This window comes from Aromatoleum sp. (assembly GCF_036675785.1).
Classification (GTDB): Bacteria; Pseudomonadota; Gammaproteobacteria; order Burkholderiales; family Rhodocyclaceae; genus Aromatoleum.
Genome location: NZ_JAKFEF010000069.1, coordinates 55,735 through 111,704, shown reverse-complemented (window position 1 = coordinate 111,704; position 55,970 = coordinate 55,735). Strand labels below are relative to the sequence as shown.

Below are 55,970 nucleotides of genomic sequence, written 5' to 3'. Positions count from 1 at the left end.
CCTCGTGACGGGCTCGTGGTCGAAAAAGGCTTACAGCGAGGCGAAACATCTCGCGGCCGCGCTCGGCGGCGCGGCGCGTCTGGCCGGCAGCACCGAGAAGGACGGCTTCACGCGCCTGCTGCGCGCCGATGAACTCGAACTCGACGCGAACGCCCGGTATCTGCACCTGTGCACGAACGAGACGATCCACGGCGTCGAACTGCGCGACTCCGCGCGGTTGCCGCAGACCGATGTCCCGGTCGTCGCCGACATGTCGTCGCACATCCTGTCGCGGCCGGTCGACGTCAGTCGTTACGGGCTGATCTACGCCGGAGCGCAGAAGAACATCGGCCCGTCGGGGCTCGTGATCGTCATCGTCCGCGAGGATCTGCTCGGCCCCGCCGCAGCGGCGACGCCGACCGTGATGGACTACCGGGTGATGGCCGACAACGGCTCGATGCTGAACACGCCCGCGACTTACGCGATTTACGTCGCCGGGCTCGTCTTCCAGTGGCTCCAGGCGCAGGGCGGCCTCGCGGCCGTCGAGGCGAACAACGTCGCCAAGGCGAAGCTGCTCTATGACTTCCTCGATGCGAGCGATTTCTACGCCAACCCGGTCGAACTGACCGCTCGCTCGCGGATGAACATCCCGTTCCTGCTGCGCGACGAGGCGCTCAACGACGCTTTCCTCGCCGGCGCGAAGGAGGCGGGCCTCGTGCAGCTGAAGGGGCATAAATCCGTCGGCGGGATGCGCGCATCGATCTACAACGCGATGCCACTCGCTGGCGTGGAGGCGCTGGTCGATTACATGCGCGATTTTTCCGCGCGCAACGGCTGAACGGGGAAACGGATCAAGAGGTGAAGGGCGAGGATGAGCGACGAACTGCTGCAGCTTAGGAAGAATATCGACCGGCTCGACGAGGAGATCCTCATCCGGCTCGCCGAGCGCGCCCGCAATGCGCAACGCATCGGGGAGGTCAAGCAGGGGAACCTCTATCGGCCGGAACGCGAGGCGCAGGTCCTGCGCCGGCTCGGCGAAGCGAACCCGGGACCGCTGCCGGACGCGTCGGTGCAGCGGATCTTCCGCGAAATCATGTCCGCCTGCCTTGCGCTCGAGCGCCCGCTGCGCGTCGCGTACCTCGGCCCGGCCGGCACGTTTTCCGAGAGCGCGTCGCGCAAGCACTTCGGTTCGGCGCCGAACTTTACGCCGGCGCCAACGATCGAGGACGTCTTCCGTGCCGTCGAGGCCGGCAACGCGGACTACGGCGTCGTGCCGGTCGAAAACTCGACCGAAGGCGCGGTCGGCGGGACGCTCGACCTGCTGCTCGGAAACCCTCTGCAGATTTGCGGCGAGGTCAATCTGCGCATTCACCAGCATCTGCTGTCGAAGGCGGAAGGCATCGGCGCGGCGAAGCGCCTGTATTCCCACGCCCAGTCGCTCGCGCAATGCCACGAGTGGCTTAACCGCAAGCTCGCCGGCCTGTCGCGCGTGCCGGTCGCGAGCAACGCGGAAGCGGCGCGGCTCGCTGCCGAGGACCCGGAGTCCTGTGCGATCGCCGGCGAGGCTGCGGCCGAGCTGTACGGGCTGAACGTGCTCGCCGCAAACATCGAGGACGAACCGAACAATACGACGCGCTTCCTCGTCATCGCGCACCATGACGCGGAGCGCTCGGGGCACGACAAGACGTCACTCGTCTGCGCGGCGGCGAACCGGCCGGGCGCGATGCACGCGCTGCTCGCCCCGCTTGCGCAGCACGGCGTCGGCATGACCAAGCTGGAATCGCGCCCGGCGCGTGCCGGCTTGTGGGAGTACGTGTTCTACATGGACATCGAAGGGCACCGCGACGATCCCGCCGTGGGCGCGTCGCTGAAGGAGCTGAACGACCGGGCGGGCTTCGTGAAGGTGCTCGGCTCGTACCCGGTCGCCGTGATCTGAACGGGCCGCGGCACGCACGCAAGAGACACTAGTCAGGAGACCGCAATGACCGTCGGCAGCAACGCTCCCGAATACATCCGCCGGATTTCGCCGTACGAACCCGGCAAGCCGATCGGAGAGCTCGCCCGCGAAATGGGGATCCCGGAAGCCGGCATCGTGAAACTGGCCTCCAACGAGAATCCGCTCGGAATGAGCAGCCGCGCGAAGGAGGCCGCAGCGGCCGCGCTCGTCGCCGGCGAACGTTACCCGGACGGCAACGCATTCGATCTCAAGGCTGCGCTGTGCGCCCGCTTCGGCGTTCAGCCGGACCAACTCGTGATCGGCAACGGCTCGAACGACGTTCTCGAACTCGCGGCGCGCGCGTTTCTCGGCGTCGGGCGGTCGGCGGTGTTCTCGCAGCACGCGTTCGCGGTCTACGCGTTGTCGACGAACGCCACCGGCGCCGTCGGCATCGAAGTGCCCGCGAAGGACTTCGGACACGATCTGCCGGCGATGGCCGCGGCGATCCGGCCGGACACGCGCATCGTCTTCATCGCGAATCCGAACAATCCGACCGGCACCTTCGTCGAAGGGGCGGCGATCGAGGCTTTCCTCGCGAGCGTCTCGTCGGACGTGCTCGTCGTGCTCGATGAGGCGTATACGGAATATCTCGGTGCGCAGCAGCGCTACGACAGCCTCGCGTGGTTGCCGCGCTTTCCGAACCTGCTGGTCTCACGCACGATGTCGAAGGCTTACGGCCTCGCCGGCTTGCGCGTCGGTTACGGGATCGGCCACCCGGAGGTCGCGGACCTGATGAACCGCGTCCGGCAGCCGTTCAACGTCAGCAGCGTCGCCCTCGCGGCGGCCGTGGCGGCGCTTTCCGACGTGGAATTCCTCGAGCGGACGGCCGACCTCAATCACCGCGGCATGGCGCAGATCACCGAAGCGCTCGCGGAACTCTCGATCGAATGGATTCCGTCGGCAGGCAATTTCCTCGCGTTCAAGGTCGGCGACGCCGCTGCGGTCAATCGCGCGCTGCTGCAGGAGGGCGTGATCGTGCGTCCGATTGGGGGCTACGGCATGCCCGAGTGGCTGCGGGTGTCGATCGGGCTGCCCGAAGAGAACGCGCGGTTCATCGCCGCGCTGCGGCAGGCGCTTTCGTGATCATGCGAGGGCGATTCGTATGGCGGTGACGGTGATCGAGAAGCTCGTCGTCTGCGGGGTCGGCCTGATCGGCGGGTCGTTCGCGCTCGCGTTGCGCCAGGCCGGCGTAGCAAGGCGGATCGTCGGCATCGGACGCAGCGCGGCGTCGCTCGCCCGGGCGGTCGCGCTCGGCGTCATCGACGAGGCGACGAATGAGTGGAGTACGGCGCTCGACGGCGCGGACTTCGTGCTGCTCGCGCCGCCCGTGGGGCAGATGGATGCGGTGATGGCGGCGATGGCGCCCCATCTCGCGCCGGGCACTATCGTCACCGACGCCGGCAGCACGAAGCGGGACATCATCGAAGCGGTTTATCGCCATCTCTCCGCTAACCTGACGACCGTCGTGCCGGCGCACCCGATCGCCGGGGCGGAGAAAAGCGGCGTGGAATCCGCTTTCGGAACCCTGTACGCGGGGCGGAAAGTTGTCGTCACGCCGCTGCCCGAGAACGAGCCCGCCGCGGTGTTGCGGGTGCGCGAGGTATGGGAGGCCTGCGGCGCCCAGATCCACGAAATGCCGCCGCAGGAGCACGACCGCGTGTTCGCGGCGGTGAGCCATCTGCCGCACCTGCTCGCGTTCGGGCTTGTCCATGACCTTGCGGGGCGCGCGAATGCGGGGCAGCTCTTCGACTTCGCGGCCGGCGGTTTCCGTGATTTTACGCGCATCGCCGGCAGTCACCCGGAGATGTGGCGCGACATCTGCTTGGCGAACCGGCAGGCGTTGCTCGCCGAACTCGACCAGTACCTCGCCGAGCTTGCGTATCTTCGGGCGCTTCTCCTGTCGGGCGACGGCGAACGGCTCGAGCAGCTTTTCGACCAAGCGCGGACCGCGCGCAATACCTGGGCCGAGCAGTTTTCGGGTCCGCACGACCCGGCTTTCCCTTCGGAGTGATCATGGACTTTCTCGATCTTCCGCCGATGCTGAGCGCGCGCGGCTGCGTGCGCCTGCCCGGTTCGAAGAGTATTTCGAACCGCACCTTGCTGCTCGCGGCGCTCGCCGACGGCAAGACCGAGATCCGCGATCTGCTCGCCTCGGACGATGTCGAACGGATGCTCGATGCGCTGCGCGTGCTCGGCATCGAGTGGTCGCGGGATGGCGACAGCGACACTTACCACGTCACCGGCGCGGGCGGCACGTTCCCGGTAACGCACGCGGACCTGTTTCTCGGTAACGCGGGCACGGCGTTCCGCCCCTTGACGGCCGCGCTCGCGTTGTCGGGCGGCGAGTATCGGTTGTCCGGCGTGCCGCGGATGCACGAGCGGCCGATCGGCGATCTCGTCGACGGCCTGCGGCAGGTCGGCGCCGACGTCCGTTACACGGGCACTGACGGTTTCCCTCCGCTTCACATTTTCCCCGCGACGATCCAGCCCGGTGGCGTCGTTCGTGTGCGAGGCGATGTCTCGAGCCAGTTCCTCACGGCGCTGTTGATGGCGCTGCCGCTGACCGGCGTCGAGACGACGATCGAAGTCGCCGGCGAGCTGATCTCGAAACCCTACATCTCGATCACGCTGGACCTGATGAAGCGTTTCGGCGTGGACGTGCGGCGCGAGGGCTGGGCGCGTTTCGTCGTGCCCGGCGGCGTTCGCTATCGCAGTCCCGGGACCGTTTTCGTCGAGGGCGACGCGTCGTCCGCGTCGTATTTCCTCGCGGCTGGCGCGATCGGTGGCGGTCCGGTACGGGTAGAGGGCGTCGGCCGCGACAGCATTCAGGGCGACGTGCGTTTTGCCGAGGCGCTCGCGACCCTCGGCGCCGAAATCCGGTTCGGCGACAACTGGATCGAGGCCGCAGCCCCGGAGGCCCGGCCGCTGAAGGCCTTCGATCTCGATCTGAACCACATCCCGGATGCGGCGATGACGCTCGCGGTCGCCGCGCTGTTCACCGACGGCCCGTGCCGCCTGCGCAACATCGCGAGCTGGCGCGTCAAGGAAACCGATCGCATCGCGGCGATGGCCGCCGAACTGCGCAAGGTCGGTGCAACGGTCGAGGAAGGCGGCGATTACCTGTGCGTCACTCCGCCGGCCGCGCTGACGGCGGCCGCGATCGACACTTACGACGACCACCGCGTCGCGATGTGCTTCTCGCTGGTCAGTCTCGGCGGCTGTCGCGTCCGGATCAACGACCCGAGATGTGTCAATAAGACTTTCCCGACTTACTTCGAGCGCTTTTTCGAGATTGCGCGGCCGGTCCCAGTCGTCGCGATCGACGGTCCCTCGGCATCCGGCAAGGGGGCGGTCGCGGCCCGCGTCGCCGACGCACTCGGTTATCACTACCTCGACAGCGGCTCGCTGTACCGTCTTGTCGCACTCGCCGCGATGCGAGCCGATGTGTCGCTCGATGACGAGCCGGCGCTCGCGGCACTGGCGGGCGAACTGCCGGCGCGATTCGAGGGTGCGCAGGTGTTTCTCGCCGACGTCGAGGTGACCGACGCGATCCGCTCCGAAGCCTGTTCGGTCGGCGCATCCCGGGTCGCGGTGATGCCGGGCGTTCGCGCGGCGCTGCTCGACCGACAACGCGATTACCGGCGCGCCCCCGGGCTCGTCGCCGAGGGGCGCGACATGGGCTCGGTCGTATTCCGCGATGCCGCGACGAAGATCTTCCTCACCGCAACGGCCGATACACGCGCGGAACGTCGCTATAAGCAGTTGATGGAAAAGGGGATGGCTGCTAACATGGAAAGTCTTTTAAAGGATCTTCAGGATCGGGATGCGCGCGACGCCGCCCGGCCCCTGGCTCCGTTGAAGAAATTGCCGGATGCGGTGCTGCTCGATACGACCGAAATGGGCATCGATCAGGCCGTTGGTTTCGTGCTGGACCGGGCGCGCTCCTGATCGAGCGTCCTCTGAGGTGGGTGGCCGGACATAGGTCTGAACGCCTATTTTTTCAATCAACCCCTGCGTGCCGCTTTCGGGCGGTTTTTGGATTTCCATTCTTTATGACGACTGCCACCCCCGTTTCCGATTTCCAGGAAAGTTTCGCCGATCTGTTCGAAGAGAGCCTTTCCCGGCAGGAAATGCGCTCCGGCGAGGTGATCACTGCCGAAGTGGTCAGCATCGACCACAACTTCGTTGTCGTGAATGCCGGCCTCAAGTCCGAGAGCTATGTGCCGATCGAAGAGTTTCGCGATGACCGCGGCGAACTCGAAGTCACTGTCGGCGACTTTGTCCACGTCGCCATCGACGCACTGGAAGACGGCTACGGCGAAACCCGCCTGTCGCGGGAGAAGGCCAAGCGCATCGCCGCGTGGAACGACCTTGAGCGGGCGCTGAACGAAGGCACGCTGGTCAAGGGGCTGATCTCGGGTCGCGTTAAGGGTGGTTTGACCGTCATGACCAACAGCATCCGTGCGTTCCTGCCGGGCTCGCTGGTCGACATGCGTCCGGTCAAGGACACCTCGCCGTACGAAGGCAAGGAATACGAATTCAAGGTCATCAAGCTCGACCGCAAGCGCAACAACGTGGTCGTGTCGCGCCGCGCCGTGCTCGAAGAGACGATGGGCGAAGAGCGCGAAAAGCTGCTCGCAAACCTCAAGGAAGGCACCGTCGTCAAGGGTATCGTCAAGAACATCACCGACTACGGTGCGTTCGTCGATCTGGGCGGCATCGACGGTTTGCTGCACATCACCGACCTGGCCTGGCGTCGCGTGCGTCACCCGTCGGAAGTGCTCAACGTCGGTGACGAGATCGACGCGAAGGTCCTCAAGTTCGACCAGGAAAAGAACCGCGTCTCGCTGGGCCTCAAGCAACTCGGCGAAGATCCGTGGGTCGGCATCTCGCGCCGTTACCCGCAGGGCACGCGTCTGTTTGGCAAGGTGACCAACATCACCGACTACGGCGCGTTTGTCGAAGTCGAGCAGGGCATCGAAGGTCTGGTCCACGTGTCCGAAATGGACTGGACCAACAAGAACATCCACCCGACGAAGGTCGTCCAGCTCGGCGACGAAGTCGAAGTGATGATTCTCGAGATCGACGAAGACCGCCGCCGCATCTCGCTCGGCATGAAGCAGTGCATGTCGAACCCGTGGGACGATTTCGCGATCAATCACAAGAAGGGCGACAAGGTCCGCGGCCAGATCAAGTCGATCACCGACTTCGGCGTGTTCATCGGCCTGGAAGGGGGTATCGACGGTCTGGTTCACCTGTCCGACCTGTCATGGAGCGACGCGGGCGAAGAAGCCGTGCGTCGCTTCAAGAAGGGCGACGAAGTCGAGGCCGTCGTGCTGGCGATCGATGTCGAGCGCGAACGCATCTCGCTGGGCGTCAAGCAGCTCGAGGGCGATCCGTTCACGAACTTCATCGCGACGCACGAGAAGAACAGCATCGTCGGCGGCACCGTGAAATCGGTCGACGCGCGCGGCGCGGTCGTCGCCCTGAATGACGAAGTCGAAGGCTACCTGCGCGCTTCGGAAGCGGCTGCGCATCGTGTCGACGACCTGACGACCGTGCTCAAGGAAGGGCAGGAAGTCGAGGTGATGATCATCAACGTCGATCGCAAGACGCGTTCGATCAACCTGTCGATCCGTGCGAAGGACCAGGCCGAGCAGAGCGATGCGATGCAGAAGCTCGCCGCTGACAGCTCTGCCGCCAGCGGTACGACGAACCTGGGTGCGCTGCTGAAGGCTAAGCTCAACGAGCAGAAGCATTAAGCTCGGGCTGTCATGACCAAATCGGAGCTGATTGCGAAGCTGGCGGCACGCTTTCCGCAGCTGGTCGCAAAGGACGCCGATTACGCGGTCAAGATGGTGATCGATGCGATGTCCGACGCGCTCGCGCGCGGGGATCGCATCGAGATCCGGGGGTTCGGCAGCTTCGCGCTGAACTACCGGCCGCCTCGCGTGGGACGGAATCCGAAATCCGGCGACAAGGTGCTCGTGCCGGAGAAGTACGTCCCCCATTTCAAGGCGGGCAAGGAGTTGCGGGAGCGCGTCGATATTGCCGGATGACAGGCGGCAATCGGTATTCAGTTTGCAACACAATAGTGTGGGAAGGCGGCGCGAGCCGCCTTCTTTTTTGCGTTTCGCTCAGAGATAATCGACGCCCATGCGCATCGTAATGTGGATAATCCGGCTGCTGCTGTTCTTCTTCCTGTTCGGTTTCGCAGTGAAGAACGACCATCTCGTGAGCCTCCAGTTTTTCTTCGGTAGCCACTGGCAACTGCCGCTGGTGTTCGTGATCCTCGTCGCGTTTTCGGCCGGTGCACTGCTCGGAGTAACGGCGACCTTCGGCTCACTGCTGCGGCAGCGTCGCGAAATCGCCCGGCTGCGGCGACAGCTCGACCGGGCGCTGCGCGAACGTGAGACCGCGCCCGCGTCGGCGGAGCGTCTGCCCGAGGTCCAGGCGCCCGAGATGTTCTGAACAATATGGACATCGAATTCTGGTGGCTACTGGCGCTACCGCTGTTTTTCGCGCTCGGCTGGCTTGCCGCCCGCATCGACATCCGTCAGGTCGTCCATGAGTCGCGCGCGTTGCCGCGCTCGTATCTGTCCGGCCTGAACTTCCTGCTGAACGAGCAGCAGGACAAGGCGATCGACGCGTTCATCGAGGCGGTGAAGATCGATCCGCAGACGGTCGAGCTGCATTTCGCGCTCGGTAGCCTGTTCCGGCGCCGCGGCGAGACCGACCGCGCGATCCGGATGCATCAGAACCTCGTCGATCGCGAGGACCTTTCCGAGGAGCAGCGGCTGCAGGCGCTCGCCGAACTCGGACAGGATCACCTGAAAGCCGGCCTGCTCGACCGCGCGGAGGCGGTTTTCGCGCGGCTTTGCGGTTCGCGGCTCAACGACCTCGCGATGCGGTTCCTGCTCGAGATCTACCAGCAGGAAAAGGACTGGGAGAAGGCGGTCGAGGCCGCAAAGGCCCTTCCGGATCACGAGAGTGTGCTGTGGCGCAAGGAGGTCGCGAACTTCTACTGCGAGCTCGCGACGTCCGCGGTGGCGAGTTCGCGCCTCGACGCCGCACGTCGTTACCTGGACGAGGCGTTCGCGGTCAACCGGCGTTGCGTCAGGGCGAGCCTCGTGCTCGGAGACGTGCTCGTCGCCGAGCAGCGCTACGAGGAGGCGATCGAGACGTGGAAACGGGTCGAGAGCCAGGATCCGGTCTATCTCGCGCTCGTCGCGGAGCGGGTCATGGAGGCCCATCGGCGGCTCGGCCGGGTCGAGCAGGGCCAGACGCTGTTGCGTTCGTGGCTCGAGCGGCATCCGTCGCTGGATCTGCTCGACGAAGTCTTCCACTGGGAACTCGAAAAGGCTGGCGCCCGTGCCGCCTATGATCTCGTCCGCGAAGAGCTGCGGCGCAACCCGACGCTGCTCGGACTCGACAAGCTGCTCGAAGCGGCGCTTCTGAGCGCGCCGGCCGAGCAGCGCAGCGACATCGAGCTCGTCAAGCAACTGATCCACGATCATACCCGTCGTGTCGCCCGCTACCGCTGCACCGAATGTGGTTTCAAGGCGCGCCAGTTCCAGTGGCGCTGCCCCGCGTGCGGCGGCTGGGAGACCTATCCGCCGCGCCGGACGGAGGAATACGACCTCGAGCCCTGAGGGCGTCCGCCGTCCGCCTACGAGCAGCAACCGAAGTCTGACCTTTCAACAGGGGGCGCACCATGAAGATATCTGTCGTCGGAACCGGATATGTCGGACTCGTCAGCGGCGCCTGTCTTGCGGATGTCGGCAACGACGTGCTGTGTCTGGACCTGGATCCCGCGAAAATCCGGGTCCTCGAGGGCGGCGACATCCCAATCCACGAGCCGGGACTGCTCGAGATCGTGCGCCGCAACGTCGCGGCCGGGCGGCTGTCCTTCACGACCGACGTCGAGGCCGCGGCTCGCTTCGGGACCATGCAGTTCATCGCGGTCGGCACGCCGCCCGACGAGGACGGCTCGGCCGACCTGCAGTACGTGCTCGCCGCGGCACGCAACATCGGCCGCTACATGGACGGGTACCGCGTGGTCGTCGACAAATCGACGGTTCCGGTGGGGACCGGTGATCAGGTCCGCGCGGCGATCGCCGCCGAGTTGCGCCGGCGGGAGTCGAACCTGGAATTCAGCGTCGTCTCGAACCCCGAGTTCCTGAAGGAAGGCGCCGCGGTCGAGGATTTCATGCGCCCGGACCGCATCATCGTCGGCGCCGAGGACGAACGCGCGATCGAGCTGATGCGGGAGCTTTACGGTCCGTTCCAGCGCAATCGCGAAAAGGTCCTCGTCATGGACGTGAAGAGCGCGGAGATGACGAAGTACGCGGCGAACGCGATGCTGGCGACACGCATCAGCTTCATGAACGAGCTCGCGAACCTAGCCGAGACGCTGGGCGCCGACATCGAGCTCGTTCGCCAGGGCATCGGCTCGGACCCGCGCATCGGCTGGCAATTCCTGTACGCGGGTTGCGGCTACGGTGGCTCGTGCTTTCCGAAGGACGTGAAAGCGCTGATGCGCATCGGCCGTGTACGGGGTCACGACCTGCAGATACTGAACGCCGTCGAGTCGGCGAACGAGGCGCAGAAGCTGCGGCTCGTCGACAAGATCGTCGCCCGTTTCGGCGAAGACCTTTCCGGGAAGCATTTCGGCCTGTGGGGGCTCGCGTTCAAACCCAACACCGACGACATGCGCGACGCGCCGAGCCGGACGGTCGTTGCCGAGTTGTTCCGCCGCGGCGCGACGGTTGCGGCCTACGATCCGGTCGCGGTCGGCGAGGCCCGACGCATTTTCGGCGATGACGTCCGGCTGACCCTCGTCGAGCGCCCGATGAGCGTGCTCGAAGGCGCCGATGCGCTCGTGATCGTGACGGAATGGAAGGAGTTCCGCAGCCCCGACTTCGAACGCATCCGGCAGACCCTCAGGGCGCCGGTCGTGTTCGACGGCCGCAACATGTACGAGCCGGCGGTGATGAAGCGCTACGGTCTCGAATATCACGGCATCGGCCGCCGCTGAACGGGATTTCCGGCACGGCCACTGCTATAAGCTTATGCCGCTGCGCCGGGGTGCCCGCCCGTGGCGCCCGCTTAATATCGGGCATTCGCAGCAGATGGAATACCGGGAAATGGAATACAAGACGCTCGAAGACTACGTCGGCCACACGCCCCTCGTGCGCCTGAAGCGCATCGGCGCGGGGCGCAACAACGTGATCCTCGCGAAACTGGAAGGGAACAACCCGGCCGGCTCCGTGAAGGACCGGCCGGCGCTGTCGATGATCGTGCACGCGGAGGCGCGCGGCGACATTCGTCCCGGCGACACGCTGATCGAGGCGACCAGCGGCAACACTGGCATTGCGCTCGCGATGGCGGCGGCGATGCGCGGTTACCGGATGATCCTCGTGATGCCGGAAAACCAGAGCATCGAGCGCCGACAGACGATGCGCGCGTTCGGGGCCGAACTCGTGCTCACGCCGCGCGAAGGCGGGATGGAAATGGCGCGCGATGTCGCGGAGCGGATGCGCGACGAGGGTAAGGGGATCATCCTCGACCAATTCGCGAACCCGGACAACCCGCTGTCGCACTACGAAGCGACCGGTCCCGAAATCTGGGAGCAGAGCGGCGGACGCATCACCCATTTCGTCAGCAGCATGGGGACGACCGGCACGATCATGGGATGCTCGCAGTACCTGAAGGAAAAGAATCCCGCGATCCGGATCATCGGCTGCCAGCCCGAGGAAGGGTCGCAGATTCCGGGCATCCGCAAGTGGCCCGAAGCCTACCTGCCCAGGATCTACGAGAAGCCGCGGGTCGACGCGCTCGAATACGTCAGCCAGGCGGACGCCGAGGAGATGACGCGCCGGCTCGCCCGCGAGGAAGGAATCTTCGCCGGTATCTCGTCGGGCGGGGCGCTGCACGTCGCGGTGCGACTCGCCGCCGGACTCGAGAACGCCGTGATCGTCTCCATCGTCTGCGACCGTGGCGACCGTTATCTGTCGACGGGCGTTTTCCCCGGCTGATCGCCCCCACGCGGGCGGTGCGGCCCGTTTTCCGCGCGGCCGCCTCGCGCTGCTCCTTCTCCTGCTGATCGTCGTCCGGCCGGCGCTTGCATCCGTCGGCTCGCTGCATCTCGAACTCGGCCGCTTCGAGCACCCCGCATTCGTCATCGACGGACTGAGCGTCCGCATCGATGGGGACGGCGAAACCGCGCAGATGGCGATCCGGGGCATCGAGGCCGGAGGGCACCGTTGGGAGCGTTCGAGCATCCGCTGCGCCCGGTTCCGGTTCGAGCGCGCTGTCGTCGACTGCCGCGCGGGCACGCTCTCGGTGCCCGGCTTGATCGACGCCGCGGCGGTCGGTTTCCGCTTCGACACCGGTGACGGGAGCGGCGAGGCGACTCTGCGCTTCGGTGACGGCGAGGCGGTCGATCTGTCCGTGGGGCGCGATGGAGGGGGCGAGCTTCGGCTCGCAGGCGTCCGCGTCGCCCGACTCGCCGCCGGACTCGCGGAACTCGCGTCATGGCAGCCGAGCGGGCGCCTCGACGGGCGCCTCGACTATTCGCCGGGCGAGGACGGCGGCCGGCTCATCGCCTCGGCCACGCTCCGGGACGCAGGGTTCGCGAGCGCGGACGGCCTCCGCGCGGCGGAAAAGGTCGCGCTGGACGTCAACGTGCGCGCCCGCGCCGCGGCTCGAGGATGGAACTGGGAGGGGCGTGTCGCGTGGACCGGCGGCGAAGCCTATGTACATCCGGTCTACCTCGTCGCGGGTCCGGTGATCGACGCAGCGGGGCGGTACACGTCGGGTTCGCTCACCGTCGATCGCGCGCATCTCGAGCTTGCAGGTGTGCGCACGATCGCCGCCGCGGGCAAGTTCGACCTGCGAAAGGCTGCCCTGCGCCGCCTCGCGCTGTCGGTCGCCGATGCCGATCTCGCGGTCGTCGGTCCGCGCTTTCTCGCGCCGGCGCTCGCTCCGGCCGATGCCGCGCAACTGCAATTCGCCGGCCGGCTGAGCGCCGGGATCGAGATCGAAAACGGGGCGTTGCGCGCGCTCGACGTCGCGCTCGACGAGGCCGCGTTCAGGCTGACTGACAAGGCCCTGAGCTTCGGTCCGCTGACCGGCTCCGTGCCATGGCGCGCGGACCGGGAAATCGTGGCGACGCTCGCGGTCGGCGGCGGCCGCTGGCAGACACTAGCGCTCGGCGAATTCGACGTTGCGGCCCGGCTTTCCGGATCCCGCCTCGAGGTCGAACGCGTCGAAGTGCCACTGCTCGACGGCGCGCTCGTCGTCGACGAGTTGGTGCTGCGCAAGGATCGGACGGGCTGGCACGGGAGCGGTGCACTCGTCGTCGAGCCGGTGTCGATGAGCCGGCTGACCGAGGCGGCCGGCCTGCCCGCGATGTCCGGCACGCTGGCCGCGTCGCTGCCGAACCTGCGCGTCTCGCCCGGCGAGATCGCGCTCGACGGCGCACTAGTGATCTCGGTCTTCGGCGGCTACGTGCAGGCGACGGGTCTGCATCTTCTCGAGCCTTTCGGCGTCGCGCCGCATCTTTACACGGACGTCGAGGCGCGGTCGATCGACCTCGGGCAACTGACCGAAACCTTCTCGTTCGGGAGCATCACCGGTCTGATCGACGCGGACATCGTCGGGCTGGACCTCGCCGGGTGGCGACCGGTGAAGTTCGATGCGCGCGTCGCGAGCAGCCCGGGTTCATACGGTCGCCGGGTCAGCCAGCGGGCGGTGCAGAACATCGGCGCGCTGGGCGGAGCCGGTGCGGTCGCGGCGCTGCAGCGCGGCTTCATCGGCTTGTTCGAGACGTTCGGCTATCGCGACATCGGTCTTTCCTGCGTCCTGCGCCGCGGCGTATGCACGATGAGTGGCCTCGCGGATGTCGGCGGCGCGGGCGAGGGGTTTTACCTCGTGCGCGGCGGCGGCATCCCGGCGCTGAATGTCATCGGCTACAATCGCCGCGTCGATTGGAACGTACTGATCGGCCGGCTGCAGCGGGTGATCGCGTCGAACACCGCTCCGATCGTCCGCTAGCGACCGCCGCTGCGGCGACGCCCACATCCTTCCCGGCGTAGCGCCGGTCCTTCAGGAGTCCGCATGACTGCCCTCCGCAGCATCGCGATGCTCGGCGCCCTTGTCGCCAGCGCCAGCGCGTGCGTAACGATCAACATCTATTTTCCGGCGGCGGCCGCCGAGAAGGCGGCCGATCGCATCATCGACGACGTCTGGCAACTGCCCGGCGGCGCGACGCCGGCCGCGCCGCAACCGATGGAAGGAGACGAAAAATGATCCCGCTGATGCCCATTGTCCGAGCGTGGTTCGCGATTATTTTGCTCGGCGTCGCCGGCCTCGCCGTCGCGCAAGGCAACCTCGAGATCGACACGCCGGCGATCGCGGCGTTGAAGCAATCGATGCAGCGCCGGCATGCGCAGCTCACACCGCTGTATGACTCGGGCGTGATCGGCCTCGCCGCCGACGGCAACGTCGCACTGCGCGATGCTTCCGGGGTGCCGCTCGCGCAGCGCGGCCAGGTGAATGCGCTGGTCGCGGCGGAAAACGCCGATCGCGCGGCGCTCTACCGCGAGATCGCGCGCGCGAACGGGCACCCCGAATGGGAAGCCGACGTGCGCAAGACCTTCGGCGAACGCTGGATTGACCGCGCACCGTCCGGCTGGTGGGTGCAGCGCGGCGGCTGGGGGCGCAAGTGATGCCGATCCTCGTCTTCGACATCGAAACGATCCCCGACGTCGCCGGCATCCGCGCGCTCAACGACCTGCCCGCCGACCTGAGCGACTACGAGGTCGCCGAATTTGCGTTCCAGCAGCGGCGGGCCGCGAACGGCAGCGACTTCCTGCAGCATCACCTGCAGCGCATCGTGACGATTTCGTGCGCGCTGCGCGACGCGAATCAGTTCCGCGTGTTCTCGCTGTCCGAGCCTGATTGCACCGAGGGCGAGATCGTCCAGCGCTTCTTCGACGGCATCGAGCGCTACACGCCGCAGATCGTCTCGTGGAACGGCGGCGGCTTCGACCTGCCGGTACTGCATTACCGCGGCATGCAGCACGGCGTTACGGCGCCGCGCTACTGGGACCAGGGCGAGGGCGACTACCACGACTCGCGCGATTTTAAGTGGAACAATTACATCGGCCGCTATCACAGCCGCCATCTCGACCTGATGGACCTGCTCGCGCTGTATCAGCCGCGCGCGAATGCGCCGCTCGATGAACTCGCGAAGCTGATGGGTTTCCCGGGCAAGCTCGGGATGGACGGGTCGGCAGTGTGGTCGGCGTGGCAGGAGGGGCGAGCGGCGGAAATCCGCGACTATTGCGAGACCGATGTCGTGAATACCTATCTCGTGTATCTCGGATTCCAGCGCATGCGCGGCCAGCTCGACGCCGCTGCGCACGCGGCGGAACTCGCGGTCGTCCGGGAGACCCTCGCGCGTATCGATGCGCCGCACTGGAAACAGTTTCTTGCAGCATGGCCCGAGAGGGCGCCCGAAGATGGACGGGGATTCGGCAGGAGGTACGCATGTCCATCATCGGAACAATCGTCATCGGGTTCATCGTCGGGCTGATCGCCCGTCTGTTGCATCCGGGCCGCGACGGAATCGGGATCATCCTGACGACGCTGCTCGGCATTGCGGGCGCGATGCTCGCGACCTACGGCGGGCAGTTCCTCGGCCTCTATCGCGCGGACGAACCTGCCGGTTTCATCGGCGCGATCGTCGGCGCGATCATCATCCTGTTCGTCTTCACGCGCTTGCGCCGCCGGTAGCCGGCGCAAATAAAAAAACGGCCAGTTTGTCGCCGGCCGTTCGCGAGGACATCCGAAGGGCTCGTGTCGAGCCCCCGGAAATCAATACACGTCGTGCTGTGTGTTGTAGATGTTGAAGTGGCCGGTAGGGGTGATCAGCTTCGGATCCTTGATCACTGTCTTCAGCTCGAGCGTCTTGTCATCGACGACGACGATCGCGGACTCCTTGTCCTTTCCCGACCACACGGCGAACCACACCTCGTTGCCGTCCTTGTTGTATTCCGGCTGCACGACCCGCTTCGCGCCGTCATCCTTCAGGCCCGCCCACTCGGCGATCGGCAGCACCTTCGAGCCCGCCTGCAGGTTGCCCAGGTCATACACCGCGACGGTCTGGCTGACCTTCGCGTCGGGGTGCAGCGGATTGTCGACATAGAGGTGCTTCGACTTCGGGTGCGTCTTGATGAACAGCGATCCGCCGCCCTGGCTCTTCAGCGTGTCGACCATCTTCCACGCGTACTGCTTGTGCTTCACCGGGTCGGTGCCGATCAGCGCGATGGTGTCGTCGCCTAGGTGACCGGTCGCCCACACCGGGCCGTACTTCGGATGCGTGAAGTTCGCGCCGCGCCCCGGGTGAGGGATCTTGCCGACATCGACGAGGCCGGCGAGCTTGCCGTCCTTCGCGTCGATCGCGGCGACCTTGTTCGACTGGTTCGCCGCGACCATGAAGTAGCGCTTCGACGCGTCCCAGCCGCCGTCGTGCAGGTAGCGGGCCGAGCCGATCTCGGTCATCTTCAGGTTCTTGATGTCCGAGTAATCGACCATCAGCGTCTTGCCCGTTTCCTTGACGTTGACGACGAACTCCGGCTTGAAGTGCGACGCGACGATCGCGGCGACGCGAGGCTCGGGGTGATACTCCTGCGTGTCCACCGTCAGGCCGCGCGTCGAGACGATCTTCTGCGGCTCGAGCGTGTCGCCGTCCATGATCACAAACTGCGGCGGCCAGTAGGCGCCCGCGATCGCGTACTTGTCCTCGTAGCCCTTGAACTTCGACGTGTCGACCGACCGCGCTTCGAGGCCGATGCGGATCTCGGCGACGTTGTCGGGCTTCTCCATCCATAGGTCGATCATGTTGATCTTCGCGTCGCGACCGATCACGAACAGGTAACGCCCGGACGCGGAAATGCGGGAGATATGCACCGCGTAGCCGGTCTTGACGATGTTGATGATCTTCTTCGTGTCGCCGTCGATCAGCGCGATCTCGCCGGTGTCGCGCAGCGTCGTCGAGAAGATGTTCGCGATGTTGTAGTTGTTCATCTTCTTCGTCGGCCGCTTTTCCGGCGGGACGATGACCTTCCACGTCTCCTTCATCTGCGGCATGCCGAATTCCGGCGGCTGCGGAGGCGATTGCTGGATGTAGCGCGCCATCAGGTCGACTTCGTCGTCCGTGAGCTCACCCGAGGTGCCCCAGTTCGGCATCCCGGCGGGAGAACCGTACTTGATGAAGACCTTGAGATACTCGCTGCCGGCCGCGAGCGTCTTGTCCGGAGTCAACGGCTTGCCGGTCGCGCCCTTGCGCAGCACGCCGTGGCAGCCGGCGCAGCGCTGGAAGTAGATGTTCTGGCCCTTCGCGAATTCGGCCTTGGTCATCTTCGGCGCGTCGGGATTGATGTCCTGGTACATTTCGACGCCCGCCAGCGGGGATCCGCCGGCCTGGTATTTCGCTTCCGCCTCGCCGACGTGCTCCTCGGTGTTCGCCTGCGCGAACGCCTGCGACATCGCGAGAGGCAGCGCCGCCAGCAGAAGTGCGCCCGTCGTCCATTTCCTTCTCATACTCATGATCGGTCTCCTTGAGTGAAGAATTCGCGTTCCGCCCTGCTGTTATAGGCGGTCACGCCGTCATAGCGAGTTGATCCGGTTGTACTGCGCCTCCGTGTAAAGCGTGAAGCGATACGACCGAGCCGATCATGATCAGCGCGGGCGATTTGAGCCGGGCGCGCCTGACCGCGCCGGGCAGGCAGTCGAGGCGCTCGGTCACGACGATCTGTCCGTCGGTCGTGCCCTTGTGGACGACCGCAGCGGGCGTCCCGCCGGCGAGCCCGTGCGCGATGAGCTGCGCGCAGATGATGTCGAGCGCGCCGAGCCCCATGTAGATCACGACCGTCTGGTTCGGCCGCGCGAGCGCGGTCCAGTCGAGGTTGACGCTCCCGTCCTTGAGGTGCCCCGTCGTGAAGACGACCGAGCGCGCGTGGTCGCGATGCGTCAGCGGCATGCCGGTACAGGCCGAGATTCCGCACGCGGCGGTGATCCCGGGGACGACCTCGCATTCGACGCCGGCCGCGAGCAGCTCCTCCCGTTCCTCGCCGCCGCGGCCGAAGAGGAACGGGTCGCCGCCCTTGAGCCGGACGACGTTGTCGCCGCCGCGCGCGAGCTCGACGAGAAGGCCGTTGATCCGGTCCTGCGGCAGCGCGTGGTGGCCCGCCTCCTTGCCGGCGTAGATCATCCGCGCGGCGGGATTGATCAGACCGAGGATGCCTTCGCCGACGAGGTGGTCGTAGACGACAACGCGGGCGTCGGCGAGCAGACGGGCTGCCTTGAGCGTGAGCAGCTCCGGATCGCCGGGCCCGGCACCGACGAGGTACACCTTGCCGGGTCGGCAGTGTCCCGCGTGCGCCTCGCGGGGGGCCGGGCTGTGGATGCCGTCGACATGCTTGCTCATGAATGGGCTCTCCGCGTATGCCGCGAAACGGTCGCTCGCGGCGATGTCAGTTGGCGCGAACAGGTGTTCGAACGCCGCCACTTTAGCCCTACTTCCCGTCCGGGAAATTAACCGATATCAAGGAGCGCGAATCGATGCGGGGCGGATACTCCGGCTGCACCGCGGATCGAGTTCCGGGCGACTGACCGGGCCGCGGTTTCCATCACCGAGGGTTGAAGCGTGTCCGATCGACTTGTCCTGTTCGCGGCCAGTATCGCCGCGCTCGTCGCAGCGCCTGCGCAGGCCGGCGGCGCCGCACCCGACGACGAGCGGCAGCGCGAACTCGTGCATATCGTCCGCCAGGACTGTGGGTCGTGCCACGGGCTGACGCTCGCCGGCGGGCTCGGCCCGGCGCTGACGCCGGCGACGCTGCGCGACAAGCCCGTCGAAGGACTCGTCGTGACGATCGTCGGCGGCCGGCCCGGCACGCCGATGCCGCCGTTCCGCGGAATCGTCTCCGAGGGCGAGGCGCAGTGGATCGTCGAGCGTCTGATCGAAGGTTTTCCGTCGGACCCCGGGCCCGCCGGTGGGTCGCGAGCGCCGCGCTGAGCCGCGACGCACTTCCGAAACGAAACGAGACATCCGATGCTGCAGACTTTCGCGAAGTACTTCTGGTGGGTGGTTCCGGTGTTGCTGCTGTCGGCGTGCGCATCGCAGCCTCCGGCCGCGCTGCGCGGCACGGGCGACCTCGGCGTCGTCGTCGAGCGGGCGACCGGGCAGCTTCAGGTCGTCGAGACGACCGGTCGCCGCGCGCTCGCGCAGGTGTCCGGGCTCGGCGACCTGTCGCACGCGTCGGTTGTCTTCTCGCGCGACAGCCGCTACGCATACGTCTTCGGGCGCGACGGCGGGCTGACGAAAGTCGATCTGCTGCGCGCCGAGATCGCCGGCCGCGTCGTGCAGGCGGGCAACGCGATCGGCGGCGCGATCTCGCAGGATGGCCGCATCCTCGTCGCGCAGAACTACGAGCCGGGCGGCATCAAGGCGTTCGACGCCGACACGCTCGAACTGCTCGCCGATGTGCCGGCGACCTATGGCAGCGACGGCAAGCGATCGAAAGTCGTCGGGCTCGCCGACCTGCCGGGCAACCGTTTCGTCTATTCGCTGTTCGACGCGAACGAGATCCGCGTCACCGACTTCTCCGATCCGCGGCAACCGAAGACCGAGCGCTACCCGGCCGGCAAGCAGCCGTACGACGCGCTGGTGACGCCCGATGGCCGCTACTACATCGCCGGCCTGTTCGGCGAGGACGGACTGTCGATGCTCGACCTGTGGCAGCCGGCGCAGGGCGTGCGCACGATCCTGCCCGGCTACGGCCGCGGCGAGCAGGCGCTGCCGGTGTACAAGATGCCGCACCTGCGCGGCTGGGCGGTTGCCGCCGGCCGCGCCTACCTACCGGCGATCGGCCGGCACGAAGTGCTCGTCGTCGAACTCGGCACGTGGAAGGAAGTCGGCCGTATCCCGGTCAAGAGCCAGCCGGTGTTCGTGATGGCGCGGCCGGACGGCCGCGAGGTCTGGGTCAATTTCGCATTCCCCGACAACGGTTGGATGCAGGTCATCGACACATTCGAGCACCGCGTCGTCGACACGCTTCAGCCCGGCCGCGCGATCCTGCACATGGAGTTCACGCCGAAGGGTGAGGCGGTGTGGATCTCGGCGCGCGACGACAACAAGGTCGTCGTCTATGGCACCGCGAAGCGCGACAAGCTTGCGGAGCTGCCGGCCGCCAGCCCGAGCGGGATATTCTTCACGAGCCGCGCGTTCAGGACGGGTTTCTGACATGGCGGGGGCCAGCGCAACTGCGGCGAACATCCGATCCGCGCCCGACGCGCTCGCGCGCGAGGCGGCGACCTTCCGGCTGCTGAACGACTTCCAGCGCGGCTTCCCGCTCGTCGAGGCGCCGTTCGCCGCGGTCGGCGATGCGTGTGGCCTGACGGAGGACGAGGTGCTCGCGGCGCTGCGCGGTTGGATCGAGTCCGGCGTCGTCAGCCGGGTCGGGGCGGTATTCGCGCCGCGACGGGTCGGTGCGAGCGCGCTCGCGGCGCTCGCGGCACCGGTCGCCGAACTCGACAAGATCGCCGCGCGCGTCAGCGCGATCCCCGAGGTGAACCACAACTATCAGCGTGAGCATGCGTTCAACCTGTGGTTCGTCGTTACCGCGGCGACGATCGAGCGACTCTGCTGGATCGTCGCCGACATCGAGCGCGATACCGGCTGCATGGTCATCGTGCTGCCGCTCGAAGAGGAGTTCCACATCGATCTCGGCTTCGATCTCGCAGGCGGCGCCCGCCCCCGGGCGCGCCGCCGGTCGCCGGAGCTGCCGCCGCTCGGCGAGCGTGCCTGTGGGCTCGGCCCGCTCGAGCGCCGGCTGATCACCGGACTGCAGGCGGGGCTGCCGCTCGAGCCGCGGCCGTTCGCTGCGCTCGCGCGCGGAGCCGGGTTCGACGAGACCGAGGCGATCGCGCTGCTCGGCCGATGGCTCGACGATGGACTGATCAAGCGTTTCGGTGTCGTCGTGCGCCACCACGAACTCGGCTTCCGAGCGAACGCGATGTGCGTCTGGGACGTCCCGGACGAGCAGGTCGCGGCGCTCGGGCGGCTGCTCGCCGGCGAGCCGGCGGTCACGCTGTGCTACCGGCGCACCCGGGTGCCGCCGCACTGGCGCTACAACCTGTTCTGCATGATCCATGGCAAGTCGCGCGACCGCGTGCAGGCGCTGCGCGACGAGCTCGCCGAACGGCTGGATCTCGACCGCTGGCCGCATGCGGTGCTGTTCAGCTGTCGGCGCTTCAAGCAGCACGGCGCCCGCTACCTCACCGAGGCCGCCGCATGACGGACACGATGAAAACGGCTGGCGCGCGGGCCGAGCTCGATGCGACCGACCGCGCGCTGATCAACGCGCTGCAGGGCGACTTTCCGCTGAGCCGCGAGCCGTTCGCGGAGGTCGCCAAGCGCGTCGGCCTCGCCGAGGCGGAGGTCATCGCCCGCGTGCGCCGGCTGCTCGATGCGCGCGTGCTGACGCGCTTCGGGCCGATGTTCCAGATCGAGCGCATCGGCGGCGCATTCTGTCTCGCGGCGATGCAGGTGCCCGAGCCCGACTTCGAGCGCGTCGCCGCTGCGGTCAATGCGTTTCCCGAGGTCGCGCACAACTACCGCCGCGAGCATGCGCTGAACATGTGGTTCGTGCTCGCGACCGAGACGCCGGCCGGCATTGCGGACACCGCGGGGCGGATCGAGGCGGCCACCGGCCTGCCGGTGTTCAGGTTCCCGAAGGAACGGGAGTACTTCGTCGAGATGAAGCTGGAGGCGTGATGGGCGAACAGCAGGGCATCGGCACTGCGGACGACGTCGAGCGCCGCATCATCGTCGCGACGCAGGCGGGCCTGCCGCTCGTCGCGCGGCCGTGGGACGAGGTCGCCGCAAGCGTCGGGATCGGCGTCGACGAGCTCCTCGCGCGCGTGCGCTCGATGCTCGACCGCGGCGTGATCCGGCGCATCGGCGCGGTGCCGAACCACTACGCGATCGGCTATACCGCGAACGGCATGAGCGTCTGGGATATCGACGATGCGCGCGTCGATGCTGTCGGCGAGTTCGTCGGCGCGCTCGACGGCGTCACGCACTGCTACCGCAGACCGCGCCGCCTGCCTGAGTGGCCGTACAACCTCTTCGCGATGGTGCACGGCCGCAATCGGGACGCCGTCGAACGCCAGATCGGCGATATCGAGGCGCGTATCGGCGAGCGCTTCCCCGGCGCATGCCGGGCCCGCGACCTGCTGTTCTCGTCGGCGATCCTGAAAAAGACCGGGCTGCGCCTCGGCGCTCCCGGCTGAACACGCGAACGACATGCCCCCTTCGCTTCCAGCCCGAGCGCAGTGAGCCTCGCCACCGACGACCCGCCCGGCATGGCGCAAGCCCGGCCGCAGCGCTTGTTTGTCCCCGTTTTTCGTGCCGCCGCGCCCTACCTGCGTGGCATTTCACATCGCAATGATTGGGGCTTCAGCATTAATCCCCACAACGTCTGTGGAAATTTAAGGCACATCAAAGATTACCGGTTTCGGAGGGGTCAATATCCACCCCGGTAAGTAGGACATCCCGCATCGCACAAGGAGAAGGAAGTGCAAAACAATAGTTGGATGGGAAAGGCATTGGCCATGGCGGTACTCCCGATGGCTGTCGGAGCGGTCTGGGCGCAATCGGCGCCTGAGATGACCGATGGCGAGAAGGAGAAAGCCAAGCAGATCTACTTCGAGCGATGTGCCGGCTGCCACGGCGTGCTGCGCAAGGGCGCGACCGGCAAGAACCTCGAGCCGCACTGGACGAAGACCGCGGCCGACGGCACCAAGACCGAAGGCGGCACGCTCAAGCTCGGCACGGAGCGTCTCGAGAAGATCATCTCCTACGGCACCGAAGGCGGGATGGTGAACTACGACGACATCCTGACGAAGGACGAAATCAACATGATGGCGCGGTACATCCAGAACACGCCGGATGTGCCGCCGGAGTTCTCGCTTCAGGACATGAAGAACAGCTGGAAGCTCCTTGTTCCGGTTGCCGAGCGTCCGAAGAAGCAGATGAACAACATCAACCTGAAGAACGTCTTCGCGGTGACGCTGCGCGACGCGGGCAAGCTCGCGCTGATCGACGGTGACACGCACAAGATCTGGAAGGTGCTCGACACCGGCTACGCCGTGCATATCTCGAGGCTGTCGGCGTCGGGTCGCTACGTGTATACGGTCGGCCGCGACGGCCTGACGACGATCATCGACATGTGGTACGAGGAGCCGAAGACGGTCGCGACGGTCCGCCTCGGCTCGGACGCGCGCTCGGTCGATACGTCGAAGTTCAAGGGCTTTGAGGACAAGTACCTGATCGGCGGCACGTACTGGCCGCCCCAGTACTCGATCATGGACGGCGAGACACTGGAGCCGATCAAGGTCGTGTCCACCCGTGGCCAGACGGTCGACGGCGAGTACCACCCCGAGCCCCGCGTCGCGTCGATCGTCGCCTCGCACATCAAGCCGGAGTGGGTCGTGAACGTGAAGGAGACCGGGCAGATTATGCTGGTCGACTACACCGACATCAAGAACCTGAAGACGACGACGATCGAGTCCGCGAAGTTCCTGCATGACGGCGGCTGGGACGCGTCGAAGCGCTACTTCATGGTCGCGGCGAACGCGTCGAACAAGGTCGCGGCGGTCGACACGAAGACCGGCAAGCTCGCGGCGCTGATCGACACCGCGAAGATCCCGCACCCGGGCCGCGGCGCGAACTTCGTCCATCCGCAGTTCGGTCCGGTGTGGACGACGGGCCACCTCGGCGCCGACGTGATCTCCGTGATCTCGACCGCGTCGGACGAAGCCAAGTACGCTAAGTACAAGGACAAGAACTGGAAGGTCGTGCAGGAGCTGAAGATGCCGGGGGCGGGCAACCTGTTCGTCAAGACGCACCCGAAGTCGAAGCACCTGTGGGCCGACGCGCCGATGAACCCGGAGCGGGAGGTCGCCGAGTCGGTGTATGTATATGACATGAACGACCTGTCGAAGGAGCCGCAGCGCCTCGACGTCGCGAAGGACTCGGGCCTGCCGGAAAGCAAGGCGATCCGCCGCGCGACCCACCCCGAGTACAACGAGGCGGGCAACGAGGTGTGGATCTCGCTGTGGGGCGGCAAGACGGACCAGTCGGCGATTGTCGTCTATGACGACAAGACCCTTAAGCTGAAGAAGGTCATCACCGACCCGTCGATCGTCACGCCGACCGGCAAGTTCAACGTGTTCAACACAATGCAGGACATCTATTGATCGCGCTGCCGATCTCCTGCTGATCCATCCCCCGCCGCGGCGGGGGATGGCCTAGGAAGAATGCAATGACAGACAACAGCGGCGACAACAAGCGGCAAGAGCGGGGCGGGCCGTGGGCGTCCTTGCGGCGGCCGAGCATGAAGTATTCGCTCGGCGGCTTGCTGACGGTGGGCGTGATTGCGGGCGTTTTCTTCTGGGGCGGCTTCAACACCGCGCTCGAGGCGACCAACACGGAGAAGTTCTGCATTTCGTGCCACGAGATGGAGAACAACGTCTATCAGGAGTACAAGGAGACCATCCACTACTCGAACCGCACCGGCGTGCGGGCGACCTGTCCCGACTGTCACGTGCCGAAGGACTGGACGCACAAAATGATCCGCAAGGTCCAGGCGTCGAAAGAGGTGTGGGGCAAACTGACCGGAAGCATCGACACGCGCGAGAAGTTCGAAGCCAAGCGGCTGGAGCTCGCGAGGAACGAGTGGAAGCGGATGAAGGCCTCGGATTCGCGCGAGTGCCGCAACTGCCACAGCCTCGAGAGCATGAACACCGAGACGCAGAAGCAGCGTGCGCGCAAGCAGCACGAGATGGCGCGAGAAGACAACATGACGTGCATCGACTGCCACAAGGGCATCGCGCACCACAAGCCGGAAGGCATGACCGAGGAAGATGAAGGTTGAGCCGCGGCAGCCCCGAAATTCGAGCATTCACTGAGAGGAAGCGAACATGAGAAAGACCTTGATCGCGAGTGCGGTCGGCACTCTGCTGGCAGTGGGAGCGGGCAGCGCGCTCGCGGCGGCGCCGGCGGATTGGAGCAAGATTCCGGCGAAGGAGATCACGCTGCTCTATCCCGGCGTGTCGCCGATCGAGTGGATCACGAAGGGGACGGAGCACGGTGGCGCGCGGGCGCTGAAGAAGGGCGAGCGCTGCGCGGACTGCCACGATGAAGAAGCGTCCGACATGGGCACGAAGATGGTGACCGGCAAGAAGATCGAGCCGAGCCCGATCGCCGGCAAGGCGCCCGCGATTCCCGTCAAGGTGCAGGCCGCGCACGACGGCGAGAACCTGTATCTCCGCTTCTCGTGGACACAGCCGAAGGCGTCTGGCGGCGCGAAGATGGACGACAAGAACCCGGTCAAGATCGCGTACATGCTCGAATCCGGCGGCAAGGTCGAACTCGCCGACCTCGCGGGCTGCTGGGCGAGCTGCCACAACGACTCGCGCACGATGCCGGGCGCGGCCGAGACGAAGACGAAGTACGTCAAGGGCGGGTCGCTCGCCGAGGGACGCTTCTACGACCTCGTCCAGTGGCGCAGCGGCGAGAAGAAGGGCTACGACGGCTATGTCGCCGACAAGCGCGTGATGGAAGGCGGCAAGGGTCTCGTCAGCGCCGACGGCAAGCTCGACGGCAACACCTGGACGGTCGTCTTCACGCGCAAGCTCGCCGGCGGTGGCGAAGGCGACGTCAAGCTCGAAAGCGGCAAGACCTACAACTTCGGCTTCGCGATCCATGACGACAGCGCGGCCGGCCGCTTCCACCACGTCTCGCTCGGCCACCATCTCGGCATCGACGCGAAGGCCGACATCACCGCCGCGAAGCAGTAAGCTTTCGTTGCGCATGCGAGCCGTCTCCCAGCGCGTGCGGGAGACGGCTTTTTTATCTGTGCGCACCCTTGACGGAGGTTCCGATGCCCCTACCGATCCTGATCGCCGCCGCACTGGCGGCGGCCGGTACCGCGATTGCCGCGGAGCACGAGGTGAGCGTGGCCGAGTACAAGTTCGCGCCCGCCGAGTTGCGGATACGCGCCGGCGACACGGTGACCTGGGTCAACCGCGAAAAACGCACGAGCCATTCGGTGCTGTTCAACGCGACTGGCGAGGAGTCGGAACGCCTGTTCCCGGACGAGAAATGGACGCGTGTGTTCCCCGCGGCTGGACGCTTCGAGTACCACTGCGGGCCGCACCCCGAGATGACTGGCGTCGTGGTCGTCGAGGATTGATGCGGCCGACCGCGGCCCCCTCTGCGGCGCCATGCCGTCGTCTTCGCTCCTCTGGCTTGACCCGCATCATTTTGCCGGCGCCGCGTCTCCGGTGTAATCACCGCACCTAGGAGAGTCCCATGTTCCGCATCTCGAGCTTCATCCGCGAACTCGACCACCCGACCCCGGCGCGCCCGCGCGGCAACCCGCCCGGTCCGGTCGTGATCTGGAACCTGATCCGCCGCTGCAACCTCACCTGCAAGCACTGCTACTCGATCTCGGCCGACAAGGACTTCCCGGGCGAGCTGTCGACCGACGAAGTCTTCCGCGTCATGGACGACCTCAAGGCCTTCCACGTGCCGGTGCTGATCCTGTCGGGCGGCGAGCCGCTGCTGCGACCCGACATCTTCGAAATCGGCCGACGCGCGAAGGCGATGGGGTTCTATGTCGGCCTGTCGAGCAACGGCACGCTGATCGACCGATCGAACATCGACGCGATCGCCGAAACCGGCTTCGATTACGTCGGCGTGAGTCTCGACGGCATCGGCGCGACGCACGACAAGTTTCGCCGCCTCGACGGCGCGTTCGATGCGTCGATGCGCGGCATCGGGCTGTGCCTCGAGCGCGGCATCAAGGTCGGCGTGCGCTACACGATGACCGAGGACAACGCGCACGATCTGCCGGCGTTGCTGCATCTGGTCGAGGACGCAGGCATCGACAAGTTCTATTTTTCGCACCTCAATTACGCCGGCCGCGGCAACAAGTACCGCGGTGACGACGCGCGGCACCAGACGACGCGCGGCGCGATGGATCTCTTGTTCGACACCTGCCTGGATTTGCACCGGCGCGGCATCGAGAAGGAATTCGTCACCGGCAACAACGATGCCGACGGTGTCTACATGTATCACTGGGTCGCGCGCCGCTTTCCCGACCGCGCCGAGCATATCCGCGCGAAGCTGCTGCAATGGGGCGGCAACGCGAGCGGCGTCAATGTCGCGAACATCGACAATCTCGGTGTCGTCCATCCCGACACGATGTGGTGGCACGTGCCGCTCGGCAACGTGCGCGAGCGGCCGTTCTCGGAAATCTGGACTGACGTCTCGGACCCGCTGATGGCGGGGCTGAAGCGTCATCCGCGCCAGGTCGTCGGACGTTGTGGCGAGTGCAAGTTCCTCGCGATCTGCAACGGCAGCTCGCGCGTGCGCGCGCAGCAGATCACCGGCGACCCGTGGGTCGAAGATCCGGCCTGTTATCTCAGCGACGAGGAAATCGGCGTCGCGGCGGCGGACTACGGCAGCGAGCGCGTCGTGACGACGCCGTTTCCGCGCCGCCGCAGCGCCTGACCTTCGAATGGATTGACGATGAAAGCCCGCAATGCGCCACGCACCATCGCTGCCCGTGCGCCGTACCGAATCGTCGCCGCAGCCGCACTCGTCGTCGCGGCGGCTGCCGGCTATGCGTCCGCCCGTGCGGACGACACGCCAGGCCCCATAAGTCACTACCAACAACATTGCGCGACGTGCCACGGCGCGGACCGCCTCGGCGGCACCGGTCCGGCGCTGCTGCCGGAAAACCTCGCGCGCCTGAAGAAGGACGAAGCGCTCGACGTGATTCGCGGCGGACGCACGGCGACGCAGATGCCGGCGTTCGGCGGCGTCCTGAACGCCGACGAGATCGCCGCGCTCGGCGCGTGGATCTACTCGCCGGTCGTGCCGGCGCCAAAATGGAGTGAGGCAGACATCCGCGCGTCGCGCATCGCGCATGTCGATCCCGCGACCCTCTCTGCGAAGCCGGTGTTCGACGCCGACCCGATGAACCTCTTCGTCGTCGTCGAGAGCGGCGACCACCACGTGTCGGTGCTCGACGGCGACCGCCTCGAGCCGATCCACCGCTTCCCGTCGCGCCACGCGCTGCACGGGGGGCCAAAGTTCACGCAGGACGGCCGCTACGTGTTCTTCGGCTCGCGCGACGGCTGGGTCACGAAGTACGACCTGTGGAACCTCAAGGTCGTCGCCGAGATCCGCGCCGGCATCAATACGCGCAACGTCGCGGTGTCGCCCGACGGCCGCCACGTCGCGGTCGCGAACTACCTACCCCACACGCTCGTGCTGCTCGACGGCGACCTGAACCTGCTGAAGTCGATCGACGTCACCGACCGCGAAGGCAAGAAGACGTCGCGCGTGTCCGCAGTCTATGAGGCGACACCGCGCAACTCCTTCGTCGCCGCGCTGAAGGACGTGCCCGAAGTGTGGGAGATCAGCTACGACCAGACCGCCGAGGAAATCCCGACCGGTTACGTGCACGACTACCAGTACCGCGAGGGCGCGTTCGTCCGCGGCTACCTCAACCCGCGGCGGACCGAACTCGCCGAAGTGCTCGATGACTTCTTCTTCACGCAGGACTACTCGACGCTGCTCGGCGCGTCGCGCGACGGCGTCGGTCAGGTCGTGCAGCTGGACGTGCGCCGCAAGATCGCCGATCTGCCGCTCGACGGCATGCCGCACCTGGGGTCGGGGATCACCTGGGACTGGCAGGGCCGGCGCGTGATGGCGAGCACGAACCTGAAGGCCGCCGAAGTCACGGTCATCGACATGCAGGACTGGAGCGTCGTCAAACGCATCCCGACGCGCGGCCCCGGCTTCTTCCTGCGCAGCCACGAGAACAGCCGCTACGCCTTCGTCGACTCGATGATGAGCCGGGACGCGAAGAACGTGCTGCAGGTCATCGACAAGCAGACGCTCGAAGTCGTGCGGGAACTGAAGACCGACCCCGGCAAGACGCTCGCGCACATCGAGTTCACGCGCGACGGGCGCTACGCGCTCGCGAGCCTGTGGGAGATGGACGGCGCCGTGATCGTTTACGACGCGAAGACGCTCGAGGAGGTCAAGCGCCTCCCGATGAAGAAGCCGGTCGGCAAGTACAACGTCTGGAACAAGATCACGCGCGAGGAAGGCACGAGCCACTGACGCGGCGGGCCGTGCGCGGCGTCCGGAACGTGCCGTTCCAGTGCGCTCCCCGACGCTCAGCCGACCGCGGGCACGAATTTCAGCGCGACGCCGTTGTTGCACCAGCGCTTGCCGGTCGGTGGCGGGCCGTCGTCGAAGATATGCCCCTGGTGCCCGCCGCAGCGCGCGCAGTGATATTCCGTCCGCGGCAGGATCAGCTTGAAGTCCCGCTTCGTTTCGAAATGTCCGGGGATCGACGTGTAAAAGCTCGGCCAGCCGGTGCCGCTGTCGTACTTCATGTCCGACGTGAAGAGCGCGAGATCGCAGCCGGCGCAGCGGTATTCCCCGGCCCGCTCTTCGTCGTTGAGCGGGCTACTGCCCGCACGCTCCGTTCCTTCGTCGCGCAAGACGTCGAACTGCTCCGGCGTCAGCACCTTGCGCCATTCTGCTTCCGAGCGGCGGATCTTCTCGATTTTCACCGGCGCGGATTCCCCGTTCGCCGAGTGCGTCGCGCGAATGAGCGGAATCGACGCCGTGCCGAGCAGGCCGGCCAGAAATAAACGCCTTTTCATCGTTGCTTCTCTCCATTGCCGGCGGTGTCGCCCCACAGCGATTCGAGCCGCCGGTCACGTCCGCAACCGTGACGGTAGAACTTGTAGCGCAGCGGATTCTTCAGGTAATAGTCCTGATGGTATTCCTCGGCCGGATAGAACGTGCTGGCAGGAACGATCTCGGTGACGATCGGCTGCGGAAACGGCTTGTTCGCCGCGAGCGCTTCACGCGAGCGTTCCGACGTGACCCGCTGCGCTTCGTCCGCGTAAAAGATTGCGGCGCGGTACTGGTTGCCGCGGTCGCAGAACTGTCCGCCGGCATCGGTCGGGTCGATATTTGGCCAAAAGGTTTCGAGCAGTTGCTCGTAACTGATCTTCTTCGGGTCGTATTCGATGCGAATTGCCTCGAAATGCCCCGTCCCACCCGACGACACCGCCTTGTAGGTCGGATTCGCGACGTTTCCGCCGGTGTAACCCGATGTCGTCGAGATCACGCCGTCGAGCTTGTCGAACGGGGGCTCCATGCACCAGAAGCAGCCCCCGGCGAAGACCGCCGTCGCCCGCTGCGGAGCGGCCTGCGCCGGCTCGGCGGCGCTGTCCGAGATTGCGATTGCCAGAGCGCTCGCGAGAACTGCATTGGCCAGCGCCCGTCGCCGGCTGCGCACGATCCCTGCCATCAAGTCCTCCTCCGCTCACAACGTTTGTTGGACAGGGCGGCATTGAAATCGATTCCCGCGAGTTGCAGCCGATCTTGCCTGGATGGAGAGTGCGAGGACCGGGCAACCGCCGCAAATGCAATTTTGCGCAACGCGTAAGAGCCTGAACGCCCACGCCGCACCTCCGGAACGCCGAAATATTCGAAAAATGCTTGCACGGATCGAACGGCTTGCCTAAAATGCGCAGCTCTTGCAGGCGCGTAGCTCAGCTGGTTAGAGCACCACCTTGACATGGTGGGGGTCGTTGGTTCGAGTCCAATCGCGCCTACCAACACTTGGAGCTGGAAGAAGGATGTTCCGAACTACTGCCGTAGCCGGAAGCTGAAATCGGGCTCCACTGTAGTACCTGCAGGAAAAAGTGCGGCCCGTCCGCACTTTTTTTTCGTCCACAGTTCGCTGAACCACTAGTCCGAGGCTTCGACACATGCCGAACATCACGCTTCCCGACGGTTCCGTCCGCCGCTTCGATCGCCCGGTCACCGTGTCCGAGGTGGCGGCGTCGATCGGAGCCGGGCTCGCGAAGGCGGCGCTCGCCGGCAAGGTGGATGGTCGGCTCGTCGATCTCTCGCACCGCATCGAAACCGACACGCCGTTGGCGATCGTCACCGACAAGAGCGATGAAGGCGTCGAGGTCCTCCGGCACTCGACGGCGCACCTGCTCGCGCACGCGGTCAAGGAGCTGTTCCCGGACGCCCAGGTCACGATCGGCCCGGTGATCGAAAACGGCTTCTACTACGATTTCGCGTACAAGCGTCCCTTCACGCCGGAGGATCTGGAAAAGATCGAGAAGCGCATGGCGGAACTCGCGAAGCGCGAGATTCCCGTGGCGCGGGAAGTGTGGCCCCGCGACCGGGCCGTCGAGTTCTTCAAGTCGCAGGGCGAGAACTACAAGGCGGAGATAATCGCGTCGATCCCGCAGGCCGAGGATGTGTCGCTGTATCGCCAGGGTGATTTCATCGACCTGTGCCGCGGCCCCCACGTGCCGTCGACCGGCCGGCTCAAGGTCTTCAAGCTGACGAAAGTCGCCGGCGCGTACTGGCGCGGCGACTCGAAGAACGAGATGCTGCAGCGGATCTACGGCACCGCGTGGGCGAAGAAGGAAGACCTCGAGAGCTATCTCCACATGCTCGAAGAGGCCGAGAAGCGCGACCACCGCAAGCTGGGGCGCCTGCTCGATCTCTTCCACATCCAGGAAGAGGCGCCGGGGATGGTGTTCTGGCACGCGAAAGGCTGGACGCTGTGGCAGCAGGTCGAGCAGTACATGCGCCGCACGATCGGCGAAAACGGCTACCAGGAAGTGAAGACCCCGCAGATCGTCGACCGCTCGCTGTGGGAAAAATCCGGCCACTGGGGCATGTATTCGGATCTGATGTTCACGACGCAGTCCGAGAAGCGCGACTTCGCGGTCAAGCCGATGAACTGCCCGTGCCACATCCAGATCTTCAACCAGGGGCTGAAGAGCTACCGCGACCTGCCGCTGCGCATGGCCGAGTTCGGCTCCTGTCACCGCAACGAGCCGTCCGGGTCGCTGCACGGCATCATGCGCGTGCGCAATTTCGTGCAGGACGACGCCCACATCTTCTGCGCCGAAGACCAAGTGCAGGCCGAGTCGGCGGCGTTCATCGAACTGCTGCAGAAGGTCTATGCCGACTTCGGTTTCAACGAGATCCTGATCAAGCTGTCGACGCGGCCCGACAAGCGCGTCGGGACCGACGAGCAGTGGGATGCGGCCGAAGCGGCGCTCGCCGCGGCACTCGATGCGCAGGGCCTCGCGTACGATCTGCAGCCCGGCGAAGGCGCATTCTACGGGCCGAAGATCGAGTTCTCGCTGAAGGACTGCCTGAACCGCGTCTGGCAGTGCGGCACGCTGCAGCTCGACTTCAACCTGCCGGTGCGCCTCGGCGCCGAGTATGTCGCCGACGACAATACGAAGAAGTATCCGGTGATGCTGCACCGGGCGATCCTCGGCTCGCTCGAGCGCTTCATCGGCATCCTGATCGAGCATTACGCCGGGGCGCTGCCGATGTGGCTAGTGCCGGTGCAGGCGGTCGTGCTGAACATCTCCGAAGGGCAGGCGGAATACGCAATTGAAGTTACGAAACGCTTGAAGCAGGCGGGTTTCCGGGTCGAGTCGGATTTGCGTAACGAGAAGATTAACTATAAAATTCGCGAACATAGCGTGCACAAACTGCCATACCAGATCGTCATCGGCGAAAAGGAAAAGGCGGCGGGCCTCGTGGCCGTGCGCGTTCGGGGCGGCCAGGATCTTGGCCAGATGACCCTCGATACATTGATCGAGCGTTGGCAGCGCGAAGTCGAAGCGCGGTCGGCCTCGATCTGATTTTTTGGCTTTCGTGGAGAACGAACCATCGCTCAAGAAAAGAAGCAGCGCGTCAATGAGGAGATCAGCGCGCCCGAAGTCCGTCTGATCGGCGAAGACGGCGAGCCGCTCGGCATCGTGTCGCTGAACGCGGCGCTGAACGCGGCCGAGGAGGCCGGGCTGGACCTGGTCGAGATCGCGCCGATGGCGCAGCCCCCGGTCTGCCGGGTGATGGATTTCGGCAAGTTCAAGTACCAGGAGCAGAAGAAGGCCCACGAGGCCCGGCTCAAGCAGAAGCAGGTTCAGATCAAGGAGGTCAAGCTCCGGCCGGCGACGGACGAGAACGACTACCAGATCAAGTTGCGGAATCTGAAGCGTTTTCTCGAGGACGGCGACAAGTGCAAGGTGACCTTGCGCTTCCGCGGGCGCGAGATGGCTCACCAGGAATTCGGGCTGCGACAGCTCGAGCGCGTGAAGGCGGACCTGGAAGAACTCGGCCAGGTCGAGCAGATGCCCAAGATGGAAGGGCGTCAGATGATCATGGTGATCTCCCCGAAGAAGAATCGCTGATCGGGCGAAACGAATTCGCCTCCCGCTTTCGGGCGGGGGCAAAACCGCGGGACAAAGTCCGGCGGAAAACAAGTGGTGTCAGGTCGAAAACGCGCCGCGTGGCGACGCTACCTGACGGCATTCATAAACCTGGAGTTAGCAATGCCCAAGATGAAGACGAAGAGCGGAGCCGCGAAGCGGTTCAAGGTCCGCTCGAGTGGCGGGATCAAGCGGTCCCAGGCGTTCAAGCGCCACATCCTTACGAAGAAGACGACCAAGAGCAAGCGCCAGCTGCGCGGCATGACAGAAGTTCACGCCGCCGACGAGAAGCTGATCCGCGCCATGCTGCCTTACGCCTGATAGGAGACCGCCATGCCCAGAGTCAAACGTGGTGTAACCGCCCGCGCGCGTCACAAGAAGGTTCTCGATCAGGCCAAGGGTTACCGCGGCCGCCGCAAGAACGTATATCGCATCGCCAAGCAGGCGGTGATGAAGGCCGGTCAGTACGCATACCGTGACCGCCGCCAGCGCAAGCGCCAGTTCCGCACGCTGTGGATCGCCCGTATCAATGCGGCCGCGCGTGAAGTCGGTCTGACCTATAGCACCTTCATGAACGGCCTGAAGAAGGCCGCGATCGAAGTCGATCGTAAGGTGCTGGCCGACCTGGCCGTGTTCGACAAGGCGGCGTTTGCGGCGCTTGCCGATCAGGCCCGGGCCAAACTCGCTGCGTAAGCCAACGCGGCGCGAAAAAAGGAGGCTTGGCCTCCTTTTTTTTTCTGAATTTTCGATGGCACGCAAATGGATAAGCTCGATCAACTCGTTCAACAGGCTTCGGCGGAGTTCGCTGCGGCCGCTGACGGCGTCCAACTCGAACAGGCCAAGGCCCGCTACCTCGGCAAGACCGGCGCGCTGACCGAGCGCCTGAAGGGGCTCGGCAAGCTCGCCGCGGAGGAGCGGCGTGCGGCCGGCGCCGAGATCAACCGTGCGAAGGACGCGATCGAGGGGGCTCTCGAGGCTCGGCGCGAGGCGCTGCGCGAGGCGCTGTTGCAGGCCCAGCTGGCGGCCGAAGCGCTCGACGTCACGCTGCCCGGGCGCGGTGAGGGGCAGGGCGGCCTGCATCCGGTGAGCCGCACTCTCGAGCGCATCGAGGCGCTGTTCCGCTCGATCGGCTTCGTCGTCGCCGACGGCCCCGAGATCGAAACCGACTGGCACAACTTCACCGCGCTCAACACGCCTGAAAACCACCCGGCGCGTTCGATGCACGACACCTTCTACCTCGAAGGCCATGACGACGTGCTGCTGCGTACGCACACCAGCCCGGTACAGATCCGCACGATGCAAGCGCACGTCGCGCGCTACGGCGATAGTGAGTCGCTGCCCGAACTGCGCATCATCGTGCCCGGACGCGTCTATCGCGTGGATTCGGACGCGACGCATTCGCCGATGTTCCATCAGGTCGAAGGGCTTTGGGTCGGCGAGTCGGTGAGCTTCGCGGATCTGAAGGGCGTGATCGCCGACTTCCTGCGCAAGTTCTTCGAGAGCGACGACCTCAAGGTCCGATTCCGTCCGTCGTTCTTCCCGTTCACCGAGCCGAGCGCCGAGATCGACGTCGCGTTCATGAGTGGCGCGCTCGAAGGCCGCTGGCTGGAGATCGCCGGCTGCGGCATGGTTCATCCGAACGTGTTGCGCTTCGGCGGAATCGATCCCGAGCGTTACACGGGATTCGCATTCGGCATGGGGCCCGACCGGCTGACGATGCTGCGCTACGGCGTCAATGATCTGCGTCTGTTCTTCGAAGGCGACCTGCGCTTCTCGAGCCAATTCAGGTAATCGAATCATGCAATTTTCGGAATACTGGTTGCGGAGCTTCGTGAATCCTCCGCTCGACAGCGACGCCCTCGGCCACCTGCTGACGATGGCCGGTCTCGAAGTCGAAGAATCGGTGCCGGCGGCGCCGGCATTTTCGGGCGTCGTCGTTGCCCGGATCGTCGAGGCCGGGAAGCACCCGAACGCCGACAAGCTGAAGCTGTGCAAGGTCGATGCGGGACAAGGCGAACTGCTGCAGATCGTCTGCGGCGCGCCGAACGCCGCCACCGGCATGAAAGTCCCGTGTGCCGTCGTCGGCGCGAGCCTGCCCGCCTTCGCGATCAAGGCCGCGAAGCTGCGCGGCGTCGAGTCGTTCGGCATGTTGTGTTCAGCGCGCGAACTCGGGCTCTCCGACGATCACGGCGGCTTGCTCGAATTGCCGCCCGATGCGCCGATCGGCCAGGACGTGCGCGAGTATTTCGCGCTCGACGACACGCTTTTCACGATCAAGCTTACGCCCAACCGTTCCGATTGCCTGAGCCTTGCCGGCGTCGCGCGCGAAGTCGCGGCGCTGACCGGCCAACCGCTCGCACTGCCGCCGCTCGACCCGGTCGCGCCGACGATCGACGAGCGGCGCGTGATCGTGCTCGACGCGCCGGAAGGCTGTCCGCGCTACTGCGGCCGGATCTTGCGCGGAGTGGATGCGAAGGCGCCGACGCCGGACTGGATGAAGCAGCGGCTGCAGCGCAGCGGGCTGCGTTCGGTCAGCGCGCTCGTCGACGTGACGAACTACGTGATGCTCGAACTCGGCCAGCCGCTGCACGCGTTCGACAACGCGAAACTCGCCGGCGCAATTCACGTGCGTTATCCGCGCGACAGCGAACAGGTGCTGCTGCTCAACGAGCAGACCGTGACACCCGCCGCCGACACGCTGCTGATCGCCGACGAAGCGCGTGCGCTCGCGCTCGCCGGCATCATGGGCGGCGACGAAAGCGGCATCACGCTCGACACCGTCGATCTCTTCCTCGAGAGCGCATTCTTCGCGCCGGCCGCGATCGCCGGGCGCGCGCGCAGCTACGGCTTCGTGTCCGACGCGTCGCACCGCTTCGAGCGCGGCGTCGATTTCGCCCTCGCGTCGCAGGCGATCGAGCGTGCGACAAAGCTGATCCTCGACATCTGCGGCGGCGCCGCCGGCCCCGTCGAGGAAGCCGTCGCGCCGGATCACCTGCCGCTGCGCAACGCGGTCCGCCTGCGTCCGGCGCGGGCGCGGCGTCTCCTCGGCATCGATCTCGACGACGACGCGATCGTCCAACTGCTCGAAAGCGTCCACCTGTCGGTGCGGCGCGACGGCGATGCGCTGCTTGTCGAGCCGCCGTCGTTCCGCTTCGACATCGAGATCGAGGAGGATCTGATCGAGGAGATCGCGCGGCTGCACGGTTACGACGCGATTCCCGCAGTCGCCCCGCAAGGCGCGCTCGCGATGCTCGACCGCTCGGAGTCGAGCCGCAGCGCGTGGGACGTCCGGTGCCGGCTCGCCGGGCGCGGCTATCAGGAAGTCGTTAACTATGCTTTCGTCGAGGAGGCGTGGGAACGCGATTTCTGCGCGAACGAGACGCCGATCCGCCTCGCGAACCCGATCGCGAGCCAGATGAGCGTGATGCGTTCGAGCCTGATTCCCGGCCTCGCGGCGAACCTCGTCGCGAACCGCAAGCGCCAGCAGTCGCGCGTGCGCGTATTCGAGGTCGGCCGCTGCTTCGAGCGCAAGGCGGACGGTGAGCCGGTTGCCGGTTTCCACCAGCCGCTGCGGATCGCTGCGCTCGCCGCCGGGCTCGCACTACCCGAGCAGTGGGGCAGCGCGTCCCGGTCGATCGATTTTTTCGATGTGAAGGGCGATCTCGAAGCGCTGTTCGCGCCGCGTGCGCTCAGCTTCGAGCCGGTCTCGCACTCGGCGCTGCATCCGGGGCGCGCGGCAACGGTGCTGATGGGCGAGCGTCGCATCGGTGTCGTCGGCGAGATTCATCCGGTGTGGGTGCAGCGGTACGAACTGGGCAGCGCACCGGTCGTGTTCGAGGTCGAACTCGATGCCGCGCTCGCGGCCGAACTGCCCGCCCACCGCGAGATTTCGAAGCTGCCGGCGGTCACACGCGATATCGCGCTGGTCATCGAACAGGCGGTTCCGGTCGCGCGTGTTCTCGAGGTCATGAACGAGGACGCCGCACCGATCGTGAAGGGAATCGAACTCTTCGACGTCTACCATGGCAAAGGCATCGATCCGGGAAAAAAGAGCCTTGCGTTCAGAGTGTTGATGCAAGATACTCAGCGCACTCTCGAGGATGCGGAAGTGGATTCGGCCGTCGAAGCGATCGTGCGTCATGCGGAAACTGCTCTGGGTGCGCGATTGCGTGGATAGTCAGATGAACATCACCCTTACGAAGGCGGAACTCGCCGACCTGCTGTTCGAGCGCGTCGGCCTCAACAAGCGCGAAGCCAAGGACATGGTCGAAGGCTTCTTCGAAGAGATCCGGCAGGCGCTCGAGCGCGGCGAATGCGTCAAGCTGTCGGGTTTCGGAAATTTCCAGCTCCGCGACAAGCCGCAGCGCCCCGGGCGCAATCCGAAGACCGGTGAAGAGATTCCGATCACCGCGCGCCGGGTCGTCACCTTTCACGCGAGCCAGAAGCTGAAGGCCGCTGTGGAGCAGTTGAGCGATGCAAGCAAGCAGCCATAACGACGAGGCGGAGCAACTCCCGCCGATTCCCGCCAAGCGTTATTTCACGATCGGCGAAGTCAGCGAGCTGTGCGCGGTGAAGCCGCACGTGCTCCGGTACTGGGAGCAGGAGTTCACCCAGCTGAAACCCGTGAAGCGGCGTGGCAACAGGCGCTACTACCAGCACCACGAGGTGCTGCTCGTGCGCCGGATCCGCGAACTGCTCTACAACGAGGGCTTCACGATCTCCGGGGCGCGTAACAAGCTCGACGAGACCGCGATTCACCAGCACGAGGAAGCGGAAGAAGCCGACCGCCTTCGCAGCGCGCTCGCGCACGTGCGTGCCGAGATCGTCGAAACGCTCGAACAACTCCGGGCGTGACGCGGACCGCCCGGTAATGGGCGGGGTCGGTCAATTCGCCTCGCTCAGCGCCGGCTTAGGCGAGGTCCGCGCGTGACAGTGGCAAACCGGACCGATACTGCTATAATGCGCACTCGTGTCGGGGCGTAGCGCAGCCTGGTAGCGCACTTGCATGGGGTGCAAGGGGTCGCGAGTTCGAATCCCGCCGCCCCGACCAATAGAATCAAGCACTTGGGCCAGTCGAAAGACTGGCCTTTTTGCTTTTTGGCTTATTCGGAGATCTCGTGTTGCGCTTTCTTCGGGGCTGGCTCGAACCGCGAATTCTCGCGATCGTCGTTGCGGCGACGTCGGCGCTTTGGGCTTTCATCGAAGTCGCCGACGAGGTCATCGAAGGGGAAGCCCACACGGTCGATAGCGCGATTCTTGCGGCATTGGGGGTGACCGGCGATATCGGCCCGCCGTGGCTGCAGGCTGCAGCGCGGGATGTCACCGCGCTCGGAAGTTTCCCGGTGCTCGGGCTCGTCGTGCTGGCGGTCGGCGTCTTTCTCATTCTCGCGCAGAAGCGGCGGACCGCGGCGTTCGTCATTGTCGCGACCGTCAGCGGTGCCCTTGTGTCCTCGCTGCTCAAACACATCTTCTCGCGCCCGCGGCCCGATCTCTTTCCGCACGGCGATTACGTTGTCTCCGCGAGTTTTCCGAGTGGACACGCGATGATTTCCGCGCTCGTTTACCTGACGCTCGGCGCGCTGCTTGCGCGGATCGTCCCGCGCCGCAGGCTGAAGCTCTACGTGATGACCGTCGCGCTGATCCTCACGCTGCTGATCGGGATGAGCCGGGTCTATCTCGGTGTGCATTGGCCGACCGATGTGCTGGCCGGGTGGGCGGCGGGGGCGCTCTGGGCGCTTCTGTGGTGGGGTCTAGCCGAGCTCGTCGGCTCGCGCGAAAAGCAGCCCTGACCCGGGGAGGGGAACCTGCCGCGCGCCGGGCGCGGACGGGGCGCCCGAAGCGTTCCGGCTCTCGTTGATGTCGAGAGCCCGTTGCGTCGATACCGAGGATTTGGAAGCGCCGCTTTGGCCGGACGACGTGGCCGGACTACGCGCCCTGGCCGACGTTGATTGAAAGGCCGCCGTCGATCGTGAAGGTCTGCCCCGTCACGTAGTCGGCATCCTCGGACGCGAGGTACAGCGCGAGTCGCGCGATTTCCCACGGTTCGGCCGCGCGTTTCCACGGGATGTGCTGCACTTGCCGTTCGCGCGCCGCCGGGTCGTCGATCGCCTGCTGGTTCATCGGCGTCAGCACCATCCCCGGCGCGATGTTGTTCACATTGATGTGGTCCGGCGCGAGTTCGAGGCACAGCGTGCGGGTGAGGTTGCGCAAGCCGCCTTCGCGGCGTTGTACGCGGCGGCGTCCGCGAGCGGGATTTCCTCGTGCACCGACGTGACGTTGATGATCTTGCCCCGGCCGCCCGCGGCGCGCCTCTCGCGCACGAAGTGACGGCAGCAATAGAACGGCCCGTACAGGTCAGTCTTCAGAACCCTGTCCCAGTCTTCCGGCGACGTGTCGACCACTGCCCGCCGACGCCGCCGACCGCGGCGTTGTTTACCAGAATGTAGGGAATGCCGAGTGTATTTCGCGTTTCGCGGAAGAGGCGGTCGACTTCGAGCGGCTCGCGCTGGTCCACCCGGATGACTTCGGCTCGGCGGCCCGCTGTTTCGATGCGCCCGCGCGTCTCGTCCGCGCCCTGGCGATCGTCCAGATACGTGACGACGACGTCTGCGCCTTCGGCGGCGAAGGCTTCGGCGATCGCTTGGCCGATGCCGGAGTCCGATCCGGTGACGATTGCAATGCGGTCCTTCAGCCGGTCGTTCATCGCGGCCTCGCGGGTGGTCGATGATCGGCGGGTCCGCAAGCGGCGTTCCCGCGAGACGGCGGAACGGTGTTTGCTGGAATGACCGGACTGCGACGAAACGAAGGAGACCGATATGCTTCTCGAGGCAAAAGGCGAACTGTTCGGCAAGCATCTCGTCGCAACCGACGGCCGGATCGGGACGGTTCGGGACGTGTATTTCGATGACCAGCGCTGGGTCGTGCGCTACCTCGAAGTCGATGCCGGCACCGGAGTGCCAGGGCGAAAAGTCCTGATTTCGCCCGCGTCGATCCGCCGCAACGGCTCCGGCCACAAGGACATCGCGGTCACGCTGACCCGCGAGCAGGTCCGCAACTGTCCGGGGCCGGACGAGCACCAGCCGGTGTCGCGTCAGTTCGAGGAAGCGCACGCGAACTACTACGGTTATCCGTTCTACTGGGACGGCCCTTACCTTTGGGGCACGACGCAACATCCGATCACCGGCGCGCCGTCGGTGACGACTCCGCCGCAGGGAGCGCCGCCGCGCGAGCGCACGCAGGACTTGAAGGAGGCGGAGCAGCAGGCGCGCGAGTCGCACCTGCGCAGCAGCGACGAAGTGATCGGCTACCGGGTCGTCGCGACCGATGGTCCGATCGGTCACGTCGAGGATTTCGTCGTCGACGAAACGAACTGGGGGATCGACCGGATGATCGTCGACACGCGCAACTGGCTGCCGGGCAAACATGTGCTGGTGCCGGTCGATGCCGTCGACAGCGTGGACTGGCTGACGCGCGAGATGCGGCTGAAGGTTACGCGCGACGAAGTCGAGGACGCGCCGCGGGCATAGCGGCGTGCGCGGCCGTCGGAAGCGGCCGCGTGTCCCCGCGATGCAAGAACTGCCGCGCGTTTGAAACCGTTGCCATGACTCAGCGCGGCGCCACCCGCCAGACCACGTTGCCGACGTCGTCGGCGACGAGCAGCGCGCCGCTGCGGTCGATCGCCACGCCGACCGGCCGGCCGTACGCATCACCGTCTGCGGAGAGGAATCCGGTCAGCACGTCGATCGGCTCGCCGCTCGGCAGGCCGTCCGCGAACGGCACGAAGACGACCTTGTAGCCGCTCGGCGGCCTGCGGTTCCACGACCCATGCAGCCCGATGAAGGCCCCGTTGCGGAACGGCGGCGGCAGCGCGCTGCCGTCGGCGAACGCGAGGCCGAGCGGGGCGCTGTGCGGGACGAGCGCGTAGTCGGGCTTGATGGCGGTCGCGACGAGATCGGGCCGCGGCGGCACGACCCGTTCGTCGACGCGGTTGCCGAAGTAGCTGTACGGCCAGCCGTAGAACGCGCCGTCGGCGACCGACGTCAGGTAATCCGGCACGAGGTCGCTGCCGAGTTCGTCGCGTTCGTTGACGACCGTCCACAGCTTGCCCGTGCCGCGGTGCCAGTCGAGTCCGTTCGGATTGCGCAGCCCGCTCGCGAACACGCGGTGCTCCCCGGTTTTCGCGTCCACTTCCCAGATCGCGGCGCGCCCGGCTTCGGCTTCGATGCCGTTCTCGGCGACGTTGCTGTTCGACCCCGTCGTCACGTAGAGCTTCGAACCGTCGGGGCTCGCAATGACGTTCTTCGTCCAGTGATGGTTGAGCCGGCCGGCCGGCAGGTCGACGAGCTTCGTCCCGGACGCGGTAATCGACGTCTGCCCTTCCTCGTAGCGGAAGCGGACGACGGCGTCGGTGTTCGCGACGTACAGGTCACGTCCGACCAGCGTCATGCCGAACGGCGAGTTGAGGCCTTCGAGAAACGCGAAGCGGCCTTCTGCCGTGCCATCGCCGTCCGCATCGCGCAGCAGCGTGATCCGGTTAGCGCTCGGCACGCCTGCGCCGGCGCGTTTCTGGACCATCTTCATCACGCGGCCCTTGATCCCTTTGCCCTGTTCGGGCCGTTCGGGCGCGTTCGTCTCGGCGACGAGCACGTCGCCATTGGGCAGCACGTAGAGCCAGCGCGGATGATCGAGCCCCGTCGCGAACGCGTCGACGCGAGTGCCGGCCGGTCCGGTCGGCTTCACGCCGTCCGGCCATCCCGCTGCGGGCGCGATGTCGACGGTGGGAATCAGCGACTTCGTCGGCGGCGGCAGCGTCGGATCGGGCCCCACGCTGGCCGACGGCAAAAGCTGCGCGTGTTCCGCGCACGCGCCGAGTCCAAGCGAAAACACGACGGATAGGAGGAGCGGGCTGCGATCCATGGACCTTCTCCTGGCAAGACTCCGGTTTGGCGAGCGGCCCGGGATCGGCTGTCCCGGTGCGGGGCGCGGAAGTGGGCGGGGTATGCGAGTGTCGTTGTCGGACTCGACCGCGTGATCAAACGCCATGGTCACGGCCCGTCCGGTTTTTCGTCACGCTCGCGACCCGGAAAACATGCAATCCGCGTGCCCCCGGACCTCGTCCGTCGCAGCCGGGGGCGGTCGGGGAGTGCGCGCCCTAATCCAGCGTCGCGAGATAGGCCGCGATGTCGCGCGCGTCCTGCTCGCCGACGCCGAGATTCGGCATCGCGCTCGCGGCGTTGACGTCCTGCGGCGAGCGCAGCCAGCGGATCATGTTGTCGGGCTCGTTGCGCAGCACGCCGGCGATGTAGGTCCGGCTGCCGATGCCGTCGAGTGGCGGGCCCACCGGCGCGTGTGGCCCGACGAGACCGGGGATCCGGTGGCAGGTCACGCAGGCGTATTGCTGCATCGCCGTTTTGCCGCGTTCCGGGTCGGGCCGGTTGCGCACCGGCATCTCCTCGGTGCGGGCCGGCCCGAGCGCGCCGGTCAGTCCGTCGTAATCGCGGGGCGACAGCTCCGGCAGCTTCTCGACGAACGCGACGACGGCCCAGAGGTCGGCGTCGCTGAGCCGTAACTGCCACGCGGGCATGCCCGTCATCTTGATGCCGTTGCGCACCACCCAGTAGATGTCGGCCGGCGGCCACGCGCGAGCCGTGTGGGCGAGGTTCGCGGGGGCCGGCGTCAGGCCGAGCGCGAACGGTTCCGGTGCGACGCCCGGCGCGCCGTGACACTGCACGCAATGCGCGTCGTAGAGCGCGAGTCCGCGGTCGAGCATCGGCGGGGCGTCGAGCGGCGGCACGACGATGTTCGCCGCGCGCCGCGCGATCGAGCGTCGCATCGCCACATCGAGAATCCGGTAGGTCGGCGCGAGGTGCTGATCCGTCGCCGAGATGTCGTAGAGACCGCCATAGATGACGACGGCCGCGGCGACGGCAACGGTCGCTGCGAGGGCGGACAGCGCGAAAAGAAGTCTTTTCATTTCAGGCCCTGAAGGTAGGCGACGATGTCGCGCGCCTGTCCTTCGGCGATAGGCAGGTCCGGCATCGCGGTTTCGGGGTCGAACTGCTTCGGGTTGCGGATCCACCGGACCATGTTTTCGGGCGTGTTCGGCAACACCCCGCCGAGATAGACGCGCGTCGCGACGCCCTCCAGCGACGGGCCGACGTTGCCGCGTGCCGCCGCGACCCCGGGAATGCGGTGGCAACTGCCGCAGCCGAACTGGCGCAGCAGCAGGCGCCCGTTGTCCGGGTCGCCGCCCAGTGCAGGCGGCGGATTGTCACCGCAGCCGGCGAGGACGATGCAGACGACAGCGGCGAACCGACCGAGCACACGGTGCGGCGACGTCGCCCGGATGGCGGCCGGGAAAAGCGAACCGCTGGAAAGGTCTGCAGTGCTCACTCGCATGGCGTGACGACGAGAACCGGTACGGCTTCCCAGACGATCGCGAGCAGCGCGATCGCCACGAGCCCGCCGGTCATCCAGGACTCGAACCCCTGCCGCCCGCGCAGCTCGGCGATGACGATGAGCGCGCACGCGGTTGCGCCGACGAGCGTCGCCAGCGCGACCGCGAGCGGCACCGGGCCGGGGAACCGGCGTGCACACGCGACGGCCGTGAAACCGTAGATCGCGGCGAAGTGCAGCGCCCAGATGACGACGCCGGAGAGCATGCGCAGGCGGGCGAGATCGGCGTTCATCCGAGCATCCGCGGAAAGCCATGCACGACGGCGACGCCGACGAGGCTCTGCCCGACGGTGTAATGCCAGAAGAGCCGGGCGTTGTCGAACGTGACGCGGCGCACCCGGTCGAGCTTGCCGCTTGCCGCCCGCGCGAGCGTGAACACCGCCATCGTGACGACGACGAACGCCTGGAAACCGGCGAGCGACGCGAGCAGCCAGACGATTGCGCCGTAGGCCGAAGCGGCCGGCGGAAAGTCGCGTTGTGCGCAGACCTCGACGGCGACGGCGGCGACCAGGAGAAGCAGGCCGGCGACGAGCGGGGCGCCGATCCGGCGCTGGCCCGCCGAGAGCCGGCGGTTCGCGAGCCCGACCGCGAGGCTGCTCGCGCCGAGCAGCAGCGCCTCGGCGAACGGGTAGGCGAGGCCCGGAAGCTGCGCGGGCGCGGGCCATGTCCACGGCGCGACCGTCCACAGGTAAAGGTAGGAGAACACCGCGCAGCCGTAGAGCGCAGCTGAGACGAGCAGCAGCACGACGACGCCCCACCACGACTGGGAGCGCGGGCCGCTCAGATAGGCCGGCAGGTGGATGCCGCCGCCGATCTCGATCGGCGCGGCGGGCGGCGCCGGGTCGAGTGCCCACGCCCAGTGCAGCATGCCGGCGATCGCGATGACGCCGCAGACCGCCGCGGGTACGACGAGCTTCACCGTCAGCAGCAGGAAGAACGCCGCGGTGAACCACGCCGCGACCAGCGGCGCCCAGCCGGGCATCGGCATGCGCAGCAGGAACTCCGGTCTGGCATCGAGCGCGCTCGTGACGATCGTCTCGCGCCCGCCGGTCGGCGCACCCGGCAGGTAGTAGTGACCGGCCTCGACGTCCGCAGCGAGGTTCGGTTGATCCCACAGCGGCTCGCGGCTCGTGACGATCGGAATGCTGCGGCTGGAATAATTGCCGTTCGGCAGCCATTCGAGCGTGCCGGCGTTCCAGACGTTGCCGGCGTTGTCCTCGGACGCCATGCGGAACTTCCGCGCGACATCGACGATGAAGACGAGCACGCCGGCGGCGATCAGGAACGCGCCGACCGTCGACACGAAATTGAGCGCGTCCCAGCCGTAGCCCGCGGCGTACGTATAGACCCGGCGCGGCATCCCCGCGAGCCCGGTGATGTGCATCGGGAAGAACGCGATGTTGAAGCCGACGAACATCAGCCCGAAGACCCAGCGCCCGAGCCGTTCCGACAGACGGTGGCGGCTCGTGTAGGGCATCCAGTAGTAGAAGCCCGCGAACAGCGGAAACACCATGCCGCCGATCAGCACGTAATGCAGGTGGGCGACGATGAAGTAGCTGTCGTGCGCCTGCCAGTCGAACGGGATCACCGCGACCATCACGCCGGTGAGCCCGCCGAGGACGAAGGTGAAGAGGAAGCCGAGGACGAAGAGCGCGGGTGTCGTCATCTTCACGCGCCCGCGGCCGTGCGCGAGCGTCGCGATCCACGCGAACACCTGGACGCCCGCCGGAATCGCGACCGCCATGCTCGCGGCCTGGAAGAACGACAGCGACAGCTGCGGAATGCCGGTCGCGAACATGTGGTGCACCCACAGGCCGAAGCTCAGGAACGCGGTCGCCGCGAGCGCCAGCGCGACGTAGCGGTAACCGACGAGCGGCGCCTGCACCAGCGTCGGCACGATCATCGAAACCATGCCGGCGGCCGGCAGGAAGATGATGTAGACCTCCGGGTGGCCGAAGAACCAGAACAGGTGCTGCCACAGCAGCGGGTCGCCGCCGAGTTCGGCGACGAAGAACGGCCAGTGGAACGCGCGTTCGAGTTCGAGCAGCGCGGTCGCGAGGATCACCGCCGGAAACGCGAAGATGATCATCACCGCAAACACGAGCATCGCCCACGCGAAGATCGGCATCCTGCCGAGCGTCATCCCGGGCGCGCGCGTGCGCAGCACGCCGACGACGATCTCGACCGCGCCGGCGATCGCCGAGATTTCGATGAAGCCGATGCCGAGCAGCCAGAAATCGGCGTTGTAGCCCGGCGAGTACGTCTCGTTCGTCAACGGCGGGTTCATGAACCAGCCGCCGTCGGGCGCCCAGCCTTTGAAGATGCTCGCGAAGAACACCAGCCCGCCAACGAGATAGGCCCAGAACGCGTAGGCGGACAGGCGCGGGAACGGCAGGTCGCGCGCGCCGAGCATGTTCGGCAGCAGCAGGATGCCCATCGCCTCGACCGCCGGCACCGCGAACAGGAACATCATCACGGTGCCGTGCATCGTGAAGAGCTGATTGTAGCGGTCGGGGCCGAGGAAGTCGTTCTCCGGCACCGCGAGCTGCACGCGCATCAGCAGCGCGAGGATGCCGGCGAGCACGAAGAACAGGAACGCCGCGCCGACGTACATGATGCCGATGTAGTTGTTGTTGATGACGGTGATGCAGCGAATGCCGCGTGGCCGGCTCCAGAGTCGTCGCAGTTCGTCGACTTCGCCTTCCGGTCGCGGCGCGGGATTGGGCAGCGTCGTCATTTGAGGCGATACAGCACGACGACGCCGGCGAGGTAGGTGCCGATCACGGCGAGCGAGTCGACGCCCATGCGCAGCACCATCGCGTGGCGCCGTTCGAGGAGGCCGGCGATGAAGAGGGCGGTCACCGCGATCGCGAGCAGTGCGGCGAACGTCCCGAAACGGTCGACTTGCGCCAATACCGGACCGCCGCGGTACGCCGCGTCGGCGACGAAGAGCAGGGTCAGGCCGACGAGGTTCGCGCCGAGGATGTCGGACACCGCCATCGCATAGCGGCCGAGGCGGACCGACGAAAAGACGATCGTGATCTCGGGCAGCGAGGTCGATACCGCGAGGAATACCGCGCCGAAGAAGCTCGCGCCGAGCCCCGTCTGCTCGGCGAGCGCCTCGCCGCTGCGGGCAATCGCGTAGCCCGCAGCGAGGATCGCGCCGGCGCCGAGCGCGGTCTTGCCGATCAAGGCCGGGAGCGGAGAGCCGCTCCTGTCCCTTTCGCTCCTGGCCCTTTCGTTCCTCTCGCCCGTCTTGGCGCTGTCACCGCGCTGCGCAGCACTCGTTGCGCCGGCGAGCGCCTTGCCTTTCGTCGGCACCCACGCTTCGTGGCCGCGGGTCTTGCGGACGAGCTCGACACTCAGCCCATAGATCCCGAGCAGCAGCCAGGACCAAATGCCGACGCCGAAGATCTGCCGGTCTCCCGCGACCGTCGCCGCGGCGGCGATCGAGAGCATCAGCACCAGCAGCGCACCCTGCAGCAGTGGCAGCGCCGAAGCGACCGTCGCGGTGAGCGCTTCCCGGCGAATCGCCGCATCCGCGCTCGCGAGGATCGCGACATTCAGCGCCAAGCCGCCGAGGATGTTATTGACGGCCAGCGTCGCGTCGCCGCTGTGCGAAGCGGTCACGGTGACCGCCACTTCGGGGAGGGCGGTGATCAGGCCGAGGAGCAGCATCCCGGCGACCGCCTCGCCCATCCCGGTGCGGCGCTGGATTGCATCGGCATAGCGGGCGACCCGTGTGCCGGCCGCCCACACGATCGCCGCGCCGAGCGCGAAAACCCCGACGTTGCCCCACACGGAGAGGTTCTCGAGCATCTACTTCAGCGTCCCGAGCCAATCGGACAGCGTCCGCAGTTCGTCGCCATCCAGATCGCGGATTTCCGGCATCAGGTTGCCCGGCTTCATCCGCTGGTTGCCGGCGATCCAGCCGGCGAGCGCGCCCGTGTGGTTCGGCCGGATGCCGGCGCCGAGCGCGATGCGGCTGCCGAAGTGCGTCAGATCCGGTCCGAGCTTCCCTTCGGCCACGGTCCCGCGCAGTGTGTGACACGACCCGCAATGGGCGAGGAAGAGCTGCCTGCCCTCGGTCGCCTGCGGGTCAGCGATGCCTCGCTGCGGTTCGCGCTGCGCCGTTCGCCACGCGTCGAAACGCGCGGGATCTTCGGCGACGACGAAAAGCGCCATCTGCGCGTGGGGTCCGCCGCAATACTCGGCGCACTGGCCGCGGAACGTCCCCGCCTGATCGGCCGCGAGGCGCAGCCGGTTGTCCTTGCCGGGAATCAGGTCGAGCTTGCCGGCGAGCGCGGGCACCCAGAAGCTGTGCAGCACGTCGGCCGAGTGCAGCCTCAGCTCGACTTCCCGACCGACCGGGATGTGGATCTCGTTCGCCGTCGTGAAGTCGGGCGCGCCGCTGTCGTCGAGATAATTCACCTCCCACCACCACTGGTGGCCGACCACTTCGACGACGACGTCCGCGGGTCCGGCGGCGGCCTGCCGCGGCGCCGCGAGCAGCGCGTAGACGAGCAGCGCCGACAGCACGACGACCGGAAAGACGATGCCGCCCGCGACGATGAGGCGGGTGCTGCCGAGCCAGGCGTGCGGCCGGAACAGCGCGAGCGCGGCGATCACGAGCACGATCGCGAAGATCACCGCGCCCGCGGCGACGAGGACCCAGGTGATTTCGGCGATCGCCGCCGCTTCCGGACCGCGCGGAGCGAGGGCGGACTGGAGCCAGACGCTCACTCGCGCCGCTCCGGCGAGATCCGGGTGGCGGCCGGCTTGGCTGTCATCGCGAGGCGCAGCACCTGCGCGAGATGGACCGGCCGGCGCGGCGTCGTCTGCAGGATCTGTTCGCGGCAGCTGAACCCATCGGCGATGATCAGCGTGCTGTCGTCGGCTTTGCGGACCGCGGGCAGCAGCACGCGCTCGCCGCAGCGCAGCGAAACTTCGTACTTCGCCTTCTCGAAACCGAACGAGCCCGCCATGCCGCAACAGCCCGAATCGAGGATGCGGAAATCGAGGCAGAGCTTCCCCAGCAGCGCGGCGTCGGCGTCCATTCCAAGGATCGCCCTTTGGTGGCAGTGGCCGTGGACCAGCGCCTCGCGGCGGAGCGGCGCGAACGGGAAGTCGGGCGCGTGCTGCGCGAGAAATTCGGCGAGCGGGAAAACCAGCCGGCTCAGCCGCATCGCCTGCTCGTTGTCCGGCAGGATCTCGGGGAGCTCCTCGCGAAAGACGGTGACACAGGCCGGCTCGAGGCCGACGATCGGAATGCCTTGGCGGATTTCGGCGTCGAGCGTGTCGAGGATGCGGAGCAGGTATTGGCGGGCGCGGTCGAGCATGCCGAATTCGTACAGCGGCCGCCCGCAGCACAGGTGGATGCGCGGCACGCGCACCTCGAAACCGGCGCCGTCGAGGACTTCAGCGGCCGCCTGCGCGACTTCCGGGTGAAAGTAGTTGTTGAACGTGTCGGGCCAGAGGATCACCGGCGTGCCGGCGCCGCGGCGATTGCAGAAAGTGTGGGTGAAGGGTTTCACCGCGAAGGCCGGAAGCGAGCGCTGCGGCGCGATCCCGATCACCCGCTTCGCGATCGCGGCGAACGGCTCGTGCTGCGAGAAGTAATTCGCGACGCGCGGCATGCGCGACGCGAGCCGCGCCCAGCGGTCGATCAGCCCGAACGCGTAGGCCGCCGCGGGCCGCCGGCGTCCTTCGTAATAGTGCGACAGGAACTCTGCCTTGTACGTCGCCATGTCCACGTGCACCGGGCATTCGCCCTTGCAGCCCTTGCACGACAGGCAGAGGTCGAGCGCCTCCTTGACGGCCGGTTCCTGCCAGCCGCCGGTGAGCGTTTCGCCGCGCAACATCTCGAACAGCAGCCGCGCGCGACCGCGCGTCGAATGCATTTCCTCGCCGGTCGCCATGTAGCTCGGGCACATCACGCCGGTTTTGCCGCGGCATTCTCCGACCCCGACGCAGCGCAGCAGCGCACGCGCGAAGTCGTGGTTGTCCGAGCCATACGCGAACTGCGTCGCGACGCGCGGGGGATCGTAGGCGATGCCGAGGCGCAAGTCCTCGTCGGCGCGGTGCGCGTCGATGACCTTGCCGGGATTCATCCGGTTGCCCGGGTCCCAGATCGTCTTGAACTCGCGAAACGCCTGCATCACCTCGTCGCCGTACATGATTGGGAGCAGTTCCGCCTTCGACTGGCCATCGCCGTGCTCGCCCGAGATCGACCCGCCGAGGCGCGTCACGAGCCGTGCGGCGGCGTGGATGAATTCGCGGAACCTGGGGATGCCGTCCGCGCTTTCGAGATCGAAATCGATGCGCGTATGCACGCAGCCCTGGCCGAAGTGGCCGTACAGGTCGCCTTCGTAACCGTGCTTTTCGAGCAGCGCGCGCAACTCGCGCAGGTATTCGCCGAGTCTCTCCGGCGGCACCGAAGAGTCCTCCCAGCCCTCCCACGTGAGCGGCTTGTCCGGCAGGTGCGCGGTGGCGCCGAGTCCGGACTCGCGGACCTTCCAGATCTGCTGTTGCTCTCGCGGATCGTGGTAGAGCGCCATCTGCGGCGGTAGCGGTGTTTGCCGCAGCCGGTCCATCAGGGCTTGCGCGCGTTCGTCGGCCTGCGCGCCGTCGGCGCCGCCGAACTCGACGAGCAGCCAGCCGGCGCCCTCGGGGAGCAGAGCGATGTTGCGCGGATGGAGCTGCATCGCCTTCATGTCCGCGATGAGACGATCGTCGAAGCCTTCGAGCGCGATCGGCCGGGCTTCCATGACCATCGGGACGTGGTCTGCCGCCTCGAACACGCTCGGGTAGCCGAGCACGAGCAGCGAGCGCGCCGGCGGCCAGTCGACGAGTCGAAGCTTCGCTTCGAGCACGGTGACGCACGTGCCCTCGGAGCCGACCAGCGAGCAGGCGACATGGAAGCCGTTTTCGGGCAACAGCGGCGGCAGGTTGAAACCCGATACGCGGCGGGGGATGGGCGGAAAGCGGCGGCGGATCTCGTCCGCGTGGCGCGCGGCAAGATCGCGCAGCTCGCAATAGATTTCGGCCCGCCGGCCGCCTTCGCCGACGATGCGCTCGAAGGTCTCGTCGTCCGTGGCGCCGACGGTCATCCGCAGGCCGTCGTAGGTCAGGATGTCGAGTTCGACGACATTGTGCGTCGTTTCGCCTCCCATCACCGAATGCGGGCCGCAGGAATTGTTGCCGAGCATGCCGCCGAGCGTGTTGTGCGTGTGGGTGGCCGGGTCGGGCGCGAACGTGAGCCCGTGCGGCTCGGCGGCGCCGCGCAGATCGTCGAGGACGACACCCGGTTCGACCCGCGCGAATTTGTGCTCGACGTCGATTTCGAGAATGCGGTTCAGGTACTTCGAGAAATCCATCACGACCGCGACGTTGCAACACTGGCCGCACAGGCTCGTGCCGCCGCCGCGCGACAGGATCGGCGCGCGATGCTGCCGGCACAGCGCGACCGTGCGCACGACGTCGTCGACGCTGCGCGGAATCACGACGCCGATCGGGACCTGCCGATAGTTCGACGCGTCGGTCGCGTAGAGCGCGCGGCTGCCGGCGTCGAAGCGCACCTCGCCCGAGATCGCGTCGCGAAGTTCGCGCTCCAGTGACTTCGCATCGACGCCGCCGCGCCGCGACAGCGCGCTGATGTCTACGGGTTCCTGAAGCATCGGGCGTCTTGTCCCTTGAACACGAGGCCCAGGCCGGGCCGGTCGTCAAGCGGGGAGAGCAGGCCGTCCAACGGTTGCACGGCGCCGTCGAACAGGAGCTGTTCGATGCGCACGTGATCGTGGAAATATTCGAGATGGACCGTCGGCCGCGCGGCGCAGCACAGCGGCAGGTGCAGGGACGGCGCGCAGTGGCTCGAAAGCGGCACGTGGAAGGCTTCGCACAGCGCGGCGACGCCGAGAAACCCGGTGATGCCGCCGCAGCGTGTCGCGTCCGCCTGCAGGACATCGACCGCCTGTGCTTCCAGCATCCGCCGGAAGTGCGTCGGGTCGTAGCCGTATTCGCCGGCGACGACGACCGACTCTATGGGAGCCGCGCTTTCCCGAACGGGCATCCTTCGATCAACCCGCCCGCGCGGTCGACGGCGAGCGTGCGCCGCGTGGGCTAACGGGACCCGGAGCCCGGTGTGCAGCGCCCCCGCGGCATGCGAAGCGCCGCTGGAGGCGCCCTGCGCTGGTGCGTTCCAGGTCGCGATCGCCGAAACCTCCGCTCATGGCCGTCTCCTGCCGCTTCTGCGTGACGCGAACGGCAAGAAAGGTGCCGGCGGCCGGCAGAGGCGGCCGCGAGCGGCATCGGTAAAAGCTACCCGCGACGGACCGGAGGATGTAAAAAGTTCGGGCTGCCTCGCCCCGGGGCGCGGCGACGGGGTTCGAGCGGCCGCGGCACGCGACCTCAACGACGCAAGCGTCGTCCGGTCCGGTGCTCACGACGCGCTGAGCGCGGTGTGCCGCTGTGCTAAGATCCTCCGTCGCCTCGGCGATACAACGGGCACGGCGTTCAGCACGTGCCGCTCCGAACGGAACAAGCATGCGGATTCTGGTCAGCAACGACGACGGTTATTTTGCGCCCGGCATTGCCGCGCTCGCGGAAGCGCTGAGCGCGGTCGGGGACGTCACGGTCGTCGCGCCCGAGCGCGATCGCAGCGGCGCGAGCAATTCGCTCACGCTGGACCGGCCGCTGTCGCTGCGGCGCTCGGCAAACGGCTTCTACTTCGTCAATGGCACCCCGACCGACTGCGTCCACCTCGCCGTGACCGGTATGCTGGACCATCTCCCGGACATGGTCGTGTCCGGCGTGAACCATGGCGCGAACATGGGTGACGACACGATCTACTCCGGAACTGTCGCCGCCGCCACCGAGGGCTATCTGCTCGGCGTGCCGTCGATTGCGGTTTCGCTCGTCAGCAAGGCGGCGACCGATTTTTCCGCTGCCGCGCGCGTCGCGCGCGATCTCGCCGAGCGCTTCACGCGCGCCCCGTTCCAGCAACCGGTGCTGCTCAACGTGAATGTTCCGGACCTGCCCTACGACGATCTCAAAGGCACCCGCATCACCCGCCTCGGCAAGCGGCACAAGGCGGAACCGGTGATCCGCAGCGTTACGCCGCGCAACGACACCGTGTATTGGATCGGCGCCGCCGGGCAGGCAGCGGACGCGGGAGACGGGACGGATTTCAACGCCGTCTCGGACGGTTTCGTTTCGGTCACGCCGCTGCAGATCGATCTGACCCATAACGGCCTCATTCCTGCCGTCGGCGAGTGGATTCGTAAATGACTCTGCATTCGCGGGACGCCGGCCAGGCGGCCGGACGCGCGCGTGGCCGCATGGTCGAGCGCTTGCGGGGACAGGGGATCACCGATGAGCGCGTTCTCGCCGCGATGATGCAGGTGCCGCGGCACAAGTTCGTCGACGAGGGCCTCGCGTATAGCGCGTACGACGACACCGCGCTCCCGATCGGTTATCAGCAGACGATTTCGCAGCCGCTCGTCGTCGCGCGGATGATCGAGATCCTGCGCGCCGGGCGCGAGTTGGGACGAACCCTGGAAGTCGGCGCCGGCTGCGGGTATCAGGCGGCCGTGCTGTCCTTCGTTGCCACCGAGGTGTACGCCGTGGAGCGGATTCGGCCGTTGCTCGATGTCGCCCGCGAAAACCTCCGGCCGTTGAGGCTTCCCAACGTGCGGCTGAAATGTGCCGACGGTAGCCTCGGGCTGCCGGAGGCGGCCCCGTTCGACACGATCATCGTCGCGGCGGCGGCGCAAAGTGTCCCGTCATCGCTGAAGGCGCAGCTCGCGCCCGGGGGCCGGCTGATGATGCCGCTGGGCACCGCGGATCAGCGGCTCGTGATGGTCGAACGTCAAGGTAATGTTTTCAAGGAGAGCCGGTACGAGGCCGTTCGCTTCGTGCCCTTGCTAACTGGAATGGAATGACTCATCAAAACAATTCGAACGCCCCGCGATTTCTCACGCTCGTCCTTTTCGCCGCGCTGCTGACCGGCTGTGTCGCGCCATCGCCGGCCCCGGTGCGCGACACCACGCCGCCTTCGTCGCAGCGGGGTGCCGGCGCCGCCCCGCCGTCTTCGACCGGCCAGCCGGTGCACATCGTCCGCCCGGGGGACACCCTGCTCGGAATCGCGCGCAATTATGGCGTCCAGACGAAGGACCTGATCGCGTGGAACCAGCTTGCCGATCCGAACCAGATCCACGTTGGCCAGGAGATCTTCGTCGGTCCTCCCAGCGGGACGACGGTGCAGCCGATCGCGATCTCGCAGCCGATCGAGATGGAGCCCGGCATGGAAAGCGCCAGGGCGACGGTCAAACAGGAACCGCGGGGCGGCAAGCAGCCATACAGCGACGAGGCCTGGGCGGCCATCCAGCCGAAGGCGACTCCGGCTGCACCGCCCCCGCAGCCTTCTCCCGCGCCGAACGCCGCGAATGGCTCGACTACGTCGGATCCGGTATGGCTGTGGCCGACGAACGGCCAGATAATCGGGACGTTCGACGAGGCGTCGAACAAGGGACTGGACATCGCGGGCAAGCCCGGCGACTCGGTGATCGCTTCGGCCGGGGGCAAGGTGGTGTATTCCGGAAGTGGGTTGCGCGGCTATGGAAAACTGGTCATCATCAAGCACGACGCGAACTACCTCACCGCCTATGCACATAACCAGCAGCTCCTGGTAAAGGAAGGGGAGTCGGTCGCGAAGGGCCAGAAAATCGCCGAACTCGGAAGTACCGATGCGGATCGCCCGAAGCTTCACTTCGAGATCCGCAAGCAGGGACGTCCGGTCGACCCGATGAAGTATCTGCCAGCACGCTGACGAGGAGGCTATGTACGATCCGGTGAGTCGTGACGATGCGGATAGTCAGGAACCGGATCTGCCTCCCGAGGTGGAGGTGTTCGTCGAGCGGGCCGCGCCGGCCTTCGAGAACGAGTTTCTCAGCGACGTCACTCAGATCTACCTGAACGAGATCGGCGCGAACCCGCTGCTGACGGCCGAGGAAGAGGCCGCGCTGGCGCGGCGGGTCCGCGTCGGCGACTTTCCCGCCCGCCAGATCATGATCGAGCGCAACCTGCGCCTGGTCGTCAATATCGCCAAGCACTACCTCAACCGCGGGATCCCGCTCCTCGACCTCGTCGAAGAGGGCAACCTCGGCTTGATGCACGCGCTCGAAAAGTTCGATCCGGAACGCGGCTTCCGGTTTTCGACCTACGCGACCTGGTGGATCCGCCAGAACATCGAGCGCGCGATCATGAACCAGTCGCGCACGATCCGATTGCCGGTCCATGTCGTGAAGGAACTCAACCAGGTTCTTCGCGCGCAGCGCAATCTCGAAGCGTCCGGGAACGGGGAGTTCACCCTCGAGCAGGTCGCGTCGCGGCTCGACAAGTCGGTCGACGAAGTCCGGGCGATCCTCGCGCTCAGCGAACACACCGCCTCGCTCGACGCCCCGCTCGACATCGACCCGACGCTGTCGATCGGCGAGTCGCTCGCCGACGACCAGGCCGAGCCCCCCGATTCGCACATCCACGACGCCGAAGTCGAGTCGCTGATCCAGGAGTGGATCGGAATGCTGAACGAAAAGCAGCGCCTCGTGATCCGGCATCGCTACGGCCTCGACGAATGCGAGGTGATGACGCTCGAGGAACTCGCGTCGCGGCTGTGCCTGACGCGCGAGCGCGTGCGCCAGATCCAGCTCGAAGCGCTCGGCCAGTTGCGGCGCACGGTCAAGCGCCGCGGGATATCGCGGGACGAGTTGCTGTAAGCGGGTTTCCGACCCTCGGTAGCATTGCGTCGCCGGGTACCGGCGCATCCGGCCATCTCCCGCTCCGCGCGACGCCTGCGCTCGATTGCCGTTTCCTGTGTTGTGCGTCCGGCGAGATGCCCCGCCTCATCGGCGCGCCGCAGCGGCCGGAAGAGCCGCCCAGTTCAGAGGCCCGCAGCCGTTGCCGCGTCCTGCGTTTCCCGCAACGCCTGCCCCAACTGGAACACCGCCATCGCGTAGAAGCTGCTCTTGTTGTACCGCGTGATCACGTAGAAGTTGCGGTAGCCCAGCCAGTACTCGGTGTCCGTTCCCGGCGTTGCGAGGTCGACGAGGGTCGCGATGGT

The 55,970-nt window shown here is 66.5% G+C and carries 56 protein-coding genes, 2 tRNA genes and 1 pseudogene (2 of these 59 only partly in view); 43 read left to right on the top strand and 16 right to left on the bottom strand.

What is annotated here, in order from left to right; translation table 11 throughout:
- From serC to V6M37_RS14895, 16 genes are all read left to right on the top strand, one after another.
- A protein-coding gene (gene serC, locus V6M37_RS14970; RefSeq protein ID WP_332674639.1) for a 3-phosphoserine/phosphohydroxythreonine transaminase crosses the window boundary here: on the top strand, positions 1 to 817 show its 3' portion. Its footprint begins 284 nt before the window's first position; 817 of the gene's 1,101 nt are visible here — the last part of the coding sequence; its start codon lies beyond the left edge, outside the window; the stop codon is at positions 815 to 817.
- 33 nt (positions 818 to 850) lie between these two features.
- Entirely contained in the window at positions 851 to 1,915 is a 1,065-nt protein-coding gene (gene pheA, locus V6M37_RS14965; RefSeq protein WP_332674637.1) for a prephenate dehydratase, read from the top strand.
- A 45-nt stretch (positions 1,916 to 1,960) separates the two neighbouring features.
- Entirely contained in the window at positions 1,961 to 3,058 is a 1,098-nt protein-coding gene (gene hisC / locus V6M37_RS14960; protein WP_332674636.1) for a histidinol-phosphate transaminase, read from the top strand.
- A gap of 25 nt (positions 3,059 to 3,083) precedes the next feature.
- On the top strand, positions 3,084 to 3,986 hold the full coding sequence (locus V6M37_RS14955) for a prephenate dehydrogenase (protein WP_332674665.1): 903 nt from the start codon (positions 3,084 to 3,086) through the stop codon (positions 3,984 to 3,986).
- A 2-nt stretch (positions 3,987 to 3,988) separates the two neighbouring features.
- Positions 3,989 to 5,923, top strand: coding sequence for a bifunctional 3-phosphoshikimate 1-carboxyvinyltransferase/cytidylate kinase (locus V6M37_RS14950; protein WP_332674634.1), 1,935 nt, complete (start codon positions 3,989 to 3,991; stop codon positions 5,921 to 5,923).
- 104 nt (positions 5,924 to 6,027) lie between these two features.
- Positions 6,028 to 7,737, top strand: a complete 1,710-nt coding sequence (gene rpsA, locus V6M37_RS14945; RefSeq protein WP_332674632.1) for a 30S ribosomal protein S1 — start codon at positions 6,028 to 6,030, stop codon at positions 7,735 to 7,737.
- 12 nt (positions 7,738 to 7,749) lie between these two features.
- Entirely contained in the window at positions 7,750 to 8,034 is a 285-nt protein-coding gene (locus V6M37_RS14940) for an integration host factor subunit beta (RefSeq protein WP_332674630.1), read from the top strand.
- A 97-nt stretch (positions 8,035 to 8,131) separates the two neighbouring features.
- Positions 8,132 to 8,446: a LapA family protein gene (locus V6M37_RS14935; protein ID WP_332674629.1), complete on the top strand. Its 315-nt coding sequence runs from the start codon at positions 8,132 to 8,134 to the stop codon at positions 8,444 to 8,446.
- Positions 8,447 to 8,451: 5 nt separating this feature from the next.
- Positions 8,452 to 9,627, top strand: a complete 1,176-nt coding sequence (gene lapB / locus V6M37_RS14930) for a lipopolysaccharide assembly protein LapB (RefSeq protein ID WP_332674628.1) — start codon at positions 8,452 to 8,454, stop codon at positions 9,625 to 9,627.
- A 62-nt stretch (positions 9,628 to 9,689) separates the two neighbouring features.
- Positions 9,690 to 11,012: a UDP-glucose dehydrogenase family protein gene (locus V6M37_RS14925; RefSeq protein WP_332674627.1), complete on the top strand. Its 1,323-nt coding sequence runs from the start codon at positions 9,690 to 9,692 to the stop codon at positions 11,010 to 11,012.
- A 109-nt stretch (positions 11,013 to 11,121) separates the two neighbouring features.
- On the top strand, positions 11,122 to 12,012 hold the full coding sequence (gene cysM, locus V6M37_RS14920; RefSeq protein WP_332674626.1) for a cysteine synthase CysM: 891 nt from the start codon (positions 11,122 to 11,124) through the stop codon (positions 12,010 to 12,012).
- Complete coding sequence (locus V6M37_RS14915) at positions 11,972 to 14,032, top strand: hypothetical protein (protein WP_332674625.1); 2,061 nt, start codon at positions 11,972 to 11,974, stop codon at positions 14,030 to 14,032. Before cysM ends, V6M37_RS14915 begins: the two co-directional genes overlap by 41 nt.
- 63 nt (positions 14,033 to 14,095) lie before the next feature.
- Positions 14,096 to 14,287 carry a hypothetical protein gene (locus V6M37_RS14910; RefSeq protein WP_332674623.1) on the top strand — a complete coding sequence of 64 codons (192 nt, stop codon included), beginning with the start codon at positions 14,096 to 14,098 and terminating at the stop codon, positions 14,285 to 14,287.
- Complete coding sequence (locus V6M37_RS14905; RefSeq protein ID WP_332674621.1) at positions 14,284 to 14,706, top strand: YdbL family protein; 423 nt, start codon at positions 14,284 to 14,286, stop codon at positions 14,704 to 14,706. Before V6M37_RS14910 ends, V6M37_RS14905 begins: the two co-directional genes overlap by 4 nt.
- The gene (locus V6M37_RS14900) at positions 14,706 to 15,575 is read left to right on the top strand and encodes a 3'-5' exonuclease (protein WP_332674619.1); all 870 of its coding nucleotides are present in this window, start codon (positions 14,706 to 14,708) and stop codon (positions 15,573 to 15,575) included. The genes V6M37_RS14905 and V6M37_RS14900 overlap by 1 nt, the downstream gene beginning before the upstream one ends.
- Complete coding sequence (locus tag V6M37_RS14895; protein WP_332674617.1) at positions 15,530 to 15,775, top strand: GlsB/YeaQ/YmgE family stress response membrane protein; 246 nt, start codon at positions 15,530 to 15,532, stop codon at positions 15,773 to 15,775. The genes V6M37_RS14900 and V6M37_RS14895 overlap by 46 nt, the downstream gene beginning before the upstream one ends.
- 81 nt (positions 15,776 to 15,856) lie before the next feature.
- Here the strand turns inward: V6M37_RS14895 and V6M37_RS14890 are convergent, their stop codons facing one another.
- Together V6M37_RS14890 and cobA are read right to left on the bottom strand one after the other, a co-directional pair.
- Positions 15,857 to 17,590: a cytochrome D1 domain-containing protein gene (locus V6M37_RS14890; RefSeq protein WP_332674615.1), complete on the bottom strand. Its 1,734-nt coding sequence runs from the start codon at positions 17,588 to 17,590 to the stop codon at positions 15,857 to 15,859.
- A 52-nt stretch (positions 17,591 to 17,642) separates the two neighbouring features.
- On the bottom strand, positions 17,643 to 18,470 hold the full coding sequence (gene cobA, locus V6M37_RS14885; protein ID WP_332674613.1) for a uroporphyrinogen-III C-methyltransferase: 828 nt from the start codon (positions 18,468 to 18,470) through the stop codon (positions 17,643 to 17,645).
- A gap of 219 nt (positions 18,471 to 18,689) precedes the next feature.
- Here cobA and V6M37_RS14880 point away from each other — a divergent pair, with 219 nt between their 5' ends.
- The 11 genes from V6M37_RS14880 (at position 18,690) to V6M37_RS14830 (ending at position 29,246) form a co-directional block, all read left to right on the top strand.
- Positions 18,690 to 19,058, top strand: a complete 369-nt coding sequence (locus V6M37_RS14880; protein ID WP_332674611.1) for a c-type cytochrome — start codon at positions 18,690 to 18,692, stop codon at positions 19,056 to 19,058.
- Positions 19,059 to 19,094: 36 nt separating this feature from the next.
- Positions 19,095 to 20,285: a cytochrome D1 domain-containing protein gene (locus tag V6M37_RS14875; protein ID WP_332674609.1), complete on the top strand. Its 1,191-nt coding sequence runs from the start codon at positions 19,095 to 19,097 to the stop codon at positions 20,283 to 20,285.
- 1 nt (position 20,286) lies between these two features.
- Positions 20,287 to 21,339, top strand: a complete 1,053-nt coding sequence (ahbB, locus tag V6M37_RS14870) for a siroheme decarboxylase subunit beta (protein WP_332674607.1) — start codon at positions 20,287 to 20,289, stop codon at positions 21,337 to 21,339.
- Entirely contained in the window at positions 21,336 to 21,818 is a 483-nt protein-coding gene (locus tag V6M37_RS14865; RefSeq protein ID WP_332674606.1) for an Lrp/AsnC family transcriptional regulator, read from the top strand. Before ahbB (V6M37_RS14870) ends, V6M37_RS14865 begins: the two co-directional genes overlap by 4 nt.
- Complete coding sequence (ahbB, locus tag V6M37_RS14860) at positions 21,818 to 22,336, top strand: siroheme decarboxylase subunit beta (protein ID WP_332674604.1); 519 nt, start codon at positions 21,818 to 21,820, stop codon at positions 22,334 to 22,336. Before V6M37_RS14865 ends, ahbB (V6M37_RS14860) begins: the two co-directional genes overlap by 1 nt.
- A gap of 321 nt (positions 22,337 to 22,657) precedes the next feature.
- Positions 22,658 to 24,304 carry a cytochrome D1 domain-containing protein gene (locus V6M37_RS14855; RefSeq protein WP_332674602.1) on the top strand — a complete coding sequence of 549 codons (1,647 nt, stop codon included), beginning with the start codon at positions 22,658 to 22,660 and terminating at the stop codon, positions 24,302 to 24,304.
- Positions 24,305 to 24,369: 65 nt separating this feature from the next.
- The gene (locus V6M37_RS14850; RefSeq protein WP_332674599.1) at positions 24,370 to 24,981 is read left to right on the top strand and encodes a NapC/NirT family cytochrome c; all 612 of its coding nucleotides are present in this window, start codon (positions 24,370 to 24,372) and stop codon (positions 24,979 to 24,981) included.
- A 46-nt stretch (positions 24,982 to 25,027) separates the two neighbouring features.
- A complete protein-coding gene (locus V6M37_RS14845; RefSeq protein ID WP_332674597.1) occupies positions 25,028 to 25,906 on the top strand; it encodes an ethylbenzene dehydrogenase-related protein in 879 nt (292 codons plus the stop codon).
- 83 nt (positions 25,907 to 25,989) lie between these two features.
- Positions 25,990 to 26,301 carry a cupredoxin domain-containing protein gene (locus tag V6M37_RS14840; protein ID WP_332674595.1) on the top strand — a complete coding sequence of 104 codons (312 nt, stop codon included), beginning with the start codon at positions 25,990 to 25,992 and terminating at the stop codon, positions 26,299 to 26,301.
- 119 nt (positions 26,302 to 26,420) lie between these two features.
- Complete coding sequence (nirJ, locus tag V6M37_RS14835; protein WP_332674592.1) at positions 26,421 to 27,623, top strand: heme d1 biosynthesis radical SAM protein NirJ; 1,203 nt, start codon at positions 26,421 to 26,423, stop codon at positions 27,621 to 27,623.
- Between the two features lie 18 nt (positions 27,624 to 27,641).
- On the top strand, positions 27,642 to 29,246 hold the full coding sequence (locus V6M37_RS14830) for a cytochrome D1 domain-containing protein (protein WP_332674590.1): 1,605 nt from the start codon (positions 27,642 to 27,644) through the stop codon (positions 29,244 to 29,246).
- Between the two features lie 56 nt (positions 29,247 to 29,302).
- Here V6M37_RS14830 and msrB read toward each other — a convergent pair whose 3' ends face one another.
- Complete coding sequence (msrB, locus tag V6M37_RS14825; RefSeq protein WP_332674588.1) at positions 29,303 to 29,797, bottom strand: peptide-methionine (R)-S-oxide reductase MsrB; 495 nt, start codon at positions 29,795 to 29,797, stop codon at positions 29,303 to 29,305.
- Positions 29,794 to 30,453, bottom strand: a complete 660-nt coding sequence (gene msrA, locus V6M37_RS14820) for a peptide-methionine (S)-S-oxide reductase MsrA (protein WP_332674586.1) — start codon at positions 30,451 to 30,453, stop codon at positions 29,794 to 29,796. Before msrA ends, msrB begins: the two co-directional genes overlap by 4 nt.
- Before the next feature lie 233 nt (positions 30,454 to 30,686).
- Between msrA and V6M37_RS14815 the strand changes: the two genes are divergently transcribed.
- The 11 genes from V6M37_RS14815 (at position 30,687) to V6M37_RS14765 (ending at position 39,189) form a co-directional block, all read left to right on the top strand.
- Positions 30,687 to 30,763: transfer RNA gene (locus V6M37_RS14815), tRNA-Val, on the top strand.
- A 153-nt stretch (positions 30,764 to 30,916) separates the two neighbouring features.
- Complete coding sequence (thrS, locus tag V6M37_RS14810; RefSeq protein ID WP_332674584.1) at positions 30,917 to 32,833, top strand: threonine--tRNA ligase; 1,917 nt, start codon at positions 30,917 to 30,919, stop codon at positions 32,831 to 32,833.
- A 27-nt stretch (positions 32,834 to 32,860) separates the two neighbouring features.
- Complete coding sequence (gene infC, locus V6M37_RS14805) at positions 32,861 to 33,382, top strand: translation initiation factor IF-3 (protein ID WP_332674663.1); 522 nt, start codon at positions 32,861 to 32,863, stop codon at positions 33,380 to 33,382.
- A 141-nt stretch (positions 33,383 to 33,523) separates the two neighbouring features.
- Positions 33,524 to 33,721: a 50S ribosomal protein L35 gene (rpmI, locus tag V6M37_RS14800; RefSeq protein ID WP_076602261.1), complete on the top strand. Its 198-nt coding sequence runs from the start codon at positions 33,524 to 33,526 to the stop codon at positions 33,719 to 33,721.
- Positions 33,722 to 33,733: 12 nt separating this feature from the next.
- Positions 33,734 to 34,093 carry a 50S ribosomal protein L20 gene (rplT, locus tag V6M37_RS14795; protein ID WP_332674578.1) on the top strand — a complete coding sequence of 120 codons (360 nt, stop codon included), beginning with the start codon at positions 33,734 to 33,736 and terminating at the stop codon, positions 34,091 to 34,093.
- Between the two features lie 66 nt (positions 34,094 to 34,159).
- Positions 34,160 to 35,191: a phenylalanine--tRNA ligase subunit alpha gene (gene pheS, locus V6M37_RS14790; RefSeq protein WP_332674576.1), complete on the top strand. Its 1,032-nt coding sequence runs from the start codon at positions 34,160 to 34,162 to the stop codon at positions 35,189 to 35,191.
- Between the two features lie 7 nt (positions 35,192 to 35,198).
- A complete protein-coding gene (gene pheT, locus V6M37_RS14785; RefSeq protein ID WP_332674575.1) occupies positions 35,199 to 37,577 on the top strand; it encodes a phenylalanine--tRNA ligase subunit beta in 2,379 nt (792 codons plus the stop codon).
- A 4-nt stretch (positions 37,578 to 37,581) separates the two neighbouring features.
- Positions 37,582 to 37,893: an integration host factor subunit alpha gene (locus tag V6M37_RS14780; protein ID WP_332674573.1), complete on the top strand. Its 312-nt coding sequence runs from the start codon at positions 37,582 to 37,584 to the stop codon at positions 37,891 to 37,893.
- Positions 37,874 to 38,254: a MerR family transcriptional regulator gene (locus V6M37_RS14775; protein ID WP_332674572.1), complete on the top strand. Its 381-nt coding sequence runs from the start codon at positions 37,874 to 37,876 to the stop codon at positions 38,252 to 38,254. Before V6M37_RS14780 ends, V6M37_RS14775 begins: the two co-directional genes overlap by 20 nt.
- Before the next feature lie 119 nt (positions 38,255 to 38,373).
- A tRNA-Pro gene (locus tag V6M37_RS14770) sits at positions 38,374 to 38,450 on the top strand.
- A gap of 67 nt (positions 38,451 to 38,517) precedes the next feature.
- Positions 38,518 to 39,189 (top strand): phosphatase PAP2 family protein, encoded by a 672-nt coding sequence (locus tag V6M37_RS14765; protein ID WP_332674569.1) that lies wholly within the window; start codon positions 38,518 to 38,520, stop codon positions 39,187 to 39,189.
- A 136-nt stretch (positions 39,190 to 39,325) separates the two neighbouring features.
- Here the strand turns inward: V6M37_RS14765 and V6M37_RS14760 are convergent.
- A pseudogene (locus V6M37_RS14760) lies at positions 39,326 to 39,801 on the bottom strand (SDR family NAD(P)-dependent oxidoreductase).
- The gene (locus V6M37_RS14755) at positions 39,762 to 40,250 is read right to left on the bottom strand and encodes an SDR family NAD(P)-dependent oxidoreductase (RefSeq protein ID WP_332674567.1); all 489 of its coding nucleotides are present in this window, start codon (positions 40,248 to 40,250) and stop codon (positions 39,762 to 39,764) included. The pseudogene V6M37_RS14760 and the gene V6M37_RS14755 overlap by 40 nt, the downstream one beginning before the upstream one ends.
- Between V6M37_RS14755 and V6M37_RS14750 the strand changes: the two genes are divergently transcribed.
- Entirely contained in the window at positions 40,216 to 40,926 is a 711-nt protein-coding gene (locus tag V6M37_RS14750; RefSeq protein WP_332674566.1) for a PRC-barrel domain-containing protein, read from the top strand. The genes V6M37_RS14755 and V6M37_RS14750 overlap by 35 nt on opposite strands.
- A gap of 79 nt (positions 40,927 to 41,005) precedes the next feature.
- Here V6M37_RS14750 and V6M37_RS14745 read toward each other — a convergent pair whose 3' ends face one another.
- From V6M37_RS14745 to V6M37_RS14705, 9 genes are all read right to left on the bottom strand, one after another.
- The gene (locus V6M37_RS14745) at positions 41,006 to 42,316 is read right to left on the bottom strand and encodes a PQQ-dependent sugar dehydrogenase (RefSeq protein WP_332674564.1); all 1,311 of its coding nucleotides are present in this window, start codon (positions 42,314 to 42,316) and stop codon (positions 41,006 to 41,008) included.
- Between the two features lie 235 nt (positions 42,317 to 42,551).
- Positions 42,552 to 43,373, bottom strand: coding sequence for a c-type cytochrome (locus tag V6M37_RS14740; RefSeq protein ID WP_332674562.1), 822 nt, complete (start codon positions 43,371 to 43,373; stop codon positions 42,552 to 42,554).
- The gene (locus V6M37_RS14735; RefSeq protein WP_332674559.1) at positions 43,370 to 43,792 is read right to left on the bottom strand and encodes a c-type cytochrome; all 423 of its coding nucleotides are present in this window, start codon (positions 43,790 to 43,792) and stop codon (positions 43,370 to 43,372) included. The genes V6M37_RS14740 and V6M37_RS14735 overlap by 4 nt, the downstream gene beginning before the upstream one ends.
- Positions 43,789 to 44,088, bottom strand: a complete 300-nt coding sequence (locus V6M37_RS14730; RefSeq protein ID WP_332674556.1) for a hypothetical protein — start codon at positions 44,086 to 44,088, stop codon at positions 43,789 to 43,791. Before V6M37_RS14730 ends, V6M37_RS14735 begins: the two co-directional genes overlap by 4 nt.
- Positions 44,085 to 46,592, bottom strand: a complete 2,508-nt coding sequence (gene ctaD, locus V6M37_RS14725; RefSeq protein ID WP_332674554.1) for a cytochrome c oxidase subunit I — start codon at positions 46,590 to 46,592, stop codon at positions 44,085 to 44,087. The genes V6M37_RS14730 and ctaD overlap by 4 nt, the downstream gene beginning before the upstream one ends.
- Entirely contained in the window at positions 46,589 to 47,674 is a 1,086-nt protein-coding gene (locus tag V6M37_RS14720; RefSeq protein ID WP_332674553.1) for a sodium:calcium antiporter, read from the bottom strand. Before V6M37_RS14720 ends, ctaD begins: the two co-directional genes overlap by 4 nt.
- Positions 47,675 to 48,598: a cytochrome c oxidase subunit II gene (gene coxB, locus V6M37_RS14715; RefSeq protein ID WP_332674552.1), complete on the bottom strand. Its 924-nt coding sequence runs from the start codon at positions 48,596 to 48,598 to the stop codon at positions 47,675 to 47,677.
- On the bottom strand, positions 48,595 to 51,531 hold the full coding sequence (locus tag V6M37_RS14710) for an FAD-binding and (Fe-S)-binding domain-containing protein (protein WP_332674550.1): 2,937 nt from the start codon (positions 51,529 to 51,531) through the stop codon (positions 48,595 to 48,597). Before V6M37_RS14710 ends, coxB begins: the two co-directional genes overlap by 4 nt.
- Positions 51,513 to 51,923: an enolase C-terminal domain-like protein gene (locus V6M37_RS14705; RefSeq protein ID WP_332674549.1), complete on the bottom strand. Its 411-nt coding sequence runs from the start codon at positions 51,921 to 51,923 to the stop codon at positions 51,513 to 51,515. The genes V6M37_RS14710 and V6M37_RS14705 overlap by 19 nt, the downstream gene beginning before the upstream one ends.
- A 473-nt stretch (positions 51,924 to 52,396) precedes the next feature.
- On the opposite strand from V6M37_RS14705, the gene surE reads away from it, so the two are divergent.
- The 4 genes from surE to rpoS are packed head-to-tail and all read left to right on the top strand — an operon-like array spanning position 52,397 to position 55,626.
- Complete coding sequence (gene surE / locus V6M37_RS14700; protein ID WP_332674547.1) at positions 52,397 to 53,140, top strand: 5'/3'-nucleotidase SurE; 744 nt, start codon at positions 52,397 to 52,399, stop codon at positions 53,138 to 53,140.
- Positions 53,137 to 53,793: a protein-L-isoaspartate(D-aspartate) O-methyltransferase gene (locus V6M37_RS14695; protein ID WP_332674546.1), complete on the top strand. Its 657-nt coding sequence runs from the start codon at positions 53,137 to 53,139 to the stop codon at positions 53,791 to 53,793. The genes surE and V6M37_RS14695 overlap by 4 nt, the downstream gene beginning before the upstream one ends.
- Positions 53,790 to 54,680: a peptidoglycan DD-metalloendopeptidase family protein gene (locus V6M37_RS14690; RefSeq protein WP_332674545.1), complete on the top strand. Its 891-nt coding sequence runs from the start codon at positions 53,790 to 53,792 to the stop codon at positions 54,678 to 54,680. Before V6M37_RS14695 ends, V6M37_RS14690 begins: the two co-directional genes overlap by 4 nt.
- 10 nt (positions 54,681 to 54,690) lie before the next feature.
- Positions 54,691 to 55,626 carry an RNA polymerase sigma factor RpoS gene (gene rpoS / locus V6M37_RS14685; protein ID WP_332674544.1) on the top strand — a complete coding sequence of 312 codons (936 nt, stop codon included), beginning with the start codon at positions 54,691 to 54,693 and terminating at the stop codon, positions 55,624 to 55,626.
- A gap of 164 nt (positions 55,627 to 55,790) precedes the next feature.
- On the opposite strand, the gene mltB is transcribed toward rpoS, so the two are convergent.
- Positions 55,791 to 55,970, bottom strand: the 3' end of a protein-coding gene (gene mltB, locus V6M37_RS14680; RefSeq protein WP_332674542.1) for a lytic murein transglycosylase B. The gene runs 831 nt beyond the window's last position; the window shows 180 of its 1,011 coding nt (coding positions 832-1,011); its start codon lies off the right edge, out of view; it ends in the stop codon at positions 55,791 to 55,793.

Coding starts and splice junctions, on each gene's coding strand:
- pheA (WP_332674637.1), top strand. CDS start 851: ATGAGCGACGAACTGCTGCAGCTTAGGAAGAATATCGACCGGCTCGAC.
- hisC (WP_332674636.1), top strand. CDS start 1,961: ATGACCGTCGGCAGCAACGCTCCCGAATACATCCGCCGGATTTCGCCG.
- V6M37_RS14950 (WP_332674634.1), top strand. CDS start 3,989: ATGGACTTTCTCGATCTTCCGCCGATGCTGAGCGCGCGCGGCTGCGTG.
- rpsA (WP_332674632.1), top strand. CDS start 6,028: ATGACGACTGCCACCCCCGTTTCCGATTTCCAGGAAAGTTTCGCCGAT.
- V6M37_RS14940 (WP_332674630.1), top strand. CDS start 7,750: ATGACCAAATCGGAGCTGATTGCGAAGCTGGCGGCACGCTTTCCGCAG.
- V6M37_RS14935 (WP_332674629.1), top strand. CDS start 8,132: ATGCGCATCGTAATGTGGATAATCCGGCTGCTGCTGTTCTTCTTCCTG.
- lapB (WP_332674628.1), top strand. CDS start 8,452: ATGGACATCGAATTCTGGTGGCTACTGGCGCTACCGCTGTTTTTCGCG.
- V6M37_RS14925 (WP_332674627.1), top strand. CDS start 9,690: ATGAAGATATCTGTCGTCGGAACCGGATATGTCGGACTCGTCAGCGGC.
- cysM (WP_332674626.1), top strand. CDS start 11,122: ATGGAATACAAGACGCTCGAAGACTACGTCGGCCACACGCCCCTCGTG.
- V6M37_RS14910 (WP_332674623.1), top strand. CDS start 14,096: ATGACTGCCCTCCGCAGCATCGCGATGCTCGGCGCCCTTGTCGCCAGC.
- V6M37_RS14905 (WP_332674621.1), top strand. CDS start 14,284: ATGATCCCGCTGATGCCCATTGTCCGAGCGTGGTTCGCGATTATTTTG.
- V6M37_RS14900 (WP_332674619.1), top strand. CDS start 14,706: ATGCCGATCCTCGTCTTCGACATCGAAACGATCCCCGACGTCGCCGGC.
- V6M37_RS14895 (WP_332674617.1), top strand. CDS start 15,530: ATGTCCATCATCGGAACAATCGTCATCGGGTTCATCGTCGGGCTGATC.
- V6M37_RS14890 (WP_332674615.1), bottom strand. CDS start 17,590: ATGAGTATGAGAAGGAAATGGACGACGGGCGCACTTCTGCTGGCGGCG.
- cobA (WP_332674613.1), bottom strand. CDS start 18,470: ATGAGCAAGCATGTCGACGGCATCCACAGCCCGGCCCCCCGCGAGGCG.
- V6M37_RS14875 (WP_332674609.1), top strand. CDS start 19,095: ATGCTGCAGACTTTCGCGAAGTACTTCTGGTGGGTGGTTCCGGTGTTG.
- ahbB (WP_332674607.1), top strand. CDS start 20,287: ATGGCGGGGGCCAGCGCAACTGCGGCGAACATCCGATCCGCGCCCGAC.
- V6M37_RS14865 (WP_332674606.1), top strand. CDS start 21,336: ATGACGGACACGATGAAAACGGCTGGCGCGCGGGCCGAGCTCGATGCG.
- ahbB (WP_332674604.1), top strand. CDS start 21,818: ATGGGCGAACAGCAGGGCATCGGCACTGCGGACGACGTCGAGCGCCGC.
- V6M37_RS14855 (WP_332674602.1), top strand. CDS start 22,658: ATGGCGGTACTCCCGATGGCTGTCGGAGCGGTCTGGGCGCAATCGGCG.
- V6M37_RS14850 (WP_332674599.1), top strand. CDS start 24,370: ATGACAGACAACAGCGGCGACAACAAGCGGCAAGAGCGGGGCGGGCCG.
- V6M37_RS14845 (WP_332674597.1), top strand. CDS start 25,028: ATGAGAAAGACCTTGATCGCGAGTGCGGTCGGCACTCTGCTGGCAGTG.
- V6M37_RS14840 (WP_332674595.1), top strand. CDS start 25,990: ATGCCCCTACCGATCCTGATCGCCGCCGCACTGGCGGCGGCCGGTACC.
- nirJ (WP_332674592.1), top strand. CDS start 26,421: ATGTTCCGCATCTCGAGCTTCATCCGCGAACTCGACCACCCGACCCCG.
- V6M37_RS14830 (WP_332674590.1), top strand. CDS start 27,642: ATGAAAGCCCGCAATGCGCCACGCACCATCGCTGCCCGTGCGCCGTAC.
- msrB (WP_332674588.1), bottom strand. CDS start 29,797: ATGAAAAGGCGTTTATTTCTGGCCGGCCTGCTCGGCACGGCGTCGATT.
- msrA (WP_332674586.1), bottom strand. CDS start 30,453: ATGGCAGGGATCGTGCGCAGCCGGCGACGGGCGCTGGCCAATGCAGTT.
- thrS (WP_332674584.1), top strand. CDS start 30,917: ATGCCGAACATCACGCTTCCCGACGGTTCCGTCCGCCGCTTCGATCGC.
- rpmI (WP_076602261.1), top strand. CDS start 33,524: ATGCCCAAGATGAAGACGAAGAGCGGAGCCGCGAAGCGGTTCAAGGTC.
- rplT (WP_332674578.1), top strand. CDS start 33,734: ATGCCCAGAGTCAAACGTGGTGTAACCGCCCGCGCGCGTCACAAGAAG.
- pheS (WP_332674576.1), top strand. CDS start 34,160: ATGGATAAGCTCGATCAACTCGTTCAACAGGCTTCGGCGGAGTTCGCT.
- pheT (WP_332674575.1), top strand. CDS start 35,199: ATGCAATTTTCGGAATACTGGTTGCGGAGCTTCGTGAATCCTCCGCTC.
- V6M37_RS14780 (WP_332674573.1), top strand. CDS start 37,582: ATGAACATCACCCTTACGAAGGCGGAACTCGCCGACCTGCTGTTCGAG.
- V6M37_RS14775 (WP_332674572.1), top strand. CDS start 37,874: ATGCAAGCAAGCAGCCATAACGACGAGGCGGAGCAACTCCCGCCGATT.
- V6M37_RS14750 (WP_332674566.1), top strand. CDS start 40,216: ATGCTTCTCGAGGCAAAAGGCGAACTGTTCGGCAAGCATCTCGTCGCA.
- V6M37_RS14745 (WP_332674564.1), bottom strand. CDS start 42,316: ATGGATCGCAGCCCGCTCCTCCTATCCGTCGTGTTTTCGCTTGGACTC.
- V6M37_RS14740 (WP_332674562.1), bottom strand. CDS start 43,373: ATGAAAAGACTTCTTTTCGCGCTGTCCGCCCTCGCAGCGACCGTTGCC.
- V6M37_RS14730 (WP_332674556.1), bottom strand. CDS start 44,088: ATGAACGCCGATCTCGCCCGCCTGCGCATGCTCTCCGGCGTCGTCATC.
- ctaD (WP_332674554.1), bottom strand. CDS start 46,592: ATGACGACGCTGCCCAATCCCGCGCCGCGACCGGAAGGCGAAGTCGAC.
- V6M37_RS14720 (WP_332674553.1), bottom strand. CDS start 47,674: ATGCTCGAGAACCTCTCCGTGTGGGGCAACGTCGGGGTTTTCGCGCTC.
- V6M37_RS14710 (WP_332674550.1), bottom strand. CDS start 51,531: ATGCTTCAGGAACCCGTAGACATCAGCGCGCTGTCGCGGCGCGGCGGC.
- V6M37_RS14705 (WP_332674549.1), bottom strand. CDS start 51,923: ATGCCCGTTCGGGAAAGCGCGGCTCCCATAGAGTCGGTCGTCGTCGCC.
- surE (WP_332674547.1), top strand. CDS start 52,397: ATGCGGATTCTGGTCAGCAACGACGACGGTTATTTTGCGCCCGGCATT.
- V6M37_RS14695 (WP_332674546.1), top strand. CDS start 53,137: ATGACTCTGCATTCGCGGGACGCCGGCCAGGCGGCCGGACGCGCGCGT.
- V6M37_RS14690 (WP_332674545.1), top strand. CDS start 53,790: ATGACTCATCAAAACAATTCGAACGCCCCGCGATTTCTCACGCTCGTC.
- rpoS (WP_332674544.1), top strand. CDS start 54,691: ATGTACGATCCGGTGAGTCGTGACGATGCGGATAGTCAGGAACCGGAT.